The 57,671-nt window shown below is 43.6% G+C and carries 49 protein-coding genes (1 of these 49 running past the window's edge); 19 read left to right on the top strand and 30 right to left on the bottom strand.

Annotation, left to right across the window (positions count from 1 at the left end):
* Both dnaB and AC23N5_RS28000 read right to left on the bottom strand, forming a co-directional pair.
* On the bottom strand, positions 1–709 hold the start of the coding sequence (dnaB, locus tag AC23N5_RS28005) for a replicative DNA helicase (protein ID WP_487758058.1). 1,931 nt of this gene lie to the left of the window's left edge; the window shows 709 of its 2,640 coding nt (coding positions 1–709); its start codon is at positions 707–709; its stop codon lies beyond the left edge, outside the window.
* A 135-nt stretch (positions 710–844) separates the two neighbouring features.
* On the bottom strand, positions 845–1,900 hold the full coding sequence (locus AC23N5_RS28000) for a glycosyltransferase family 9 protein (RefSeq protein ID WP_487758057.1): 1,056 nt from the start codon (positions 1,898–1,900) through the stop codon (positions 845–847).
* 111 nt (positions 1,901–2,011) lie between these two features.
* Here AC23N5_RS28000 and AC23N5_RS27995 point away from each other — a divergent pair, with 111 nt between their 5' ends.
* Positions 2,012–2,395, top strand: coding sequence for a DUF423 domain-containing protein (locus AC23N5_RS27995; protein WP_487758056.1), 384 nt, complete (start codon positions 2,012–2,014; stop codon positions 2,393–2,395).
* A 62-nt stretch (positions 2,396–2,457) separates the two neighbouring features.
* On the opposite strand, the gene AC23N5_RS27990 is transcribed toward AC23N5_RS27995, so the two are convergent.
* Both AC23N5_RS27990 and AC23N5_RS27985 read right to left on the bottom strand, forming a co-directional pair.
* The gene (locus AC23N5_RS27990) at positions 2,458–5,409 is read right to left on the bottom strand and encodes a glycosyltransferase family 117 protein (RefSeq protein WP_487758055.1); all 2,952 of its coding nucleotides are present in this window, start codon (positions 5,407–5,409) and stop codon (positions 2,458–2,460) included.
* Between the two features lie 164 nt (positions 5,410–5,573).
* Complete coding sequence (locus AC23N5_RS27985; protein WP_183976662.1) at positions 5,574–6,191, bottom strand: NUDIX hydrolase; 618 nt, start codon at positions 6,189–6,191, stop codon at positions 5,574–5,576.
* A 393-nt stretch (positions 6,192–6,584) separates the two neighbouring features.
* Here AC23N5_RS27985 and AC23N5_RS27980 point away from each other — a divergent pair, with 393 nt between their 5' ends.
* Entirely contained in the window at positions 6,585–6,860 is a 276-nt protein-coding gene (locus tag AC23N5_RS27980) for a hypothetical protein (protein WP_487758054.1), read from the top strand.
* Here AC23N5_RS27980 and AC23N5_RS27975 read toward each other — a convergent pair.
* The 5 genes from AC23N5_RS27975 to AC23N5_RS27955 all read right to left on the bottom strand — a co-directional run bounded on the left by AC23N5_RS27975 (position 6,857) and on the right by AC23N5_RS27955 (position 12,983).
* A complete protein-coding gene (locus AC23N5_RS27975) occupies positions 6,857–7,939 on the bottom strand; it encodes a hypothetical protein (RefSeq protein WP_487758053.1) in 1,083 nt (360 codons plus the stop codon). The genes AC23N5_RS27980 and AC23N5_RS27975 overlap by 4 nt on opposite strands.
* Positions 7,940–7,963: 24 nt before the next feature.
* Positions 7,964–8,737 (bottom strand): hypothetical protein, encoded by a 774-nt coding sequence (locus AC23N5_RS27970; RefSeq protein ID WP_487758052.1) that lies wholly within the window; start codon positions 8,735–8,737, stop codon positions 7,964–7,966.
* On the bottom strand, positions 8,715–9,269 hold the full coding sequence (locus AC23N5_RS27965; protein ID WP_487758051.1) for an RNA polymerase sigma factor: 555 nt from the start codon (positions 9,267–9,269) through the stop codon (positions 8,715–8,717). Before AC23N5_RS27965 ends, AC23N5_RS27970 begins: the two co-directional genes overlap by 23 nt.
* A 538-nt stretch (positions 9,270–9,807) precedes the next feature.
* Positions 9,808–11,385 (bottom strand): NAD(P)/FAD-dependent oxidoreductase, encoded by a 1,578-nt coding sequence (locus AC23N5_RS27960; RefSeq protein WP_487758050.1) that lies wholly within the window; start codon positions 11,383–11,385, stop codon positions 9,808–9,810.
* A 38-nt stretch (positions 11,386–11,423) separates the two neighbouring features.
* Entirely contained in the window at positions 11,424–12,983 is a 1,560-nt protein-coding gene (locus AC23N5_RS27955; RefSeq protein ID WP_487758049.1) for a 7TM diverse intracellular signaling domain-containing protein, read from the bottom strand.
* A 533-nt stretch (positions 12,984–13,516) separates the two neighbouring features.
* On the opposite strand from AC23N5_RS27955, the gene AC23N5_RS27950 reads away from it, so the two are divergent.
* Both AC23N5_RS27950 and AC23N5_RS27945 read left to right on the top strand, forming a co-directional pair.
* Entirely contained in the window at positions 13,517–15,217 is a 1,701-nt protein-coding gene (locus tag AC23N5_RS27950; protein WP_487758048.1) for a tetratricopeptide repeat protein, read from the top strand.
* Positions 15,218–15,270: 53 nt separating this feature from the next.
* Entirely contained in the window at positions 15,271–15,834 is a 564-nt protein-coding gene (locus AC23N5_RS27945) for a helix-turn-helix domain-containing protein (RefSeq protein WP_487758047.1), read from the top strand.
* A 90-nt stretch (positions 15,835–15,924) separates the two neighbouring features.
* Here the strand turns inward: AC23N5_RS27945 and AC23N5_RS27940 are convergent, their stop codons facing one another.
* The gene (locus tag AC23N5_RS27940; RefSeq protein ID WP_487758046.1) at positions 15,925–17,748 is read right to left on the bottom strand and encodes an ABC transporter ATP-binding protein; all 1,824 of its coding nucleotides are present in this window, start codon (positions 17,746–17,748) and stop codon (positions 15,925–15,927) included.
* A gap of 276 nt (positions 17,749–18,024) precedes the next feature.
* Between AC23N5_RS27940 and AC23N5_RS27935 the strand changes: the two genes are divergently transcribed.
* A complete protein-coding gene (locus AC23N5_RS27935; protein ID WP_487758045.1) occupies positions 18,025–18,477 on the top strand; it encodes a carboxymuconolactone decarboxylase family protein in 453 nt (150 codons plus the stop codon).
* 68 nt (positions 18,478–18,545) lie between these two features.
* Here the strand turns inward: AC23N5_RS27935 and AC23N5_RS27930 are convergent, their stop codons facing one another.
* The 3 genes from AC23N5_RS27930 to AC23N5_RS27920 all read right to left on the bottom strand — a co-directional run bounded on the left by AC23N5_RS27930 (position 18,546) and on the right by AC23N5_RS27920 (position 22,413).
* Positions 18,546–20,471, bottom strand: a complete 1,926-nt coding sequence (locus AC23N5_RS27930) for a TlpA family protein disulfide reductase (RefSeq protein WP_487758044.1) — start codon at positions 20,469–20,471, stop codon at positions 18,546–18,548.
* 54 nt (positions 20,472–20,525) lie between these two features.
* Entirely contained in the window at positions 20,526–21,809 is a 1,284-nt protein-coding gene (locus AC23N5_RS27925) for a TlpA family protein disulfide reductase (protein ID WP_487758043.1), read from the bottom strand.
* 94 nt (positions 21,810–21,903) lie between these two features.
* On the bottom strand, positions 21,904–22,413 hold the full coding sequence (locus tag AC23N5_RS27920; RefSeq protein ID WP_487758042.1) for a peptidylprolyl isomerase: 510 nt from the start codon (positions 22,411–22,413) through the stop codon (positions 21,904–21,906).
* A 128-nt stretch (positions 22,414–22,541) separates the two neighbouring features.
* Between AC23N5_RS27920 and AC23N5_RS27915 the strand changes: the two genes are divergently transcribed.
* The 3 genes from AC23N5_RS27915 to AC23N5_RS27905 all read left to right on the top strand — a co-directional run bounded on the left by AC23N5_RS27915 (position 22,542) and on the right by AC23N5_RS27905 (position 27,498).
* Entirely contained in the window at positions 22,542–25,619 is a 3,078-nt protein-coding gene (locus AC23N5_RS27915) for a PVC-type heme-binding CxxCH protein (RefSeq protein ID WP_487758041.1), read from the top strand.
* A complete protein-coding gene (locus AC23N5_RS27910) occupies positions 25,620–26,459 on the top strand; it encodes an endonuclease/exonuclease/phosphatase family protein (RefSeq protein ID WP_487758040.1) in 840 nt (279 codons plus the stop codon).
* A gap of 220 nt (positions 26,460–26,679) precedes the next feature.
* Positions 26,680–27,498, top strand: a complete 819-nt coding sequence (locus AC23N5_RS27905; RefSeq protein ID WP_487758039.1) for a DUF6973 domain-containing protein — start codon at positions 26,680–26,682, stop codon at positions 27,496–27,498.
* A gap of 4 nt (positions 27,499–27,502) precedes the next feature.
* Here the strand turns inward: AC23N5_RS27905 and AC23N5_RS27900 are convergent, their stop codons facing one another.
* Positions 27,503–28,150: an alpha/beta hydrolase gene (locus AC23N5_RS27900; protein WP_487758038.1), complete on the bottom strand. Its 648-nt coding sequence runs from the start codon at positions 28,148–28,150 to the stop codon at positions 27,503–27,505.
* A gap of 53 nt (positions 28,151–28,203) precedes the next feature.
* Between AC23N5_RS27900 and AC23N5_RS27895 the strand changes: the two genes are divergently transcribed.
* Positions 28,204–28,608 (top strand): hypothetical protein, encoded by a 405-nt coding sequence (locus AC23N5_RS27895; protein ID WP_487758037.1) that lies wholly within the window; start codon positions 28,204–28,206, stop codon positions 28,606–28,608.
* Between the two features lie 141 nt (positions 28,609–28,749).
* Here AC23N5_RS27895 and AC23N5_RS27890 read toward each other — a convergent pair whose 3' ends face one another.
* Both AC23N5_RS27890 and AC23N5_RS27885 read right to left on the bottom strand, forming a co-directional pair.
* On the bottom strand, positions 28,750–28,995 hold the full coding sequence (locus AC23N5_RS27890; protein ID WP_164489995.1) for a hypothetical protein: 246 nt from the start codon (positions 28,993–28,995) through the stop codon (positions 28,750–28,752).
* 265 nt (positions 28,996–29,260) lie between these two features.
* Entirely contained in the window at positions 29,261–31,348 is a 2,088-nt protein-coding gene (locus AC23N5_RS27885; RefSeq protein ID WP_487758036.1) for a TonB-dependent receptor family protein, read from the bottom strand.
* Between the two features lie 66 nt (positions 31,349–31,414).
* On the opposite strand from AC23N5_RS27885, the gene AC23N5_RS27880 reads away from it, so the two are divergent.
* The 5 genes from AC23N5_RS27880 to AC23N5_RS27860 all read left to right on the top strand — a co-directional run bounded on the left by AC23N5_RS27880 (position 31,415) and on the right by AC23N5_RS27860 (position 37,023).
* Positions 31,415–32,332: an AraC family transcriptional regulator gene (locus AC23N5_RS27880; RefSeq protein WP_183976368.1), complete on the top strand. Its 918-nt coding sequence runs from the start codon at positions 31,415–31,417 to the stop codon at positions 32,330–32,332.
* Positions 32,333–32,458: 126 nt separating this feature from the next.
* Positions 32,459–32,905, top strand: coding sequence for an SRPBCC family protein (locus tag AC23N5_RS27875; protein ID WP_183976366.1), 447 nt, complete (start codon positions 32,459–32,461; stop codon positions 32,903–32,905).
* A 232-nt stretch (positions 32,906–33,137) separates the two neighbouring features.
* On the top strand, positions 33,138–33,611 hold the full coding sequence (locus AC23N5_RS27870; RefSeq protein WP_183976364.1) for a (2Fe-2S)-binding protein: 474 nt from the start codon (positions 33,138–33,140) through the stop codon (positions 33,609–33,611).
* 94 nt (positions 33,612–33,705) lie between these two features.
* Positions 33,706–36,072, top strand: coding sequence for a xanthine dehydrogenase family protein molybdopterin-binding subunit (locus AC23N5_RS27865; RefSeq protein ID WP_487758035.1), 2,367 nt, complete (start codon positions 33,706–33,708; stop codon positions 36,070–36,072).
* 93 nt (positions 36,073–36,165) lie between these two features.
* Complete coding sequence (locus AC23N5_RS27860) at positions 36,166–37,023, top strand: FAD binding domain-containing protein (protein ID WP_487758034.1); 858 nt, start codon at positions 36,166–36,168, stop codon at positions 37,021–37,023.
* Between the two features lie 66 nt (positions 37,024–37,089).
* Here AC23N5_RS27860 and AC23N5_RS27855 read toward each other — a convergent pair whose 3' ends face one another.
* From AC23N5_RS27855 to AC23N5_RS27795, 13 genes are all read right to left on the bottom strand, one after another.
* Complete coding sequence (locus AC23N5_RS27855; RefSeq protein WP_487758033.1) at positions 37,090–37,662, bottom strand: dihydrofolate reductase family protein; 573 nt, start codon at positions 37,660–37,662, stop codon at positions 37,090–37,092.
* A 107-nt stretch (positions 37,663–37,769) separates the two neighbouring features.
* Positions 37,770–38,366: a hypothetical protein gene (locus tag AC23N5_RS27850; RefSeq protein ID WP_183976357.1), complete on the bottom strand. Its 597-nt coding sequence runs from the start codon at positions 38,364–38,366 to the stop codon at positions 37,770–37,772.
* 128 nt (positions 38,367–38,494) lie between these two features.
* Positions 38,495–39,580, bottom strand: a complete 1,086-nt coding sequence (locus tag AC23N5_RS27845) for a DUF4249 domain-containing protein (RefSeq protein ID WP_183976355.1) — start codon at positions 39,578–39,580, stop codon at positions 38,495–38,497.
* A 6-nt stretch (positions 39,581–39,586) separates the two neighbouring features.
* Positions 39,587–42,022 carry a TonB-dependent receptor gene (locus tag AC23N5_RS27840; RefSeq protein ID WP_487758032.1) on the bottom strand — a complete coding sequence of 812 codons (2,436 nt, stop codon included), beginning with the start codon at positions 42,020–42,022 and terminating at the stop codon, positions 39,587–39,589.
* Between the two features lie 542 nt (positions 42,023–42,564).
* Entirely contained in the window at positions 42,565–45,129 is a 2,565-nt protein-coding gene (ccsA, locus tag AC23N5_RS27835; RefSeq protein WP_487758031.1) for a cytochrome c biogenesis protein CcsA, read from the bottom strand.
* 13 nt (positions 45,130–45,142) lie between these two features.
* Positions 45,143–45,577: a cytochrome c maturation protein CcmE domain-containing protein gene (locus AC23N5_RS27830; protein WP_028522620.1), complete on the bottom strand. Its 435-nt coding sequence runs from the start codon at positions 45,575–45,577 to the stop codon at positions 45,143–45,145.
* 21 nt (positions 45,578–45,598) lie between these two features.
* Positions 45,599–45,985: a type II toxin-antitoxin system VapC family toxin gene (locus AC23N5_RS27825; protein WP_487758030.1), complete on the bottom strand. Its 387-nt coding sequence runs from the start codon at positions 45,983–45,985 to the stop codon at positions 45,599–45,601.
* Between the two features lie 2 nt (positions 45,986–45,987).
* On the bottom strand, positions 45,988–46,194 hold the full coding sequence (gene vapB / locus AC23N5_RS27820; protein WP_487758029.1) for a type II toxin-antitoxin system VapB family antitoxin: 207 nt from the start codon (positions 46,192–46,194) through the stop codon (positions 45,988–45,990).
* On the bottom strand, positions 46,191–46,427 hold the full coding sequence (locus AC23N5_RS27815) for a CcmD family protein (protein ID WP_183976346.1): 237 nt from the start codon (positions 46,425–46,427) through the stop codon (positions 46,191–46,193). Before AC23N5_RS27815 ends, vapB begins: the two co-directional genes overlap by 4 nt.
* A gap of 53 nt (positions 46,428–46,480) precedes the next feature.
* Positions 46,481–47,137, bottom strand: a complete 657-nt coding sequence (ccsA, locus tag AC23N5_RS27810; protein WP_122931171.1) for a cytochrome c biogenesis protein CcsA — start codon at positions 47,135–47,137, stop codon at positions 46,481–46,483.
* 19 nt (positions 47,138–47,156) lie between these two features.
* The gene (locus AC23N5_RS27805; protein WP_028522624.1) at positions 47,157–47,819 is read right to left on the bottom strand and encodes a heme exporter protein CcmB; all 663 of its coding nucleotides are present in this window, start codon (positions 47,817–47,819) and stop codon (positions 47,157–47,159) included.
* Positions 47,820–47,881: 62 nt separating this feature from the next.
* Complete coding sequence (locus tag AC23N5_RS27800) at positions 47,882–49,039, bottom strand: MFS transporter (RefSeq protein WP_487758028.1); 1,158 nt, start codon at positions 49,037–49,039, stop codon at positions 47,882–47,884.
* A gap of 142 nt (positions 49,040–49,181) precedes the next feature.
* Positions 49,182–49,814 carry a Uma2 family endonuclease gene (locus AC23N5_RS27795; RefSeq protein WP_487758027.1) on the bottom strand — a complete coding sequence of 211 codons (633 nt, stop codon included), beginning with the start codon at positions 49,812–49,814 and terminating at the stop codon, positions 49,182–49,184.
* A gap of 105 nt (positions 49,815–49,919) precedes the next feature.
* Between AC23N5_RS27795 and AC23N5_RS27790 the strand changes: the two genes are divergently transcribed.
* The 4 genes from AC23N5_RS27790 to AC23N5_RS27775 all read left to right on the top strand — a co-directional run bounded on the left by AC23N5_RS27790 (position 49,920) and on the right by AC23N5_RS27775 (position 55,575).
* Complete coding sequence (locus AC23N5_RS27790; RefSeq protein ID WP_229601396.1) at positions 49,920–50,258, top strand: PadR family transcriptional regulator; 339 nt, start codon at positions 49,920–49,922, stop codon at positions 50,256–50,258.
* Entirely contained in the window at positions 50,255–50,989 is a 735-nt protein-coding gene (locus tag AC23N5_RS27785; RefSeq protein WP_487758026.1) for a hypothetical protein, read from the top strand. The genes AC23N5_RS27790 and AC23N5_RS27785 overlap by 4 nt, the downstream gene beginning before the upstream one ends.
* Before the next feature lie 167 nt (positions 50,990–51,156).
* Positions 51,157–51,663 carry a DUF2199 domain-containing protein gene (locus AC23N5_RS27780; protein ID WP_487758025.1) on the top strand — a complete coding sequence of 169 codons (507 nt, stop codon included), beginning with the start codon at positions 51,157–51,159 and terminating at the stop codon, positions 51,661–51,663.
* A gap of 783 nt (positions 51,664–52,446) precedes the next feature.
* Positions 52,447–55,575, top strand: a complete 3,129-nt coding sequence (locus AC23N5_RS27775; RefSeq protein ID WP_487758024.1) for an NB-ARC domain-containing protein — start codon at positions 52,447–52,449, stop codon at positions 55,573–55,575.
* Positions 55,576–55,991: 416 nt separating this feature from the next.
* Here AC23N5_RS27775 and AC23N5_RS27770 read toward each other — a convergent pair whose 3' ends face one another.
* A complete protein-coding gene (locus AC23N5_RS27770) occupies positions 55,992–56,804 on the bottom strand; it encodes an Rpn family recombination-promoting nuclease/putative transposase (protein WP_487758023.1) in 813 nt (270 codons plus the stop codon).
* Positions 56,805–57,269: 465 nt separating this feature from the next.
* Here AC23N5_RS27770 and AC23N5_RS27765 point away from each other — a divergent pair, with 465 nt between their 5' ends.
* Entirely contained in the window at positions 57,270–57,437 is a 168-nt protein-coding gene (locus AC23N5_RS27765; protein ID WP_487758022.1) for a hypothetical protein, read from the top strand.
* Positions 57,438–57,671: the final 234 nt, after the last annotated feature.

Here is a 57,671-nt window from a genome sequence, read left to right as displayed (position 1 = left end):
CAAGAATCACCAATTCGGTAGGTTGCCAACCCGACGTGAGGCGGTCGAGTTGCGTAAAACCTGAGGGGACGCCCGTCAGACCGTCTTTTTGTTCGCGACGGCGCTCCAACTCGCGTAATGCCTCGGTCATGAGCGCGCTCATGTCGGCGTAATTCTTGCGAATATTGGATTCAGAAATTTTAAAAAGCGATTGTTCTACGGTATCAAGCAGCGTAAAAACGTCGGTCGTATCCTCAAACGCATCTTGCAAAATCTTTGATGCCACCGAAATCATTTCTCGCTTCATCGACGCTTGCGCAATGACCCGAGCGTGGTATTCGATGTTCGCTGCGGAGTTTACTTTGGTGGTTAGGGCCGTAATGTACTGTGCTCCACCCACTACTTCTAGCTCGCCCAATTGACGCAGCTGAGTCGTAACCGTCAACAAATCAATAGGTTCAGAGTTTGTAAAGAGCGTAATAATCGCATTATAGATGCGTTGGTGCGCTTCTTTATAAAAACTGTCCGACTTTAAAATATCAATAACCGCGTTGAGCGCGTCTTTTTCAATCATCAAAGCCCCCAGCACTGCCTCTTCCAACTCAAGTGCTTGAGGTGGAAGTTTTCCTGCACCCGCTCCCGACTCCAACCAGCGGTTATTATTTGCCGCTCGCGAGCCATATCCTGACGTGCCTTTTCGAAGAAAATTATGGGACTTATCGTTTTCCATTTGTGTCAAAATAAACTACTTAATTGCTTACGTACAGTTAATTGTTAACCGTTATTTGTACTGATTACTATTCACTAACTGGAATTTTATATCCAGTTTAATTTTGCACAACTACTTAACCCACACGGTTAACAATTAACTGATAACGGTTAACTGTGCATTATAACTTTTTGCCAAAATTGCCTCTATTTGTCCCCGAACCCATTGGTATTCAAGCGCTGAACACGTTTTACCCGTTTGCCAAAGCAAACGAGCATTGCGGCCATTTTGATAGTCGCCTGAGTATGGCATGTACGTATCGAAGTTATTTAATTTACCAAAAAGTAATATACCATACGTACCTACAGCATTTGCCAAATGAGCAGGCCCGCTGTCTATTCCAATAAAATATTCAGCTCTACGAATAATTTCCGCCGTTTGTAACAACGAATACTTTCCGCAAGCATCCATGTACTTGGCGCTTCTCACCGAATTTTTGCTTTTTAGCCCAATTTCTACCACCGTATAGCCCAAGTCTTCAATCAACCAATAAATTAGCTTTTCCCAATTGGGAACTGACCAATCTTTGGCTGGATAATTGGAACTGCAATGAATCACAATTAGTTTCTGGGGCAGGTTTAAATTCGCAATTTTTTGCGCGTCCGCCGCTGGAATGTACAATTGAGGCACGTCATCTTTGACGGGCAACTCTGCACACAACTGAAAGATAGTCAGCAAATTACCTTTTTCAAAGTAATTAAATACGGTTATATCTTTTGCAGCTGCCACTTCGTTTTTGTGAACCCTTCCGCTGATGGCGTCCAAATTACTTTGCCAAAATTCAAGGTTATATACTTTATCAAAAACCCCTGAATTAAAAACCAACAAACGGCGTAACACCGTAGGCTGCGCCCAAGCTTCATTGATGACAGGATGGGTCGCGACCAACTCTTTAAAAGCAGGCTTTACAACCCACACTATATAATCGTTTGGGTGTGCTTCCCGTACCTGACGCGCAAGGGGTTCGGCCGCCACAATGTCGCCAAAATGTTCCGTACGAATGATAGCCACCAGTTTTTTACGTCCCAAAAAAGACAATTTTAACCCCAAAAAACGTACGATTGTAGCAAATGCAAGTACGTATTCTTGGGCTATGTAGGTATATTTTCGGTAGCGATGTTTCCAAAGTGTAACAAAATCTGATAAGCTCATGCCGTTGGAGGTCAAAATCCTATGGTAAGTTTCTATCTACAAAGTTAGCCTAAAAACGGATTTATAAAGAAAGTAATCTATTTTTGGTTCAAAAACGTTTTTTCAATTCATATGAATGATAAATTTTTCATCCAAGCAGGTGCTTTATTAGGAGCAGTTGCCGTGGCGCTAGGGGCTTTCGGAGCCCATGCGCTCAAAGCCATGCTCGAAACCAGCGGCCGAGCCGACACCTTCGAAACGGCCGTTAAATACCAGTTTTACCACGCCATTGGCCTCGTTTTGATTGGTATTTTGCTCCAAAACTGCGCCGTCAATGCAGAGCGCTTTTACCACTGGTCGGGCTATGCCTTTTTAGTGGGTGTTGTTATTTTTTCGGGCTCGTTGTACACCATTTGTTTTACGGGCATTCGTGCTTTTGGCGCCATTGCACCCATTGGAGGTACACTGATGATCATCGGCTGGGTGCTTCTGCTCCTCGCCGCTGGCAAAAAATAAGCGCTCATTTCCATAAAAAAGGCTGCCTTGTTGGGCAGCCTTTTTTTTATTGTAGTCACCGACTAGCCACCGAGTGCTGTCATGTATTGTTGCAACAGCGCCTCGTATTTCTTGGCAGCGGCATCCTGTTTTCCTTCACGACACGCATTGGCAAGCGTTTGAAGGATGTACAATTGGATATTGCTGTCTTGATTTGAATGATGCTGAATGTTGTATTTCAACACCGACTCTGCCCGCGTAGCCATCGTGTTGGCAATGTCAAGGCCTTTTTTGGTTTCGCCCAAGTTCAACAAGAACCCTACGTAGTTGGCCGAAATCTGGTCGTACGGAATGGTCTTGTCTGGCATTTTGGCCAAAATAAAGTTCATCGCCGCTTTGGCTCTGTCCATCTTTCCTTCACGAATCAACTGATCAACTAGACGCATGAACGCAATACGCGCCGAGAATGCTGGCGAGCCCTTGAACGTACCGTCGTAGTACGTATTGGCATTGTCAAGCTCACGCCAGAAGGTCTTCTTCATCAAGTTCTCGCTCATGATGTCGGTGTTTACGTAACCGTCTGATGCGCCAGGTACACGCACTGGCAACAAGCGATACGCATACCCTTCCAACTGCATATACTCTTTCAAGTTGAGGTAGTTTTCGTTGGTCAACGTTCCTGAGAAATAAATCGGGCGCTTCCAATCGTTGGTCGCGATGATGTCGAGCATAATAAGGTCAGACTTGTACAAATCGCGCTTACCGATGTTCCATTGCATGGTATCTTTTACAAACGACGCCAACTCCGATTTAAGGATATTCATCTTTTGCACTTGTTCTGGATTAATACCCAACACCAACACCGACGATGGCAAGATGCTCGTCATTTCGCCGCTCGTCAATGGCACCTGAATCGCCGCGTTGTTTTGTTTTACCAACGACATGTATTCTTTCAAATTGATACCGTTTTTCACAGCTGGCATTTCATAGAAAGGCACAATGTCGTTTTTACCCGCCGCAAAGTTTTCGTAATTCAACGAAATAGGTAGCGGCTGCGACTCGTACGTTTTGCGCTTCATTTGGCCAATGTACCAGTCAGTACCCAACAAGCTCAAGTTACAAACGCGCACGTCGGTACGGAAGCCTTCTACTTCTTGTACGTACCAAAGTGGGAAGGTATCGTTATCACCTCCTGTAAATAAGATGGCGTTTGGCGCGCAAGAATTTAACAAGTTTTTGGCAAAATCAACCGAATGATAACGGTGGCTACGGTCGTGGTTATCCCAACCTTTAGCCCCCATCAACAACGGTGCCGACAATCCTAAAGCAGTAGCAATCCCCGCGCGGGTAGTAGCCGATGGTAAAAACTTGGTCAAGAAATCGTAAATGAATAGCACCCCAAGCCCAATCCAGAACGCAAAGATGTAGAACGACCCCACGTAAATATAATCACGTTCGCGCGGTTCTACTGGTGGAGAGTTGAGGTAAACGACGAGGGCAATCCCCATCATCAAGAATAACAAGCCCGTTACCAAGAAATCGGTACGACGGCGGAAGGCTTGAATGACAATTCCTAAAAGGCCCAAAATAAACGGAATCATGTAGAAATTATCACGAGCGCGATTGGTAGCCATTACATCAGGCAACCCTTCGTTGGTATCCCACGGACGAAGTCCACCCGCGCCTTCTTCGTCGCTTTCACGGCCTACAAAGTTCCACAAGAAATAACGCCAGTACATGTGCCCCAACTGGTGCGAGAAGAAAAACGACAGGTTGTCGCCCATGCTTGGTTTTTGACCTTCGGCCAAATTAAGCTTGTCGCGGTACAACTGCGGGTGATTCCCTTGGTTGCTGTGTACGCGAGGGAACAACATTTGTTGGTTTTTCTCATATACATATTCTGGACGGTAATCGGCAATGACATAACGACCGTTTGATTTACGGTAAATCGGCTCGCCGCGCTCCGAATTGATTGGACGCGCCGTAAACACAGGCCCAAACAACAACGGACGACTACCGTACTGCTCGCGTTTTAGGTACGAAACGTAGCTAATGACGTCGCTTGGATCGTTTTCGTTGATTGGCGGATTGAAGTTTGAACGAACCAACACCAAGAAGTAAGAAGCGTAGCCAATCAAAACAAACGTAAATGACAACAACGCCACGTTCCAAATTTCGTTTTCTTTTTTAGCAGTGTAGCGGATTCCCCAAATCAAGGTACCCACAAATAATAACAAAAACACCACGATACCCACCGAATAAGGTGTACCTAAGGTATTGACAAAGAAAATTTCAAATTTACCCGCAATCGACGGCAACCACACAATCACTCCCGAGTTGATGATCACAAGCACCACCAAACCTCCTACAAACGCAGCGATTCCACCCCACAAGGTAGGTTTGTATTTTTTGAAATAATACACCAACGCCAACGCAGGCAAGGTTACCAAGTTGAGCAAGTGGACGCCGATTGACAACCCTACCAAATAGAAGGTAAAAATCAACCAACGGTTGGCCGCAGCTTCGTCTTCGATGCGTTCCCACTTCAACACCGCCCAAATAACGATGGCCGTAAAGAACGACGAAAGACCATACACCTCCGCTTCGACAGCCGAAAACCAAAAGGAATCAGAATACGTATAGGCCAATGAGCCCACAAGTCCAGAACCTACCACGGCGATGATTTCGCCCATTGAAAGCTCGTCGTCTTGTTTACCCAAAATTTTGCGGGCCAACAATGTGATACTCCAAAATAAAAATAGGATGGTGAAAGCACTTGATACCACCGACACCATGTTGATCCAATACGCTACTTGGGTGACATCGCCCATGGCCAGCATCGAAAACAGACGGCCAATCAGCAAAAATAGTGGTGCTCCTGGAGGGTGTGGTACTTGGAGTTTGTACGAACAGGCGATAAACTCGCCGCAATCCCAAAAGCTTGCTGTACGCTCTACGGTAAGTACATAAGTGACTAGCGCTATGGCAAATACGAGCCAGCCAGAGAGGGTGTTTATTCGGTTAAATTTAGACATGAATAATTAGTAGAAATGTGAAAAGTCTTGAGTTTACAATCAATACATTGGGACACCAATTAGGTTGCTACTTTGGCTTTCTACTACGAAAGCCGTGCCAAAATTAGCAAATTCGGTAGAAAGCCGACGAAACGTCGGTCTTAAAAGTTGTTAAAAGAAGGATATTATCCAAGAAGCGTCGTCAACTCGCTTATCATCATGGCGGTAGCACCCCACACTTTATGCCCCTGAATATCGTAAAAAGGGGTTTCGATGGTAACCCCACGCACTTCGAGTTGCGTGCGGCCTATCACCCCTTCATCGAGCAGTTCGTCGAGGCTCACTTCGAGAACGGCCTCCACTTCGCGCGGATCGGGGTAAAAGTCGGGTTTGTAGGGGAGTTTGCCCACCACGGGCAGCACATAGAAGTTGCTGGGAGGAATAAACAATTCCGTCAGTTTGCCCAACACCTTCACGTCGGCGGCTTTGATGCCAATTTCTTCTTGGGCTTCGCGCAATGCGGTACGTATCAAGTTTTCGTCCGTTTTTTCATAACGTCCTCCAGGAAAAGCCATTTGGCCTGCGTGTACTCCGTCGTATTTAGGGCGAAGAATGAGGGGGGCAAAAATTTTATCGCGGTAAGGATAAAACAAAATCAAGACGGCCGAGCGGCGCGTTTTCTCGTTAGGTTGGGCTTTCAACCGCAGCCTATTGGCAGAGGCCATTTTAAGATGCGCGTCTTGCCCCGGCAGTGGCAACTGCAGTTGTTGTTCGAGGTGATGTATAAAATCGTGAAACGGCATCGTTACTTTGCTAGTACTTTTACGAAAGCGCAATTTAGCGGTATTATGCTTTTATTAATCTTTTTTTTACAAAAAACTAATGATTTTTTTGCACAATTTTCAAAATAATTGCTTAGCGCAGCACCCGTGTAACTGCCCGTCTCACCGTTTTGTTTAGAAGCACCAGACGCTATGTCCCTAATTTCTATTGACTTCTGTGGGTAATGGAGAAAGAGGAATAGCTCGTGAGCCTCGTGGGCGGGGATTCTCAAATCCCCGCGACGCAACAACCGAATATAATCGGGGTTGTGAGCAACCCCTTCGTTGGGATTTGAGAATCCCAACACACGATTAAAAATTCTTTTACAAAACGAGCATCCACACGTGCCATCGGGGAGAATACTTTCTAGCCGTGTGAGGGGATTCTCAAATCCCCGCGAGACAGCAACCGAAGACAATCGGGGTTGTGAGCAACCCCTTCGTTGGGATTGGAGAATCCCAACGCACTATTCAACATTCTTTTACAAAACGAGCGTACGCACGTACCATCGGGAAGAATACTTCCTAGCCGTGGGCGGGGATTCTCAAATCCCCGCGAGGCAACAAGCAAAGACAATCGGGGTTGTGAGCAACCCCTTCGTTGGGATTGGAGAATCCCAACCCACAAAGAGAATCCCAACGCACGATTAAATCCCAATTTGTAATCGTAAACCAGGTTGGACGCTTTTGAAGAAGCCGTTAAAATAAATTTCAGGCTGTATCTTAAACATGCCATAGGTCGTGACCGTCATTGAAAAATTCCAAGTGTTTTTGTCAAAAATAGACCCGTTTCTGGTCACCGAATGCCCCAAATACGCACCAAACAGCACTTTTTCGGTATTTATGCGTTTCGATGAGGGGCGTCTAAAATCGTACAATGTAACGCCCACCTGCACAAAACCATTGCTATGGGTCGTAAAACGCCTGGTCTGGTCGTTGCGCTCGGTAAAAAACATACTGCGCCATCCCAAAGTATAGCCTATCATTTTGTATTTGTTGGGAACAAACGTAAAGTCCACTTGCGAGTTGGGCACCAATTCATTCCTAAATACGCCAATACCAAACGAAGGGTGAACGGCGATAAAATCTTCTTTTTTGTTTTGGACTTTTCTAAACATCCTTCCCGACAAAGGCGTGTCGGTGTATTCAAATGAAAACCGCTCGTCGGTCAGGTCGTGCCCCGTGTATTTTTTCACATCCTCCAGTGCCTTCCGTATGTGCGCATTGGCCGTCGAAGTTTCAACAAGCCCCTCCGCATCTTCTAAGTTGTTCAGCACAAAACAAAAATACACCGATTCATGGATAACCACGCTTTTTTCATTTTGTACAATGAGTAGCGTATCTTGGGAGGTTTTCAACAACAAAGGCTCTGGACTCTGCGGCCTAAGTTGGAAGCGTTGTTGGGCGGAGATATGTTCTTTCAAATCCAGTTGGTACTGCCCGTTGCTAAGGGGTTTGTAGATGACCGTACGCGCATTGGTCGTTTCTTCCAGACCCGTTTTTATTTTCTTAAAATCCCTGATAAACAATGCAAGGGTAGAGTCAATGTTTTGAAATTGTTGTAAGCTCCGCACGTTGGGGGCATACACAATCAGCTTATTCCCTTTTTCCAAGTCAAATTGGTAACGACTGTGCTTTTCGAGTACCCAAGGTTTTGTTCCTGGCAAATTTTGGGCAAAAGCGTGGCTAAGGATGCCCACTGCGAGCATCGTTGTGATGAGGGTTTTCATGGTAATTACAGGATTTTGAGTGTTTTAATCTTTTTTTCTAAGGGACGTCATGATGCTACTTCCCGACTGATTACTGCTGTTGGTTTGCCAGTTAATCACCACAAACCCTTTGGCTTTGGCCTCCTTTTCGCGGGCTTCAGCCATTTCAACTTTGTGATAATCAGCCAATTCGTTGGCATGGACAATTTTAAACGAAGGCTTGATTTTGTTTTTGGTAATAGAAAAGCGGGACGGTTTTGCCGCAGGTGGCTGACTCGCTTCGGGCATCGACGCCGCAGCTACTTCGGGAGTTGTGGGAACGGTCTCCACCTTGGCCACCGTCACAGCTTCAACTTCAACGGCTGAAAGTGCTACTTCGTGGTTTGGCTCGGGTTCAGAAAGAGTCGGAGTGGGCGCAAGGTGGGGTGCAGTCGATGGTGCCACTTCTAATTTTTTGCGAACAATCGACCGTTCGGGCGTCGTTTTTAGGCTAGTATTTGCTTTTATTACCGTAACCAAAGGCTGGTTTGACAGCACCTCAACGCGCTGGTTTGCTACTTGAGTATCCGTACTTTTACCAACAAACCACTGCATTCTCCAGCCTATTCCTCCTACCAACAGCAGTAGCCCTACCGCTGCGGCAATGTGGTAACGAATGTCCCCTTTTTGACGGCCCAACCATGGTTTTTCTTTTGCAACAGGATGGAGTTCAGCCTGTAATTGCTGCCAAACCATCCCCGAGCGAAAGTTTTCGGGTGGACTATCGAGGCTGTCCAGTTCTCCCCTCACCCATTCGTCAAATCGTTCCGTATTGCTCATAGCCTCTTTGTTTTAAAAGTTGTTGTAACATGGCCCTTGCTTTGCTCAACTGCGACTTGGAAGTGCCAACATTAATGTTCAGTTGTTGGGCGATTTCTTCGTGTTTAAATCCTTCAACGACGTACAAATTGAACACCATTCGGTAACCTGCGGGCAATTCGAGCAGTGCGGCATAAATGGCTTCGGCATCAATCGACGTCTCGGGAGATTCTATTTGATAAGCGCTATCCGCTTCGTCGGTATCCGTAAATACGGGAAATGCCTTTTGTTGACGAAGGTGCATGAGGGCTTCGTTGACCATGATACGTTTGAGCCACGCTTCTAGGCTGTAGTCATCGCGGTAGTCAAAATCGGGCAAGCCTCTAAAAAACTTCAAAAAACCATTCATCAATACTTCTTCCGCGTCTTGGCTGTGCCGAACGTAACGCATACAAAGCCGAAACAATCGCGCGGCAAAGCCCTCGTACAGCCTATTCTGCGCGAATCGGTTGTTTTCTTTGCACATTTCAACAACTTTCTGCCAGCGATACACGGGTTTGCTTCGTTTGGTTTCAATGATAGAAATGCAGAAGAACGAAAATGGGTTGCCTGAAGGGTAAAAAAATTAATGCTGCTTATGGTGGGTGGGGATTCTCAAATCCCCGCGAGGCAACAACCGAAGACAATCGGGGTTGTGAGCAACCCCTTCGTTTGGATTTGAGAATCCCAACGCACGATTCAACATTCTTTTACAAAACGAGCGTCCGCACGTGCCATCGGGAAGAATACTTTCTAGCTGTGGGCGGAGATTCTCAAATCCCCGCGAGGCAACAACCGAAGACAATCGGGGTTGTAAGCAACCCCTTCGTTTGGATTTGAGAATCCCAACGCACACCTTGAGAATCCTAACACACGATTCAACATTCTTTTACAAAACGAGTGTCCGCACGTGCCATCGGGAAGAATACTTTCTAGCTGTGGGCGGAGATTCTCAAATCCCCGCGAGGCAACAACCGAAGACAATCGGGGTTGTAAGCAACCCCTGCGTTGGGATTGGAGAATCCCAACGCACACCTGACATGACAAAAAAACTACTTCCCATAAAGCTTCACCAAGCACTCCGCCACAAACGTACCGTCTAAGGCCGCTGACATGATACCGCCCGCGTAGCCCGCGCCTTCGCCACACGGAAAGAGGCGCTTGGTTTGAATATGTTCAGCCGTTTCGCGGTCGCGGGGGATGCGCACGGGCGACGACGTCCGACTTTCGGCTCCAATCAACTGTGCCTCATTTGAAACGTATCCTTTTATTTTTTTTCCAAAATCTTGTAACCCCAACCGCAGCGGCTCGGCAATGTGCGGCGGCAAATACTCGCGTAAATCCAGCGACTGCAACCCAGGCTGGTAAGAAGTTTCCAACAAACTGCTGGACGTACGCTGTTTGATAAAATCCTGCACCCGTTGCGCAGGCGCTACTTGCCCGCCCCCCGTGATGGCACAGGCTTTTTGTTCAATTTTCTTTTGAAGTTCAAGCCCTGCCAACGGCCCAAACTTGGCAAACGGCTTTAAATCGGCTTCTTCGATGCTCACCACCATGCCCGAATTGGCAAAACGGGAATCGCGCCGTGAAGGCGACATGCCATTCACCACCAACTCGCCTGGCGCCGTGGCCGCTGGGACAATGAACCCACCTGGACACATACAAAACGAAAACACCCCCCGCTGCACACCATTGACGCGGGTTTGGGTCACCAAACTGTACGACGCCGCGGGCAAATACGCCCCTCGATCGTCACAATGGTACTGTACCGAATCAATCAGGCTTTGGGCGTGTTCAATCCTCACCCCTACGGCAAAAGGTTTACTTTCAATGTACACACCTCGTTGATGACACAGTTCAAAAATATCGCGAGCTGAGTGTCCCGTCGCCAAAATCACCCCCAATCCCACGTATTCTTTACCGTCGGACGTGATGACACCGCGCATCGCTTCAGACTGGTTATCAAGTATAAAATCGGCCACTCGGGTGTTAAAATGCACTTCTCCGCCTGCTTGCAAAATGCTTTCGCGCATGTCGGCAATCAGCGGTGGAAGTTTGTTGGTGCCAATGTGCGGATGGGCATCGTATAAAATTTGGTCGGTAGCCCCGTGCGCCACCAAGATTTCCAAAATTCGTCGTACATCTCCCCTTTTGTTGGAACGAGTATATAATTTCCCGTCGGAATACGTCCCCGCTCCCCCTTCGCCAAAACAATAATTGGAATCGGGGTCCACGATGTGCTCTTTGTTAATCGCTGCCAAATCGCGCCGACGCGCTCGCACGTCCTTTCCGCGCTCTAGCACGATGGGTCTGTAGCCCAATTCAATCAGGCGCAATGCCGCAAACATCCCCGCAGGCCCACACCCCACAATCACCACAGTAGGCTTTTGGGATATGTCGGGGTAGCTTTTTTGGTAAGAAATCGCTGGCGGAGCGGCTTCATCGGCATACACCTCCACCGACACGTTGACTTTTACCTGCCGCGAGCGGGCGTCAATCGACTGCTTTAGTTTGCGAATTGTGAGGGTTTCGGCTTGTTGTAGCCCCAAATGACGAACCACATGTTGTTGAAAAGCAGCGTCGTCGAGTGCCACGTCGGGTGGCAATGTGAGTTGTAATGATTGATGCATTTGAAAGGGATTTAGCCTTTAATAAGTGCAAAGGTACGTCAAATCCCTAAAATTGCGAGTAGCTCTGCCTTTTTCGTACGCGACACACTTACCTCGCTTTCATCGGTCATGACGAGGGTTCCGCCGTCGCCTTTCACATACCGTACGACCTGACGTAAGTTTATAAGGTGCGATTTGTGTACCCGCATAAATTCATTTTCCACCAAAAATGGTTCAAAATCCGCCAATGGCTTGGAAGCCATCACTTTTTTCTGATTCGTCAAAAAAATAGTGCAATAACTTCCCATCGCTTGCACGTGAATAATATCCGATAACGGCAACAACAGCACCCCGTTCATCGACGGCACCGATAGGCGCTTGAGCGGTTGGGGCGCATCTTGGGAAATACCCTGGGAATCTTTCTCTTGCAATTGACGGTTTCGCTCCTGAACTCGTTGGTATTCAGCCAATAACTTTTCGTTTTCTTCCAAACGTTTCAGCGACAACGAACGCGCATCGTCGGCTTCTTGGCGAAAAATACGAATACGGTCGGCCAGTGCAAAAGAGAAAAGCGCTGCCTCTAACATTGTTCCAATGGGAAAAGCATTATAGACCAAAAAATGAGTACTCGTAATAATTCCCATTTTCCACAACGTAATGACGACCACCGAGCCAAGAAATACCGTCCACCCCAACAAATAAAACCGAGCTTGTCGTAGTCCCTTCCAAAAAACGGTGGTGGCGGTTGTCATCAGCAAAGCACAACTTATCAAAAACGAGAGCATTGTAAGGTTATTAGACAACGGACGAACATTATAAAATTCAAGCAGCGGCAAGCAAGATAGCATCCCCAAATATACTTGTAGGATGCGATGCAGCCGCGGCACAATGGCCTTGGTTTGAAGAAACTGCATCGCAAACAAAATGACCAACCACGTATTAACTACCGACGGGGTGTCTATCCAACGATTAAAGGACGGACACTCGGGCCAAAGTAAGTCAAAACCAATCCCTTCGAGTCGAATCACCACAAACGTACACGTAATCACATAAACGCAATAGGTAAGATAAAGGCGCTCGCGTAATTGTACGAAAATGAATAAATTATACAAAAACACCAGCAACATCCATCCCAAAAAGGCACCTTCAAAAGTATCGTTCCAGTGCTGCCAGCTCGCCAGTGCTTTCTCCGACGCCACGTACATCGATGCCAACAAAGTAGCATCGCCACTTATACCAATATAAACTGTTTGAGGATGTGTACCCAGCGGTACTGTCAGCTGATTATTTTGGAAAAATCGGCTGTTGTATTTTTCCAAAAAACCCGTTTTATAGTAGCGAATTGCGCCTTTTTGGTCGATAACATACACTTCTATTCTGAAAATATTCTCTTCATCACAAAGCAAATAAAGGCTTCCTGTCGAATGGTTTTCGACCGATGCCTTCAACCATACTTTTGAGTTACGGACGCCAAAATTAGGAGCCGTTTTAGTGTTTTTTTGAAACGCTTTTGATGGCAATTTTTGAAGTTGTTCTATACCAAACAGTCGGCTTTTATCTTCATAAAACTGAAGATAGCTTCCCAGCGAAATTGTCTTCGATTCCCTGTAATGAAGCACGGGAGACGTCTGACTCTTTCCCGAAAAAGCACTTAATAAGCATCCTAACAAAAACAAAATATAACACCTCACAAGATCAAGAAAGTATGTCTTTTAATATGACTTATTTATTACAAAAGCTAGAATTTTTCAAAGTATATACACGCAAGTATATTTTTATTTTAAAATCATTGCAATATTACACTTTTCATATCTATGTTATTTTACCAAACTATCTATTCGTATATTTTTTATTCCTCATTTGTTTTGCATAAGTATCATTTTCAATACTTTCACGTTGACTAACGCATTTTATTAGGCATCAGCTATATGCTTTTCTGCGTTGAAGCTCTGCTTGAGTTTCATGCTACAAAAATGTTTTAGGGAAATTTATGGGCACTGCTCAAACTACTTTGCAAACGATTTGTTCAATGGTATATTCAGATTCATTCAAAACATAGATGGTGTCAACTAAGACAAGTAGTGTATTCCAAAACAAAAAAGCCAAAAATGGCCTAATAGAACAACCTTTTAACCATAATGATAGGTTACAAATGGCTATCATCGCCCAAAAGGTATATCAAAAGTGCAAAATATGGCTGTTATTTGCAATACTTTGTTTGGGGGTAAATAACTGTACAAAAGATGATAACGCAGGCTTCGACCAAATGCCCAAAGAATGGCTGGCAGCCAAGGCAGAAATTGAAACCTATAGTGCCATAGACTCAAGCAAGGCGTTTTCATTGGTAAAAAAGTTTCAGGAACAACATCCCAATTCAGCATTGGCACAGGTCATTTGTCTGCTGGGATACGCCGAAACCTATCACTTTTGGTACAACAACACAGTTGCCAATGAATATGCAAAAAAAGCGGCCTCGGCTGCCCGAAAAATAGGCTATTTAGAGGGACAAGTCCAAGCAGACTTACTCATTGTCGAAACAACCAAAGAATGTGATACGTGTTTAGATTATTTACTTACTGTTGAAAAAATCATCCAATCAAATCCCTCAGCATTTACGGTTAAAACCATTTTTCGTTTTTATCATGACATGGGGTATTATCATTATGAAATAAGTGACACTGAAACAGCAAAGTATTATTTTTTACAGGCAAATGAACTAGCAAAAAAGAACCAATTATTTCTCGAAGAAAGTATTGCAAAAAGCGCCTTAGGCTCGGTATTTTCTCGTCAAGAAAATTTTAACAAAGCAATTACATTTCACCAACAAGCCATTGCTACATGCCAACAAAATACCCCTAACGAATGCGGAAATCATTACTACGAATACGCTATTGCACTCCTCGAATTAAAGCGCTATGACGATGCCTTGAAGGCCATTCTCACCGCCGAAAAATTGTACAAGGTGCACCCACATCCGTTCAATGCGGGCGAAATTGATGGTATTCTTGGCACGATTTACCTGAAACAAAAAAACTACGAGAAGGCAGAAAAGAGTTTTTTGACATTTTATAAAAAAGCACGATTTGCTTCGACCAAGATTTGGGCGCATAATCTGTTGACAAGTTACTATTTTACAATTGGTGACTTTAAAAATGCGTACATAAATAGTCAGAAATCTATCAAAATGCGTGACTCCGTTTATTCAAGTGAGCGCACTTACACCTCCGTTGCCAAACGAACAAACTTTGAACTTGCGCAAAAAGACGAAGAGGTTCAGGCAGCCAACATTCGGCTAAAATACGCCATCGTGATTGGTGTTTGTATATTGTTGACTGCCCTAACTTTGGGCTTTTTGATTTATCGGAATCAGCAACTTTCCAAACAACTTACCCAATTAGAACAAGATAAATTACAGCAAAAAATTGATTTTGAACAGCGAAAACTCGCCACAACCACGCTGCATTTGAGCCAACAAAGTGATTTGTTACAAAACATCAAAAAAGAAATTGAGCAACTCAACGAAAACGCCGAACCTAGCTTACGAGCCAAGATAAAACACCTTTTAAAAACCATTGATAGCAATACCAATGATGAAAATGAGTGGGATAAGTTTAAGCTTCATTTTGAAGCAGTGTCACCTCATTTTTTTGAAGTACTTCGTCAACGTTCAAGCTCAATTACCGAACTAGACCTAAAACATTGCGCCTATTTAAAAATTAATCTATCGCCCAAGCAAGTAGCTCAAATTCTGGGAGTAAGCCCCAAAAGCGTTACATTATCTCGGGTACGTATTAAGAAAAAATTACAACTCGAAGAACACGAACAACTCAACACTTATTTGCAAAGTATTTAGTATCTAGTGCCCTATTCTATTGCTAATCCTCTTTTCTTTAAACAATTATACTTATGAACTCAGGAACCATTACAAATATTCCTATGCCGTCTCCCACTTATGACCACGTTAACATCGTTATTTCCGAAAGTGATTCAAGCCAAGTTCTGCGGCTCCTTATTGAGCATCGAATTCCGTTTAGTTGTATTCATTCTTCTACAGGAATTTACCCCACTTTAATCAACACATCCACAACGAACGCCCCTACCAATACTTCCAAGGAGATATATGTATTTAAGGATGAGTTTGTAGAAAAAATTCAGCAATTACACGAACAAATTGTTTCTGATTTTTCTTTTAAAATACCATCCATTGATGAAGTTTCAAGCTCGTTTAAAGTAAGTCCAAGCAAATTTAAAAGTGTGTTCAAAAGCTTGTACCAAACACCTTACCATCAGTACTTTATGGAGCACAAAATGCAACAAGCACGCGAGCTTCTTGAGAGCGGTCGGTATTCGGTAAAGCAAGTTTCTGACCTTTTGGGCTACACCACTCCGATTAAGTTTGTGATTGTGTTCAAAAAATACCAAAAGGTAACGCCAGGCCGAATTAAAGTCAACGCCCGAGTCCGTAGGTAGGTAAGCCCAACCTCCATAAAACCCTTCCGAAAGTTGCTGTAATGAAACCCTCCCGAAAGTTTGAAACTTTCGGGAGGGTCACTCGACATTCTAATTATATCCTCTCGCTTGCAGTTGAAACAACTCGGCATAGCGGCCTTTTTGCGCCATCAACGTTTCGTGGCTCCCCGATTCCAACAACTCTCCGTTTTCAATCACAATGATACGGTCGGCCATGCGGACGGTGGAGAAACGGTGCGAAATCAGCAAAGCCATTTTTCCTCGGGTCAACTCCGCGAAACGCTGAAACACCTCGTATTCGGCGCGGGCGTCCAAGGCAGCGGTGGGTTCGTCCAAAATCAACAATTCAGAATCCCGCATGTAGGCGCGGGCCAAGGCAATTTTTTGCCATTCTCCGCCCGACAACTCCGTCCCTCCGCTAAAATGCCGTCCCAACACCTGCTGCAAGCCGTTTGGAAATTTTTGAATCAAACTAGCGGCCAAACTCCGTTCGGCGGCGGTTTGCACCCGCGGGAGTTCGTGGATATGCTCGATGTCGCCCACGGCAATGTTGGCCTGCGCGGTCATCATCAAACGAATATAATCCTGAAAAATCACCCCAATGTGGCGTTGCAATTCACCCAAATCGTACTCGCGCAAATCCACACCATCCAACAAAATACGGCCTTCGGTGGGGTCGTACAAGCGGGTCAACAATTTTACAAGGGTCGTTTTTCCAGCCCCATTTTCACCCACAATCGCCAGCTTTTCGCCTTTTTTTAGGGTAAAATTGAGGTCCTGAAACACCCACTTTGAGGCATTCGGGTAGCGAAAACTGACATTTTCAAACACAAAACCTTCCTGAATAACACTCGGGAATGGACGCGGATGCAGCGGCGAAGCCACCTCGGGTTGGAGGTGAAAGAAATTGAAAAAATCTTTGAGGTACAATGCCCCCTGCGAAATGCTCGTAAAACGGTTCAAAATCCCTTCAAGCGACGATTTTAGCTGCCGAAACGACCCAGCTAAAAACGTTAAACTCCCCAACGTAATGCTTCCTTTGACGGTTTCCAGCCCAATGTACCCATAAGCACCGTAGTAGCCCGCCGTCCCCACGGCCGTCAACAGGGCGCCCCAAAACGCCCGTCGCAACGCCAATTTTTTGTTTTGCTGGTAATACCCGCTCGACACTTCCCGAAAGCGGTCGGTCAGAAATTTCGACAAGTTGAATAATTTCACTTCTTTGGCGTTCACGTTGCTCGCTCCTACGTAACGCAGGTAGTCGAGCTCGCGGCGCTGGGGCGTCCATTGGTAAGAAAGGGCGTAGCTTTCGGCGTTGAAATAAAATTCTCCCAAAAACGCGGGTAAGATGCTCAACACCAGTATCAAAATCAACCACGGACTAAACACCACCAACCCCGCTCCCAGAAAACCAATGGTAATAATGTCTTGAAACTGCGCCAACGTTTGGGCCAACAAGGCCGTCCGTCCGACGGTTTGCTGACGGGCGCGTTCGAGTTTATCGTAAAAAACGGGGTCTTCAAATTGCGCCAAATCGAGGGTAGCGGCGTGCTCCATGATTTGAATGGAAGAACGATTGGCGTGCAAATCGCCCAAAAGCGCATCGAGCAACGACGTAGCACGGTTAAGGCCATCCGACAACACCGCCAACCCAAGCTCAAGGCCAATCAACCACAACAACCAAGAGGTATCCGTCGAGTGGGAATTGATTAACCTTACTACCTCATCAATGATCAATTTTCCCAAATACAACGTACCAAAAGGGATAGCCGAACGTACCAAACGCAGCAATCCATTGCCCGCGGTCATCCACGGATGGGTATTCCAAATTTCCTTAAAAAACGGGGGTAAATACTTGAGTGCCGCAAAACGGTCTTTGAGGGTGGGTTGGGGAAGTTTGTTTTTGGGGGCCATTTAGTAGCAAAAAGGAGTTGAATGTAAGATGGATTTTGTCCCTATCCTTCTCACCAACAGCAATTTCTTTTATTTAGTGCCGAAGTTGCCCCGTCTCAAACTGAAACCTACTTTCGCCACAAACTCCCCCATGTTGTGTGTAGCGAGCACAACGGGGGCGCGCACTCCCGAATATTTAGGCGAAATACGAAAGAAAAGTATTTCTTAAACCAGTTTAAGTTTTTTCGGTTTCCCATTTTTCAACTTTGCATTGAACAATTTTAAAAGAATACTACAATGCAAAAACGATTTAACATTAAGGAAGTTGCACCCAATGCACTAAAAGCGATGATTGGTTTAGAAATGTATCTTTCAAAGGCTTCCATGTCTAAAACAACCAAAGAACTCATAAAAATACGTGCTTCACAAATCAACGGTTGTGCCTATTGTATCAACGTTCACACGCAAGATGCAATTAAAAATGGGGAAACAAATCAGCGTATTTTTCTATTGAATGCCTGGAGAGAAGCTGAGGGTATTTTTACAGATGAAGAAAAAATAGTATTGACAATAACGGAAGAAATAACGTTGATCCATCAAAAGGGATTATCAGACGAAACCTATTCAAACGCCTTACAGTTTTTTAGCGAAGCCCAAATTGCAGATATTATCACTGCCATCATTACCATCAACCTTTGGAACAGGGTTGTGCTAAGCACACACTTACCGATTGGACAAAGTCTTGCATAAGACAAAAAATCACCCCGTTGTGCGCACTGCTCTACTGAAGACTGCGGACAACGGGGTAATAAAGAATTTTATTTTTGAAAAGACTCTTCTTTCAACAGTTCAATTACCCAACTCAATTTTTTTACAAATTCATCTGACTTATTTATATCAAATCCTACGTCTTTAAATCGAATATTCCCTTCTTTATCAATAACAAATTTAGTAGGCAAATTCGTAACCCCAAAACTATGTGCAACTTCATCTGTATCATCAAATAGAACATTAAAACCTTGGCCTTTCTTTTTCATTATTTCTTCTACTTTCTGCCTATATTTTAAATCTTTTTCTTTCGTATCAATAAAAACAAAAGTCAATGTAGAATCATTGTTGTACTTATTCATTATATCATAATAAGAATCAAAAGAAGCTACACAAGGCCCACACCAAGTAGCCCAAAAATCAATAACAACAATTTTTCCTTTAAGTTGTTCCAAATTGACAATTTCATTTTTTCTATTGCTTAAAGAAAACTTAGGCGACACTTGCTTTATCACTTGTTTTTTTACACTACTTTCCCAATACTTATACTCTTGACTTTTAATTGTTTCAATATCTTTCGGATAAATTTCTTTAAGCATTTTGCTAATTGTTTCATTTGCTTTACCTGTGCTCATCACAATTTTTATTTCTTGTTCAGCTTCTTCTTTCATTCCTGACTCTAGCAAGGCAAAAATATATACTTCATTACAAGTAACTAACTGTCTTTTTCCATAATCAACTGCAGATTTTTTCAGTAAATATAGAGCATCATCACATTTATTCTTTCGCCTTAATATAGAACCATAAGTACACAAATAATTTGCAAGTTTTTCTTCTTTTGACTGAACTATTTCTCGTTTTGTAAGAAATGACTTAAAAGAATTATTATTCAGTTTTAGCAAATCACTCTCAGCAATATTTATTGAGTTAATAATCAGCTTTTCAGCAATATCTAAATGAATACCCTGATTACAAAAATTTGAAGCAACTAGATTTGAAATTGATGCAGTAGTTTCTTCAATATTCACATCTAATAGCAATTGATACCACTCTCTCCATCTATCTCTTTCAAAATAATCTTTATACAATCTCATAAGAAATATTACCTGAGTAGCTTTTACATATTTAATTGCAAGTTCATTTCTTAAATAAGTATAATCCTTTACTAATTTTTCGTATATAGCCTGTTTTTCTTCAAATTTTAATACTTTATTAAACTCTACCTGAACTTCCATTACTTTATTCTGAATCGAATAATTATCATTTGGAAACTTAGTTCGTTGTAAATCAGAAAAATAATTAGCTTTGTTTATATTTTTCAGTTTTCTATAATTTTCTATTAATGTTTGAATTTCATCTTCATTTAAATTTTCAAGATTAGAAAACTTCTCTAGTTCTTCTTCTAATAATTGACAATTTTTTGTATCATTATTTAAAGTATTAAAGTAAAATTTTACATACCAATTACGTTTTAAAGATGGATATTTCTCAAACTCTTGCTCAAACAGTCCTCTGGCTAAGCTCAGAGCACTATTATTTAACCTATTACTATTTACTAATCTACAATAAGCAATACCTACATCTGCGTGTCCTCCTTTTAAGGGTAACCCTTTTTCATCATGTAAAAGGATGTAATGGGCTAAACTACCATTAGTATCCTGGACATTAAAACTCTGATTTGTTGGAATTATCACTATACCTACTACATCATTTTCTGGCTTTAAAGTAAGCATTTGAGTGTTGTTCTCAGAATCAAAATCCATTTCGATAGCATATATATCATTTTCAGGTCTTACAAAATACACAAGCGCTTTAATACTTTTACAAGTATCTAATGGAGTACCTGTAGTGTTATAAAATACATGTATATTTTGTCCAGAAGACGGCTTTTCAGGCAAAAATCTAATACTTAATTTTTGCCCCTTAGCACTTAAATAGAAAGAAAATGAAACAAAAAACAAAATTATATTTTTCATAGTGTTGGTATTTAAACAAAGACTCGTAAAAATTCAGAAACAGTACCTACGATTTCATTTTAGTTCTTTATCTAAAATTTCTTTCAAATCTTTTGCGGAGATATTCGTTTGAACAATTTTACCAGTTGGGTCAATTAAAGCCGTTGTTGGGAAAGCATCGATATGATATTGTTTCACCAAGTCATTTTGAGGAGTATTGAGTATTTGTGGCCATTTAACTTTATGCTTTTCTAAAAAACTCCTCAATTTTTCAGGCGAATTCTCTCCCGCCGCTATACCAACAAATTCAACTTTAGTTTTATCTAATGTTTGATACAAATCGACTAGTTTAGGAATATCTTGAACGCATCCACGGCACCAAGTTCCCCAAAAATCAACATATAAATACTTGCCTTTGTAATTATCGGTACGTATTTCCTTTCGTGTAACAAACTCTTGGCCCTTAAACGGTTCTAATAAGTACCCACTCTGAAACGAATAGACATTTTCGTTATGACCAGATTCTAATTGAAGGGTTTGAGCATAAAAATTAACTCCTTTGTTCTTATATTTATTACCCAAAAGCCCGCCTAATGTCAAATATTTATCAATTTCTATAAGTTGATTATTTTCAAACGTTTTGTTTACAGTCTCTTCTACAATCCCACACTTTTGAAAAACAAAATTATTCCGAGGAAAAGCGATGGTATAATCTCCTAATTTACATTTTCCATATTGAGGAATATTATACCCTAAATTACCATCCTTAAAAACCTTCATAACTAATGGAAAATCTGCATCCAGAACTTTCCCATTTGTAAAACGGTCATAATGTACTCTTTGCAAATTTTTAGTAGAAAATTCATTCTTACCAAAGACAAGTTGTTCAGGCTCAAATGCTTTTTCATCGCTAAAATCTAAATTGTTATTTGTATCAACAATCACCCATTGTTTCCCATTTTTATCCCGCCCACTTACTGCATATACAAAACATCTAATAAAAGTTGAGGTTAGCTGTGTCGTATCGGGAACCCACTTCCATGACTGTTGTAAATATTCATACATTCCCTTATCAATGTTACCTTTTTTAAAATGCTGATAGACAAACTGATAAGGATCTAACCAAATATTACCTTGAATTACATGATGCCAATTTTTAGGTATGCCTTTAGGGTTTTCATACGTTTTTGCCCATACAGATTGTTTATCTTCTGCTCCCAGCAAACCAAACGAGGGAATAAATGGCCCATATCCTTCCACAATTGTAAAAGGAATAGATATTTTGCGACTCTTCTCTTCTGAACTTAATTGGCATCCACCAAAAAAGATAACAATAAAAAACAAGCAATAAGTACGCATATAAGTTCTACATTGTAACAACCCCAATCTGTAAAACAACGAATTCTAATAGTCCTCGCCCCAAACTACAATTTGGGGCGAGTCTCCGACGCAATTAGCTAATTCCAGGCAATTCGCCACAGTCACTTATCACAATCTTCTTAGAGGTCCGTCCGTTGGGGCTGCCGTAGCTTTCGGCTTGTAGCACCACGTCCATTCCTTCTACCACTTCCCCAAACACCACGTGGTTGCCGTCGAGCCATTCGGTCGTAACCGTTGTGATAAAAAATTGAGAGCCGTTGGTATTGCGCCCTGCATTGGCCATGCTCAGTATTCCTGGCCCTATGTGCTTCAACTTAAAATTTTCATCGGCAAACTTTTCTCCGTAAATAGACTTTCCACCCGTTCCGTTGCCTTTGGTAATATCGCCTCCTTGGAGCATAAAACGAGGAATAATGCGGTGAAAAACGCTTCCTTTAAAGCCAAAACCCTTTTCGCCCGTCGCCAATGCTCGGAAATTCTCGGCGGTTTTGGGGACAATATCCGCGCGTAATTCAAAAATAACTCTTCCTAAAGGGGCACCATCGGCCGTAATGTCAAAGAAAACTCTTGGATTGGTAGGCATTTGTTTATCTTGTTTGAATGAAATTTAAAGGTAGGAATTTATTAGTTAAGCCCCTCTGGTAGATTAAAAAAAGTGAGTTCTTTCCTTTTACTGAAGTTGTTGTACCATCACATAAATGAACGACCTCCATGAAAAAATACCTTTGGGGACTAGGCGCGCTGGCCATGACCAGTGGATTAGTCGCTAGTTATCAAAACGATAACCCAAGTCGTGCCTCACAAAGTAGCCTCGATAGCGTGTATGCCAAGCTTACGCAAGAGCAAAAACACGACCTCAAATATGCCGTAGGAGCGCTGGAAGTAGCCGATGGCTTGGAAGCCAATCTGTTTGCTTCTGAACCCATGATTACCAACCCCACCAACATCGACATCGACCATCGGGGGCGGGTATGGGTGCTCGAAGCCTACAACTACCGCCCTGCCATCACGGGAAACCCTACCCACTCCGAAGGGGATCGCATCCTGATTTTGGAAGATACCAACGGCGACGGCAAAGCCGACCTAAGCAAAGTATTTTACCAAGGTCCCGAAGTGGCTGCCCCGCTAGGCGTTTTGGTCATGGGCAACCGAGTTTTAGTATCGCAAAGTCCTTACGTTTGGTTGTTTACCGACGAAAACGGTGACGACAAAGCCGACAAAAAAGAGATTATTTTTCAGGGAATTAAGGGCGAACAGCACGACCACGGAATGCACGCCTTTACCTTTGGCCCCGACGGAAAACTGTATTTTAACTTTGGAAACGAAGGAAATCAGCTACTCGACGGCAAAGGTCAGCCCGTACTCGACCAAGACGGGCAGCCCATCGACCGCAAAAAATACAAGCAGGGAATGGTGTTCCGTTGCGACCCTGATTTTAAAAACGTAGAAGTACTCGGGCACAATTTCCGCAACAACTACGAAGTGGCCGTGGACAGCTACGGTACCATGTGGCAGTCGGACAACGACGACGATGGCAACAAAGGAGTCCGCATCAATTACGTGATGGAATACGGCAACTACGGCTACACCGACGAAATGACGGGAGCAGGCTGGAGTGCCAATCGGACCAATATCGAAGCCGAAATCCCTTTCCGTCACTGGCACTTAAACGACCCTGGCGTAGTTCCGAACTTACTCCAAACGGGCGCAGGCTCGCCTACGGGTATGGTGATTTACGAAGGTGATATGCTGCCAACTGTCTTCCAAAACCAAATGATTCACTGCGATGCGGGGCCAAACGTGGTGCGTTCGTATCCCGTTGAAAAAAATGGCGCGGGCTACAAAGCCAACATGGTAAACGTACTGTACGGCAAACGCAACCAATGGTTCCGCCCGTCGGATGTGTGCGTAGCGCCTGATGGTTCGCTTTTTGCCGCCGACTGGTACGACCCAGGCGTAGGTGGCCACCAAGCGGGTGATTTGAACCGTGGACGCATCTACCGCATCACGCCACCCAATACCTCTTACAAAACTCCTGCCCACGATTTCACCACGTTGGAAGGCGCGTTGAAAGCCATTCAAAGCCCCAACGTTTCGGTGCGTTATTTGGCGTGGAACAAAATTCGTAGCCTCGGCCAAAGTGCGGAAAGTGAGCTATCGAAAATGTACCAAACGTCTCCAAACCCCCGCATGAAAGCGCGGGCGTTGTGGTTGTTGAGCAAACTTCCCAACGGGCATAACTACGTCAGTGCGGCATTGAAAGATGCCAACGCTGATTTACGAATCACGGCCATTCGGGCCGCGCGCCAAATTACGGCCAAAGGGGTATTGCCGTTGACTGTAGAACAATTGAATCTCTTAGCTTCTGACTCAGAACCGCAGGTTCGTCGGGAAGTAGCATTAGCGATTCGTCATAATACCGACGACCTCGCAGCGGATATTTGGGCACAATTAGCCAACCGCTACGACGGACAAGACCGCTGGTACCTCGAAGCCCTCGGTGTATCGGCCGATGGTCAGTGGGATAAGTTTTTTGGCACATGGCTCAAACTTGCAGGGCCTAACCCAACTGCCTCCGCCAAAGGGAAAGACCTCGTTTGGCGGGCACGGACGGCGGCTTCGGTACCGTTGTTGGCCTCGTTGGCGGGCGACAAAAACGTGGCGTTGAAAGACCGCCTTCGCTATTTTAGGGCGTTTGATTTTAACCCAGGCGCTACCGAAAAATCGACGGCGTTGCTGGAGTTAATGAAAACCAATACCGACACCGAAATTACCAAACTTTGCCTTCGTCACCTCGACCCAGGTTTTGTTAAAACCTCGCCATTGGCGCAGCAAAACCTTCAAAAACTGCTCGACGCCAGCTACGGCACGGGCGAATACATGGATTTGGTACAACGATTTGAACCTGCCAGTGAAGCAAAACGCTTGTTGCAACTTGCCCTCGACAAACCCATGCAACGCGAAGGCCGCGACGCAGCACGTCAGTTGTTGAAACAAGAGCAAACGCCGCTTCTTTGGAGTACTATTAATGGAAAAGACGTCGCCAAAGCTCAAAATACGTTGATTGCACTTCGTGGCATTGGCAGCAAACAATCGCTAGACATCCTAAAAACTGTAGCGCTAGACCCCAAACGTCCCAAAGCCATTCGGACAGAAGCTACGCGGGCGTTGGGTGGAAGTATGGACGGCGAAGACCTCGTGCTCGACTTGCTCCAACAAGGTAAAATCGCCAACGATTACAAAGCGGTGGCCGTACAGGGTGTAAGCGGTGCTTGGCGCAAAAATGTCAAGATTCAGGCCGCCAAGTACCTTGACGCAGCTCCAACCAAAACGGGCAAAAAACTCCCGCCCGTCAGCGAGCTAATGACCCTTACAGGCAACGTCGCCAACGGTAAAGCGGTGTTTGCTAACTACTGCGCTATTTGCCACCAAGTCAACGGTGAAGGATCAGATTTTGGGCCTAAATTATCCGAAATTGGCAGTAAACTTGGCAAAGACGGTCAATACATGGCTATTTTCTACCCAAGTGCGGGGGTAAGTTTTGGCTACGAAGGTTATGAAATAAAGTTCAAAGACGGCAGCACGACGGTCGGAATTGTGGCCAGTAAAACCGAAACTGATTTGCTCCTCAAATTCCCAGGAGGTACGACCCAAAGTTATAAAATGAGTCAGGTTGTTTCGATGAAAAAACTTGACGAATCACTGATGACTGCTGGCCTTCATGAATCCATGAGTCAGCAAGAGTTGGTTGATTTAATTGAGTATTTATCCAGTCTTAAACGTAAATAAATGAAAACACTATTTCTAGTTCCAATTCTCGCGCTTTGTGCATTTTTTGCCAGTCATGCCCAGCCGTCAAAGGCCATCAACGTAGCTACTTACAATTTACGCTACGATACGCCCAACGACGGCCCGAATGCTTGGCCTAATCGCAAAGAAAACGTCAAAGCACTTATTCGTTTTCACGAATGGGATATTTTTGGTACCCAAGAAGCCTTGCGTCATCAGCTCAACGGCGTTGCTGAATTAACGGAATTTGCGTTTGTGGGCAAAGGCCGTGACGACGGCAAAGAAGCAGGCGAGCACTCAGCGATTTTTTACCGAAAAGACCGTTTTAAATTGCTTCAATCGGGCGATTTTTGGCTTCGCGAAACCCCCGAAACCCCAGGCAAAGGCTGGGACGCAACCTGCTGTAATCGGATTTGTAGTTGGGCCAAATTCAAAGACCTCAACACCAAAAAAGAGTTCTACTTTTTCAACGTCCACTTCGACCACCAAGGCGTAGAAGCCCGCCGTCAGTCGGGGCATTTGATGGTTAAAAAAATGAAGGAAATTGCGGGAAATGCGTTGGTCATTTGTACTGGAGACTTTAACTCAACCCCCGAAACGGAACAAATTCAACTCATGAAAGGCGCGCTTAACGATACCCACGATGTATCAGCAACCCCCGCCTATGGCCCCGAAGGAACTTTCAACGCGTTTAAATTTGATGCTCCTATGAAGCAACGCATCGACTATATCTTTGTCAGTTCGCCCATCAAAGTGTTGAAATACGGCGTTTTGACCGATGCCAAAGACCAACGCTATCCATCTGATCATCAGCCTGTAGTTGCCAAAATTATATTTTAAGTAAAGTTTAAGGTCAATTTAATCTTGTTTTAAGAATATTTTTGCAGCTTTGAACATCAAACAAGGGCGTTTGGTACAAGCAAAAGCCTTCTGTTTTTTGTGGTGTTATCAAGGACATTGATACCCGATCCGCCAATTTAGAGTGGGTCGGGTATTTTGTTGTAAAATATCCCCATTTTCACGTACCTTTACTAGCCTAACCCTTCCCTGACCAACCAACATGCTACGTCGTTTTATTGCGTCGCTACTGCTTACTTTTGTCGTACTTTCGGTTCATTCCAAAGGGCATTCCCCTAGTTTATTTTTGGGATTTAATCCGCGCGTTCAAGCCTTGGCCTTTCAATACCCCGTTCAGGCTCAATTAATTTTTGACGCGGGAAACGAAGCTAATGTCTATACCGACCAGCGCTTTGGGGCGGGTGCACAAGCCCAAAACGACAATAGTTCCAATGCCTTTCGCCACTCGGTTTGGAATGCTCTTTCCATCAAAAAACTCAAAGACATCGGAGCCTCCGAAGCTACGGCTACCGAAATTGTCAGGCTGTTTACCTCAGCCTACGAATACAACGACGCAGGTACGGCACTGGTGAAAAATGCAGCCTCTGCCATGGATTTGCACAATAATTTGGTGGGGCGTTCTTTCAAAAATTACACAACCGTCAATCAGCTCTTGGACAGCCTGTATTTAAAATCCATTGAGCCTAAAGTGGTTACGGTTGGTCTTGAGCAAAATTTAGCCAGCCACAACGCCGACGCCAACACTGCTTGGACATTGCTCGAAAACACCGCAAGTTCGACGCTGGAGGTGAATAAACTATTGTACCGCATCGACCCTTGCACTACCGTTTTGTTGTTAAATCACCCCATTACGGAAGCTGTAAAGTTTGAAGTGAGCAATAACATTCAAGCCAAAAACGTAGTCGTGGCCACGGTAAAAGTGACCTACGACGCCCAAAAATACGTACAGCTAAATCCAGGTTTTAAGGCCGAAGCAGGCAGTGTTTTTACGGCCTATATTGATGGCTGTGGCAATAAATAGGCATTTATCCTTTCACTAGTTGGTGTAAGATCGCACTGTCAACGGTGTGGCGGCCATCGAAAGTCACTACTTCAAGGTGCGGAATGGCCATTCGTATATCTTCTTCGTACTTTTTCGTATCAATTTGTACCAAATACTCATCTTGCAACCCATACACAAGCGTCGTAGGAACAGTAGCTAATTTGTTGGGTTCAATCACGTCGGCTACGCCATTTCCGAAAAAACCCGCCCAGATAAGCAAACGGTCGCAGCGAACGTGGTCGTTGTTGAGCCACCGAAGCAAGGTCGCATTCCCCTGCGAAAACGCTAGAAAATTAATGGTCAACTTAGATACATCTCTGCCTTCCAACAACGTGTCGTAGAGGTGGTTGAGGTAATAAATGTAGTCTGAGATTTCGTGGGCACGTTCTTCTTTCGTCATCCACGACGCTCCTACCCTACCCGAAACGCCTTCGAGGTAAAACCGAGATAAAGCCTCGGGGGCAACGACAAACGTTTGACCGTCGTTCAACACGTCAAATTTTCGGATAAAAAACTGCGCCAATTGCCCATATCCGTGCAGCACAAACCAAACGTTTTGGGTGGACTCGTTGAGTTCGCCCAGCGTAAAATATCGCGCCGTTCGCTTTACCTCTAAGTGATGTTCTTGCATAAAATGAAGTATATTTGTTGGCAATATTCGTACTTAAAACCCGAACCGACAACATGAAATCAAACCTTTTTTTCTACCTTATTTTGGCTGTATTAATCGTGGTAGATGCGTGGCTGCTCGCTCATCCCAATCTTCTAGGCAAAATAGGGGTAATGATGTTTAAATATGACATGATTAGAACTTTTCCGCGCGCCCTTGCCACGGTAGGTCTTACGGCATTGGTATGCCAAGGAATTGTACTAGGTCTTCACGCAAAAGCCCCCAAAAAGACGGCTTTCACTGTGTTAGGTGCTTTTCTTGTGCTATCTATTGGCATATTAATCAATACCTATTTCAAATTTTCGTCAGGCACTTACGCCATGACAGGGGCAGGTTTTAAAACGGGTGCACACCTCACACCGCTGATTTTGATGCTTATTTTTGGGAATGGGCTGTACGAAACCTCGTCAAGAAAATAAAAAAACACGCCCCAACTAAAAGTCGAGGCGTGTCCAACCCATACAGCCATTTTAAAAATATTTTGTCTTAACGTAAGATCGCTTGGATAAATTGTGTAACAACTTCTGTTGTTCTAACAACTATATAACATTCAATCCCTTTTAATTAGTTCCCTTACGTCGGTCTCTTCTATCTTCTTTGCGATCGCGAACATCTTCGCGGCGGTCGCGTTTGTCTTCTTTTCGATCTCTGACGTCCTCGCGGCGGTCACGGCGATCTTCCAAACGGTCACGGCGCCCTCCGTGGTGTCTCGCATCGCGACGATCTTCTTTGCGGTCACGAATATCTTCTTTGCGGTCTCGTCGGTCTTCGCGATGATCGCGTTTATCTTCTCTTCTATCTCTCACATCCTCGCGGCGATCCTGGCGGTGATGTTTTCTGTGCTCAAATTTACGGGGTTTTTCCGTTGCCAGAGCCGAGATTGAGATAAATCCAAGTATTAACGCGGCAAAAATGAGTTTTGTTTTCATGGTAGCTGATTGTCTAGGTAGTTTTTGTTTTCATTGATTAGACGCAGCATTCTGAAAAAGGTTTAATGATTTATCAACATTTTTTTCTACGCTACCCAAACCTTCCAAGTTTGATAACCGCGACCTTGAAACTTGGAAGGTATTACCGATTCACTCCCACTTTCAACCCACCAAACCAAAAACGGCCTTGCGCTGGCTCAAAATAACGGTTGGCACTCGCATTTATTTGAACGTTCTGAAAATAGGTTTCGTCCAACAAATTATTTACCCCCACAAACGGCTCAATATGAAACTTCCGCCACGTCTTTTGTCCACCCAAACGCAGATTCAAAAGGCTATATCCATTGGCGGTCACAGCGTTGGCATCATCGGCATACAATTGGCTCGCATGGCGTACCTGAGCAATCGCAAATAACCCCGAAGGCATAAAATAACGAAGTTCGACCTGCACCGCGTGTTTAGGAATGCCTGGCAACACATTTCCATCAAATTTCCCCGCTGAGGTTTGATACTCACGGTAAGTAAAATCCGAATACGTATAGTTTGAGAACAAGGTTAAGCCTTTGGCCAACATGGCATTCAAACTTGCCTCAATCCCTTGTCGTTTTGAACGACCCGCGTTTCGGTAAAACACCCTCCCCGCTTGCCCCGTAATTTGGTACGGCACCAATTCATCTTTCACTTCAATGGTAAACAACGCCAAATCGGCCCGCACCCGTTGTCCAAAATAGGTCTTTGCCCCTATCTCGTAATTCAAGGCTTGCTGTGGATTTAGCTCGGGGTTAAACCCACCCGTTCCTGAAGGGTTATTCGACAACTCACTCATGGTTGGCGTTTCAAAGCTGCTCCCTAAGTTAGAATACAAATTAACCGCAGGAGAAACTTCCCACGAAAGTCCCAACGTAGGATTGATACGACTGTAATTACGGCCACCCGATTGGTCGCCGTCCGACATAAAATAATCGGTTGCTTTTAAGCGAATCACATCCGAACGCAGCCCTACCAACATCGTTATTTTTTTGTACGATAGCTCCTGCGTAATATACGAGGCAATGTTCTTAAACGATTCCAATTGGTCGAAAGTTAATTTTCCTCTCACCCCCGTCATGTTATCAAATCGGCGGCGCGTGTCTCCCTGCGACTCCAAGTCAAGCCCCATCCGAAAACGGTAACTAAGGAAATCAAATTTCTGAGAAAACTGGTATTGAAAACTCCCGCCTGCAAACGTTCGATTGATGGTTCCTGCCCCTGCGGCCTGAAACGCCAAATAGTTGGCAAAATCACGTTTTGTCCCAAAAGCACGCACAAAAATGAGGTGATTACCCATCGTTTTTTCAAACGTAATTCCAACCCGGCCTTGGGTCACCGACTCTCCTGCCAAAAATCGCAGGTTGTTTGGATGGGCTTGGCGACGATTTTCGGCTACTTGCGCCAATGTAAGTCCTCCTGGGTCGTCGGCTACGGGGCTTGTGCCGTAGTTGGCCAACACCGAAAGGCGCGTCAATGAATCAAAATCATAGCGTAGCTTCAAATTCAGAATCGTACTTTCCATGCGACTATTGGCGCGATAACCCTCTGATTGATTACGAGTTGCGACAAACACCATTTGGAGTTTTTTGTGTTGAACGCCCGTTTTAAAACGCCAGCTTCGCATACCGTACGAACCCACCGTTCCCTGCACTTCGGCCAACGGCATTTGACCCGCATTTTCGGTTTGTAAGCTTATTACCCCTCCCGCAGCGTTGCCAAACAGTCCCGACGACGGCCCGCGCATCACCTCCATCCGCTGCATCGCCCCCATGTCAAGGTTATCCACGTCGGCTTGGCCATCGGGAGTAGATTCAGGAATGCCATCCACGTAGAGGCGAATCCCGCGAATCCCAAACGCCGCACGTGCCCCAAATCCCCGAATCGAAATGCGTAAATCTTGGGTATAATTATCTGGATTTTGAGCAAAAAGCCCTGCCACACCTCCCAGCGATTCGAACATCGAAAGTTGCGGCTGCCCTATTTGGATGCGCCCGCCGTTGAGCACTGTCAATGCCGCTGGCAAACGTTTTTCATTGATTTCAAGTCGTGTAGCCGTCACGGTCACGGGAGCGAGTTGGCGCAGCAATACCGTGTCCTTTTTTTGGGCATTGGCCGAATCAATTCGAAGGAGAAGCAACGATGAAAAGCTTAATGCAATTTTAATCCCCAAACCTCGTTGTTTTTTTATAGAAATAATCATAAAATTGTTGGTATTTATCCAATAATGAGTGTGCAAGGTCGCTATTCAATCTAACATTTCATCTTTATGAATTCGTTCGACATTACAACCCATCTTCAAAGCAGAAAGTTAGAACTCGTTGTCGAAAACCGTACTGCTTATACCCTCGATAATGCCGAACTCAATATTTACGAGACCCACCAAGCCGCCCAAAACGTAGAGCTTACTTTTTCTAATCCCGTGCTGGCCAGCATGATTCGGGGAAAAAAAGTAATGCACCTGACCAACTCACCTTCCTTTGATTTTTTTCCAGGTGAATCGGTGATTGTTCCTGCCCATCAAACCATGCGCATCGACTTTCCCGAAGCCAATAGCAAAAATCCTACCCAATGTTTGGCGTTGGCGATTTCGCCGACCAAAATTCGCACCATCGTCGAAACCCTCAACGAACATTCGCCGCTGGTGGATAATAACGAAGGATGGCAATTTGCCAACGATAATTTTTATTTCACCAACGAAGCCGCCATTCACCAGCTCATCGGGCGACTTATTTATTTGTTTACCGAAAACAACGCTGCCAAAGACTACTTCGCCAATTTGGTACTGCAAGAACTCATTGTTCGACTCATGCAAACCAAAGCCCGCATGGTGCTAAGTACCAACCTTCAACAGCTTGCCAATACCAATCGGCTTGCTTACGCGATTAAGTATGTACAAGAGAATATTCACCGAAATCTAACCATCAAAGACCTCGCCGACAAAGCCTGCATGAGTGAGCCTAACTTTTTTCGGTGCTTCAAACAACAGTACGGCATTACCCCCGTAGAGTACATTAACCAACAACGGATTCAACTGGCCATGAAGCTTTTGTACAACACATCGTACAGTGTTTCAGACATTTGCTTTGCTTGCGGCTACAACAACCTCAATTATTTCCAGAAAGTCTTCAAAAAAGCTGCTGGCGATACCCCCGCCAATTACCGCAAAAAAATCGTTAAGTTCTAACTTACACCTTTTGATAGAATTGTTCTGTTTTTTAATACAATAGTGCCATTCTTGGACTGAAAGATTATCGTAGCTTTGAATATTATTATTTTGATAATTTCTATTACTTAATCACGTCTTTGCTACATGGAACTTACAGGAACTCATACCCTCAACGCACCCGCAGAAACCATTTGGGCGATGTTGATGAATCCCGAAACGCTGGCCAAAGTAACACCAGGTATCTCGCGCCTTGAGCTCGAAAGTGAAGGCGTTTATAAAGCCATTGCTGAGGTAAAAATTGGCCCCGTTGCGGGCAAATTTGAAGGAAAAGCGGAAGTTGCCAATGCCGTAGCTCCCGAGAGTTTTACGTTGCGTGTGGTACAAAACAGTAAAATAGGCAACGTCAATGCCGACATCAACATGACGCTGAAGCCGCTCTCCGATTCCCAAACCGAATTATCATTTGACGGCAAGGCTGATATGTCGGGGCTATTGGCTCGTACTGGAAACCGCGTGATGAGCGGCGTTGCCAGCACCTTGACCAAACAATTTTTCAAAAATTTCGAGGACGAGCTCTCCACAGCAGGTTAAAAGTGCTGAGGGTTTCTCAAAACGTGATGAGGGTTTCTCAAAACCCGACCGAAGAACCCTTCCAACGTGCAGAGGGTTTCTCAAAACCCGACCGAAGAGAGCCCTTCCAACGTGCTGAGGGTTTCTCAAAACCCGACCGAAGAGCCCTTCTAAGTTTTGAAAACTTGGAAGGGCTGAAACACAAAACATCTTTCCTTTAAACCGTGCGAAAGCACATAACCTTTTAAGAAGTATGCCAAAAATAACAGTAACTGTCAACGGTACTCAACGCACTCACGACGTAGAAGGCCGATTGCTTTTGGTACATTACCTACGCGATGTTCTTGGCCTCACTGGCACGCACGTAGGCTGTGATACCAGTAGCTGCGGTGCTTGTACGATTCACCTCGACGGCCATGCCGTTAAATCATGCTCCATGCTTGCTGCCCAAGCCGACGGTGCCACCATCACTACGATTGAAGGGTTGGCCTCGGGCGACGAATTGCACCCACTCCAAGTAGGCTTTAAAGAAGAGCACGGCCTTCAGTGCGGTTTCTGCACCCCAGGCATGATCATGTGCGCCGCCGATTTGCTCAACCGAAACCCAAATCCTACCGAACAAGAAATTCGCGAAGGGTTGGAAGGAAACATTTGCCGCTGCACGGGTTATCACAACATCGTTCGGGCGGTGCAACACGCCGCGGGGCAACTGACAGAAGAAGTTTAATTTGAAAATAGAGGACGCCGTTAACTAAGTCTTAGCACCGTCTTTATTCTACCATTTTCAAAACTTCAAATTTCAACATTTTCAACTTAAAATCATGAGCAATAAATTCATTGGAAAATCAGTAAAACGCATTGAAGATAAGCGTTTTATTACTGGCAAAGGTCGCTATACCGACGACATCAACCTCCCAGGTATGACCCACGCCTATATACTTAGAAGTCCGTACGCCCACGCACGCATCAAGAGCATTGACACGTCGGCTGCCGCTGCCATGGAAGGAGTCGTAACCATTATGACAGGCGATGAAGTAGGCCATTATGGCGTTCCTTGTGGCTGGCAGGTCAACTTCAAAAATGGCGACATTATGAAAGAACCTCCTCACCCGCTGTTGGTCAAAGACAAAGTACGCCACGTAGGGGATGCGGTAGTGATGGTCGTCGCTGAAAGTCGCGAAATAGCACAAGACGCTGCCGAGGCTATTATTATTGATTATGAAGTACTTCCTGCCATTACCGACGCCTCCAAGGCCGTAGAAGCAGGTGCACCTTTGGTTCACGACGATGTTCCCAACAATATCTGTTTTGACTGGGAAATTGGAAATCCGAAAGCTGAGGTGGACGAAGCCATGGCATCAGCAGTTCATATTACTACCTTAGAGTTTGTCAATCAGCGGGTTTCTCCCAATGCCATGGAGCCGCGCAGCTACATTGGCCATTATGATGGCGTGTATGACAAATATACCCTTTATACCTCCACCCAAAACCCGCACCTCATCCGTTTGTTGATGTGTGCGTTTGTATTGGGTTTACCCGAGCACAAGGTGCGCGTTGTAGGCCCCGACGTAGGTGGTGGTTTTGGTTCAAAAATTTATCACTACACCGAAGAAGCATTGGTCACGCTTGCGGCCAAGAAAACAGGCCGCCCTGTGAAGTGGACAGAAACCCGTTCAGAGGCGTTTTTGACCGATGCCCACGGCCGCGACCACGTCACCAAAGCTGAAATGGGTTTTGATGGTGACGGAAAAATCGTTGGCCTTCGTATTAAGACATTTGCCAATTTGGGCGCTTACCTTTCTACGTTCTCAACAGCTGTTCCGACTTATCTGCACGGTACGCTTTTACAAGGACTTTACACCACGCCTAAGATTCACTTGGACATGACGTGTGTGTTTACCAATACAACTGCCGTTGATGCTTATCGTGGTGCAGGCCGCCCCGAAGCTACTTATTTATTGGAACGTCTTCTCGACCTTTCGGCCTTAGAAATGGGCGTTGACCCAGCAGAATTGCGTCTCAAGAACTTTATTCCTGCCTTCGACGGAGTGACGCAGCCTGGATACCAAACCAACGTTGCTTTGCAGTACGATAGTGGAAACTACCACGGCGTGCTGCATCGTGGCCTCGAAATGCTTGGCTACGAAGATTTCCGCAAAGCCCAAAAAGAAGCCGCCGCTTCGGGCAAACTCCTTGGCGTTGGTTTCTCTACGTACATTGAAGCTTGCGGTATTGCTCCGTCGGCCGTTGTGGGTTCGTTGGGAGCGCGGGCAGGTTTGTACGAAGTAGGACAAGTGCGCGTTCAGCCTACGGGAAAAGTGAGCGTATTTACAGGAGCCCACTCCCACGGACAAGGGCACGAAACGACGTTTGCCCAAGTAGTTGCCGACCGCCTCGGTATTCCGATGGAAGACGTTGACATCATTCACGGCGACTCTGACACAGTTGCGTTCGGGATGGGCACGTACGGCTCCCGTTCGTTGGCCGTAGGGGGTAGTGCCATTATGAAAAGTTTGGATAAAATCATCGAAAAAGGTGCCAAAATCGCCGCTCACAAACTCGAATGTTCGCCCGATGACATTGAATTTACTGACGGAAAATTCACCGTTAAAGGGACAGATAAATCACTGGGCTTTGGCGACATTGCCCTGACGGCTTACGTACCACACGTGTATCCTGCCAACCTTGAGCCAGGGCTTGACTTTAGCAGTTTCTACGACCCTACCAACTTTACGTATCCGTTTGGTTGTCATATTGCGGTGGTAGAAGTTGACAAAGAAACGGGCGCAACCAAAGTAAAACGTTTCATCGCCGTTGACGACGTTGGAAATGTCATTAACCCAATGATTGTGGACGGACAAATCCACGGTGGTTTGGCACAGGGCATCGGACAAGCACTGCTCGAAGGGGTTGAATTTGACGGAAATGGTCAAATCATTAATGGCTCGTACATGGATTATGCCATGCCTCGCGCCGATGATTTACCCATGTTTGAACTCGACCGCCAAGTAACGCCTTGTCCGCACAACCCACTTGGGGTAAAAGGAGCGGGAGAAGCGGGCTGTATTGGTTCAACACCTGCCGTGGTCAATGCCGTGATTGATGCGCTTTGGTCAGCAGGACATCAAGTCAAAGACATCCGTATGCCGCTTACTTCTGAGCGCGTGTGGTCGGCAATGCAATCGTAAGTTTCGAGTGTAGAATGCAGAGTGTCGTATATTCAAAATTCGAGACTCTGCACTCAAAAATCGACATTCATTCACTATTTCACTAATCAAAACATGATACCACAAGCAGTTGATTATAAACGCGCAGGGTCGGTGAGCGAGGCGATTAGCCTTTTGGCAGAAAACCCAGACGCAAAAATTTTGGCAGGCGGCCACAGCCTTATTCCCGCCATGAAGCTTCGCCTCAACAGCCCTTCGTTGTTGATTGACATTGCTCGTATTCCTGAGTTACGTTATATCGAAGTCCGTGATGGTGGCGTCGCTATTGGTGCTGCCAGTACACACCACGACATTATTTCTAATGCCGATATTCAGAGTCGCTACGGGGCAATGATTGAAGCAGGAGAACTCATTGGCGATACTCAAGTACGCAACGTAGGTACTTTGGGCGGAAGCATTGCCCACGCTGACCCGTCGGCCGACTGGCCTGCGGCCTTAATTGCCCTCAATGCCAGCATCAAAGTAGAGGGACCCAACGGTGCCCGTGAGATTCCAGCGACGGAGTTTTTCTTAGGATTTTTCTACACGGCACTTGAAGAAGGCGAAATTGTCACTGAAGTCGTACTTCCAGCCCCTGCGGCAGGTTCGCGGAGTGTTTATCGTAAGTTTATGCAGCCTGCCTCTCGTTTTGCCATTGTAGGCTGTGCGGCTTCGATCACCATTGATGGCGGCACGATCACCGACGCAACTGTTGCCTTTACGGGCGTAAGCGCCGACGGTGCCTTTTTGGACGAAGCCGTAGGAGCTGCGCTTGTGGGTAAGTCGGCTTCTCTCGAAACCATTGAAGCTGCTGCCAATGCTGCGGCCGAAAGTGCTGAGTTGAACGAAGACCATTATGCTTCGAAAACCTACCGTAAACATCTGGCCAAGGTATATGCCAAACGCGCATTGGCAGGTGCTTGTGGCTTATAAGTAGTGCGGGCGGGCGGGTTTTGAGAAACCCGCCCCACCCAAAACCGTGAGTAACCCACCCAAACCTTACTGCGTTTTTTTACGGTAATTCATCACTACAATTCCGCACTCAAAGGGCTTTGCGGTCACGAGTTCAAAGGGCAATTTGCTCGTTAAATCCCCAAAAATGGGCATTCCGTTGCCAATAGCCACTGGGTTGACAAACAAATGAAGCTCGTCAATTAAGTTTTCTTTCAGCAGCGAAGACACAAATTTTCCTCCACCGTAGGCGATTATGTCTTTCCCTTCTTGTTGTTTCAGCTGATTCAATTCTTCCGCCAACTCCCCGTTTGTCACCACCGTATTTTCCCAAGGAGATGCAGTTAGCGTTTTTGAGAAAACGACTTTTGGCGTCGTGGTGAAAATTTTACCCACTTCCACTTCTGGGCTGTCAACGTTTTCAGCCACACTCTTCCAATGTGGAATAAACCCTTCAGCAAGATTTCTTCCCAGCACAATTGTATCAAATGAATTGGTCAATTCGGTGACATAATTGATGAGGTCTTCTGTCCACGCAAAAGTCATCCAATCCATTTCTCCGTTTGGCCCTGCCACAAACCCATCCAGGGTCATTTGCATTTGTAATTTTAGCTTTTTCACGCTGTGTATTTTTTGTCGTTTAATTGATAGGACAAAGGTAAGAGGCCTTCAGCTATCGTGAGGGGTGGAATTACGCCATTCTAAGGGGCGATTGCGACAAACATAGGTTACTCTGGAATCAACACTAGTCGTTTCTCAATGTCCTGTAATTTGTATTTTACCTTCCGAACGCCACCCGTTGCTTTGGCATTGATGTCACCTGCAAGATAAATAGGAAACTGCCGAACCAAGTGGTCGTCCTCCATTTTAAACATGTCGTGCCCCATGTACCCCTTCGATAATTCGGGCGTCAGGGGAGCCATGTGGATTTTGTCAAATGAGTCGGGGAAAAATTGGTAGCCATACACTTTTCCAAACGCTCCGCTGCCGTACGTACACGAATAGATGTAAATCTCGGGCGCGTTGTTTTGGTCCAAATCGGCGGTTTCGGCGTTGATGACCCAACCGTCAGTTTTCTGGCGTATCGTGATTAATAATTGGTTATTACGGCTTACTTTCATCACCATTTCTCGCACAGCCCCTGCCTCAGTTGTACTGATTTCAAATTGGTGTTTCTTAAAAATAAGCGTTTTTTCAAACCGTTCGGCCGTGATTTCTTCCGTGGTAGGCGGGCGCAGTGAAGCCACCATTGTTAGCATAACAAGGCCACTCAACAGCAGTATTTTCCCAAATTGAATCAAATTTTCAGAAGTACCTAGCTTCAAACTAGGCCATTATGTGTTTTCATTTAACGATATTAAGCGTCTTTCTGTTAAAACACAAGCAAAAAGACGGCCAAAATTGCCTTCATTCAGATTTAATAATGCTTGTACCCACGAATTAACCCTCAACATCACCACCCCAACGGGGCTTTTTGGGTTCGGTACGGGCTTTCTTGGCATCGGTAACACGAAGTCAAATCAATCCAATTAAAATAATCCGAGTTATACGGAAGTGAGGCGGTTGTATTACGAGGTATGTACATGGATTTATAAACCACCGAAGACGCTCCGAAATAGCCCAACACTTGCTCTTCGGGGTGGCTGGTACAATTTACGTTTCCAACGACCGTCGCCGCAGGAAGGTCAAAAATACCTCCTGAGTTATTGATTTGGCTATCAACCCCTTTCCAAAACTGGTACGCTTCCTGAGTCAGCGAATATTGCTCAAAAAGAATAAAATAATTTGAAACCCCATCAAATGGAATTTTGCCGATTGGAACTCTCGTAATCGTCTGTCCATTGGTAAGGCGATCGTTGGCCAAAATGATACAGCCATTACACGCCTCTATTTTCCAACACGGTTCACAGCACTTGTTTCGGGTGGCAATGACGCCCCCAGGAGTCGTTGTGACGGTCTGTAAACAGTAATTAATTTCCTCATAATGCGCCCATTTCCAGCGATAAAAATCGTTGGGAGTACTTGGGTCTTTTACATCGACATACATGGCAAACTGCCCCCTCAACTTCGCCGAATTCGTTTCTTGGTATTCGGTATAAAACGTTCCAAACTCGGCTACAGGTTTGAGCAACTCAGGGTTGGAAGCATACGTTTTCCCATCGGGCGTTTTGATGGTAATGTGGTATTTTCTTCCAACGATTCCTCGTATCCCCGTTACTGAGGTTTCGTACAACCCCTGCCCACGGTCGGTCAGCTTTTCGGTCATTCCTTGGTCGTCGCTCATCACGACGGTCGCTCCGCCAATGGTATTCACGGAAGTTTGATTGGTATAAGGGTAGCTGTATTGTAGGCGAATTTTATACGGGCCAGGCTGGTTAGTAATCGTGCCATCGACCACCAGTTTTTGAGCGTTTTCTGTGATTTTTGGGTCATAACTTGTGACGCATTGACTTAATATCAAAGCAACTCCTACCGCTCCTATCCATCTTTTTCCCAGCAAATGATGTATGACAATGGCAAAATAACGTCTCACTGACATGGCTTTTTAATAGGTAAAATTGTACGTAATTGAAGGAATGAGGGTTCCAAAGATGGAGAGCTTATAGGCATTTACTTTGTTGTAAAACTGCAAAACGTTGTCATTTTTGGTGCGGAAGAAAATAGAATACGCATTTTGACGGGCGTATAAATTATACACCGAAAAAGCCCAACCGCTTTGCCATTTGCGCTTGGTGGTAGGGAGCGCATCAACGTTAAAGCCAATATCTAAGCGGTGATAATCAGGAATTTTTGCCTGATTTCGCAAGGTGTAGTTTGGCACATACACATTGTCCACAAAATACTTATCAATCGGATACGTAATAGGCCGCCCCGTACTATACACCCAGTTAAACGACCAACTTGTACGGCGGCTAATCCGATAATTAAGCACGACATTCACGGTGTGTGGTTTGTTAAAATTGGCAGGATAATATACCCCGTTTCGGTACTTATCTTCCGCATAAGGGCTATTGATTAGGTACTCGGTTTGGGCAAAAGTATAACTTACCCAACCTGTCAAAAAACCCGTATTCTTACGCACCAACACTTCAGCGCCGTACGAACGACCCGTTCCTTGCAAAATCGCCGTTTCGGGGGCTTCGAGCAGGGTCAAGTTAGTCCCATTTCGGTAATCGGCTACGTTAGTCAAACGCTTATAATACAACTCCAACGATGTTTCGTAGGTATCTTTTTGCCAGTTTTTAAATATTCCCAACGAGAGCTGGTCGCCGATTTGGGGCTTCAAAAAGGCATCGCTCAACTTCCAACGGTCGGTGGGCAAAGCCGCCGTCGTATTTGAAATGAGCTGTAAATACTGATACATTCGGTTAAAACTAAATTTCAACGAAGTCGTCGGCGACAAATTGAGTCGAGCGACCAAGCGCGGCTCTAAGCCTCCGTAGGTTTTTATGACTTTACCCGAAGCATAATCTACCCCGCCCGTCGTGGTCGTAGGGTCGCGAGGTACGTTGAGTTCATACGCATTGACTCGGTACGGGCCCAGCGCGGCAAACCACGAATACCGCAAGCCATACATCACGCTCAGTTGTTTGCTGACTTCGATTTCGTGGTTCCAATAGGCCGCAGCTTCTAAGCCTTGTTCTTTTTGGAGTGTCAGCGGATTGATGTTTGACGATGCCAAAGTAGGTTGCAAATCGCCTGGTTGAATGTCATACCGAATTCCGCTTAACCCAACGTCTATTTTATGTTTCCCCGCTACGTAGCCCACATCCAACTTTAGGTTTTTGTACGTCACTCCCGATTTTAATTCGAAGGCATTGGCCGAATCTGGATTGGTAATGGTGGGTGCGTAACGACTATAGACGGCAGTCAGGTTGGCAAACAGTTTTTCGGAAAAGGCATGGTTCCAACGCGCCGTCAGGTTACGCGTTTGCCAATCAAACACCGACGAAGTAGCGTTTACTTCGGTTCGTGCCAAGGAATCGCCCGCGATTTTAAAGACGTCTTTCCCTTGGTAAAAGGTGATATAGACTTGATTTTTGGTCGAAGGTTTGATGGCTAATTTACTTGTAATGTCATAAAAATTGGCTTTTGTCCCCTTTAACGAAGCCGTTTTAGCAAATCGAAATAAATAATCTGAGAACGAAGCTCGGGTTCCTACGAGTAAGGCCATTTTATTTTTAACCAGAGGCCCATCGACCATCAATCGGCTGGCGACCAGTCCTACCCCACCCTGAACTTTCCATTTTTCAGCATCGGGTTCTTTTACTTTTACCTCAATCACCGACGACGTCCTTCCTCCATACTGCGCGGGAATTCCTCCGCGATAAAACGTTACGTCTTTGAGGGCATCGGGGTTAAAAACCGAAAACAAACCCATCAAATGCGACGAATTATAAACGGGCGCATCGTCGATGAGAATAAGATTTTGGTCAATGCTGCCTCCTCGGACATTGATGCCCGTAGCCCCTTCGCCCACGCTCGATACGCCAGGAAGTAACTGCAAACTCCGCATTACGTCCACTTCGCCCAACACCGCAGGTATTTTCTTGATGCTTTTGATGGTCAGTTTTGCGACCCCAATTTCGACTTTCGAGACATTTTGTTCAGCCTTTGTTTCGCTCACTTGTACTTCTTGTAATAAGAGCGCATTTTCTCGCAACAAAAACTCCAGTTCGTTGTCTTCGGGAACGATGATAGGAGTTTCTTCCGTAAAGTAACCCAGCATCCGTGCCACCATCGTGTATTTGCCTCGTAGAAGTTCAAAACGAAAAGTGCCATCCGCTTTGGAGGTAGTAACGAGCCGTTCGGGGCCTCGTGCCACAATGGTCACCCCTGCAAATGGTGTTTTTTCGGGGTAATGCAGCACCCGCCCAGTAACAATGTACCGAGCTCCTAACACGTTGGAGTTTTGGGCAAACACATAACTACCCAAAGATAAAAGCACCAAAACAAGGTAAGAAGTAGCGCGAAAAGCCATAACGGGTTGATGAAGTCGGGTTTGTAACAATAATCATCATTTTAGCCCAAAATTCAAAGCTTTTTCACATCATTTCTACAAGAATTGAAGACTATACGTATCACTTTTATATTTATGATTCTACGTAAAAAAATCTCGGGGCAAGGGAACATAACAATAGCAAGCCAAAACTGTATTTAGCAAAGAACTTTTCAATAAACAACATTTAATCAAGTTGTTACAGGGTATTTTTATGCTTTTTACTGTATATTTATTAGCTAGCTTCCTCAATCATTACTTTGTTATGAAAAATCTTTCAACCACCGTGTCTGCCTCACGAAAGTGTACTTACTGCGGCTCAAGTGCCATTGAGCGGGTTCCCCGTCCTTTTTTATTCAAATATCCGTTGTTTTTTTTACCTATTCGACGGTACCATTGTGATGATTGTTCTCGCAGTTTTTACAAGTTTGTTTTGTGAGGTAGAAACAAAAAAGCAAGGACTTACGACCTTGCTTTTTTGTTTGGTTATTTATCGCCCGACTTTTTCGTCATTCATTCACGATTTAGTCCAGCACTTTTTCCAATTCAACACCTTTATCACGAATCAAACGAAACTCCCTGAAACGGCGCAAGGTTGACATGGTAAAACCAACAACCAATATCAGCGTCCCAATCCAAAGGACGTTGATGAGCGGTTTTTCTACGGCTTTCATGACAATATAATCGCGCTGCTTTGAATTGGCATCAAAACTGAACGTTCCCGTTTTAGGATCAATCTCCATAAATTGAATCCGAAGACCCAGTTCTTCGCTCACTTCGGGTTTGCGCATCACCATGCGGTCTTGATTAATGGCAAAAGTCGGAGCAACATAGTACTCACGTTCTTTGTCCAAAATCTTGATTTGTGCTTTTACGGCAATGTCATTCGGATTTAACGCAACCCCTTCAACGGCATTCGTACGGGTAACGCTTTCGAGCACCGCCACGTAGTCGTTTACAAAAAATGTATCTTGCAACGCCACTCTGAAATTTTCAGTAGGCGACCATTCTTCGGCGTCACCTGGATTGCTACCTATCATTGCGTATGAATACAAATCCTTGTTGAGTTCCCGCTTAATATCTGGCGACGTTACCATACCCATTCGCTCATTGAACTGTACCCGTGGGAAGAGTGTAGTAATTCGCCCCGTTGGTTCACGGTACTCCACTTCATAGAATACGTTTTCTGGATACACCGCTACGGTATCACCTTTCTTGTGGTATGTTTTTTCACCAATGGTAATATCCCGCAAACACACCGCGTGAAAATCGCCCTCGATGATGTCTAACCAACTGCTTGGCACGTACTGCGGCACATCCCGAATTTCGGTGCGCGGCCCGCGATAGGTCAGCAAGTAGTCACCCATGCGCGTTGATTGACCCAACCATAGCAACACGTTTTCTTTGTTTTCACGGTTATCGTCTTTGGTAAAAAAGTCTTCTTTTGAAATCAAAAGTCCTGAGCCATTGAGCGACACTACCTTTTGATAACCCGATGACCACAAAATACCAATCAACATCAAAGCAACGCCGATGTGGGTAATTGCCCCGCCAGAAAGTCGATAGCTGCCTTTGAGAACGCCCAAAATAATGGTCATATTTGCCACCAATGCAAATACCGAAGCCGTCAACAAAGCGATGTAAGGGAGTTTGTTGATGCCCCCAAAAGTAATGAGAATCGCAGTGATGAATAGGGTAATCCAGACTGGGGTAAGTAAGTCCTGCATTTTACCCTTCTGCACCCGTTTCCACCAGAAATACTGGCCAATCCCTGTTAAGATGGCAATGACCGCAAAAAACCAAAGTTGGAATTTTGTGTAATAGGTAATGGCATCGGTAGGTGGAGCCAATTTAGACACCCCGCCAAAGCTTTCCACAATTTTATTCCAAACAGGAATAGAAGTTGGAATAATGACCTGAAAACTTGCCAAACAAATCACGGTAGCGCCAATAAATAGCCAAAACTCCCGCGAGTAGGTTGATACTTCGTCAGCATCGGTAGGGAGTAATTTCCAAGCGCGGGCCGAAATAATAACCGAAACTGCAATAAAGGCCAATAAATAAAGCAATAGCTGACCCGAAAGCCCTAAATCAGTAAATGAGTGTACGGATGAATTTCCTAAAATTCCGCTTCGGGTAAGGAAGGTTGAATATAAAATTAGGATAAACTGGGCAATGACCAAAATCACCGAGGCTTTGAGTGCTGACGCATTTTTTTTGGCAATAATCATGGTGTGCAAAGCAGCAATTCCTACCAGCCAAGGCACATATACAGCATTTTCGACGGGGTCCCAACTCCAGTAACTGTTGAAACTCAGGGTTTCGTAAGCCCAATAGCCGCCCATCAAAATACCCACGCCCAAAATTACGCCCGTCAAAAGCATCCAAGGCAAGGCTGGGCGAAGCCATTCGATTACTTGTTTTCTCCAAAGCCCCGCCATCAAATACGCAAACGGAACTAACGTGAGCGCGAATCCCAAAAACAGCGTCGGCGGGTGAATCACCATCCAGTAGTTTTGAAGCAAAGGATTGAGGCCATTTCCGTCTTTAGGAACAAAATTGGGATTCATTGCCCAAACTTGTAAATCAGGCATGGCTTCCCGCATGGTCAAGAAAGGCGTACTGCCAATTTTAAAATCAATACCTGGGATAATAACCCCTAAAATCATTGAGGTCAAAAATGCCTGTACCAAGGTATAAACAGTCATCATGGGGGCTTCCCACAATTTATTGGTCCGAATCAGCACAACCCCTAAAATGGCTTGCCAAAACATCCAAAGCATAAAGCTCCCTTCTTGGCCTTCCCAAAAACACGAAATCATGTAATACCACGGTAGTGCTTTTGAGGAGTGGCTCCACGCATAATGGTACTCAAAATGGTGTCCGTAAATGATCGTGTATAACGTTGCACATACACCCAAAATGGCCGCAACGTGTACGTAAAAAGCTCCTCTTGCGAAGCGCTTCCAAGAACTGAGTTCTAACGAATCGGTTCGTAACAGCGTGACACGCAAATAAGCGTAAGTAGCCACTAATGCCGTTACGAACGATAAAATGACGAGAAGGTGTCCTAAGTTTCCGAGGGTCATGGTTGGATATAATCTACAGTTTAGCAGCCGTCGCTTCTTTAAAATCAGGCTTTTCGTTGGTATATTTTGAAGGGCACTTCATCAAGATTTTATTACAAGCGAAGTGGTCGCCTTCCATGCGCCCAATGACCACTACTTGTTCTGACTTATCAAAATCTTGCGGTTTAGGGCTGCCATATACTACTTTTTTAACGACTCTATTGGTATCAGCCAACATAAACTCAAAGTGGTTGGGATCCATAACGGGGTCGTATTTCATTCCGACAATCTGTCCGTTTGCGTCTTTGGTGAGTTTACCCACTACGTGAATTTCCGATTTTTCGCCTTCTTTGGCCAATTCTTCGGCTTCCGTAAAATTGGAATACGTACTGGCGTTTCCGTAGGTCGAAACAATGATTCCAATCGCAATCGCGATGACTATAAGTCCAAAAATGTGTATCTTTTTCATTTGTTTACTGATTTTTGATGCTTACCAAATTCGTGTTACTCCGTACTCTTCAAATAATTTCTCTTTTGTTATAATGCTTAGGTTTTCAGTCAACGCCTGCGCAATCAATGTCCTATCAAATGGGTCGCGGTGATGAAACGGGAGTTGAGCGAGAGACAAAGTATGTTGGAAATGCAAGCTTAAAACAGAAAAGCCATTCTCTTCAACTTTTTTTAGAGTTTGTGAAAATGGTAGCGTTAACTCTAACTTCCCCAAACTTACTTTTATCGCAATTTCCCAAAAGGAAACTACACTAACAAAAACTTGTCCCTCTGACTGCGTTTCAATCAATTTTTTTACAATTTGTGGCAATTTATCATCTCCATTTATAAACCAAATAAGAGCGTGAGTATCAAGTAAATACTTCATAGCTACATATATTCTTTAAAGTCTTCCAGGGGTTCATCGAAATCATCAGACATAATGAACATTCCCTTCCCACTCCCAAAAACTGGCTTCCGTTCTGGCGTTGATTCGTTTTTGGTTTTAGATACCAAAAAGTCAACAAAGTCTTCTACCTCTGTTTGTTTTTCCAGTGGTAGTTTTTCGATTTTGGCTATCAAGTCTAAAAGGCTCATTTTTTTGCTTGTTTTTCTAGCTTTGAAACTTTCCTATCTATATTCACCAAAAAGGCAATAATCCCCACAAAAATGACCGATATAACCGCAAATACCACCCAAATTTTACCATCGGCACGCATTTGGTCGGCCATTGAAATTTCCTGTTCAACGGCTTGTTGAGCAAATAGGTTTAAAGAAACCAACACAAAAAGAAGGGTTGTAATAAAGGTATTTTTGCTATTTTTTTTCATTTCAACTCGTTATTTTAAATTGTACATTTTTGGGCTTTTGTTCGCCATCTACTTTAATCTGCTTGCTCCTCCAACATTCGTACTCGCACTCGTACCGTAGCCATCCACGTTCCGAGTAATCCCCAACCAATCACAGCGGGGTAAAAAATCCGTCGCATTTGGTTGTCCATGTCCAATTCACTGAATGCGGGGTTCCCACCGTTGCCTGGGTGCAATGAATCGGTCAAACGAGGGAGAATAAAAATAAGGGGAATAAACACGGCGTACGCCAAAATATTATACACAGCCGAGATACGCGCCCGACGCTGTTCATCATCAAACGACCCGCGCAAAATTAAGTAAGCAAAGTACATCAACATACTGATGGCGACGCTATTGAGTTTGGGATCGCTTGGCCAAGGGTCGCCCCACGTAACGGAAGCCCACAGCGAGCCCGTGGCACAACCCAAAATTCCCAACAAAATAGCGACATTGGTAAACTCTACCGACTTGAGGTCGTATTGTAAATCATTGGTACGTAAATACTTAATGGCATATACCAACGAGGTAGTGAGCATGGCAATCATGGCAAACCACATCGGTACATGGAAATACACGTTACGGATACTTTCGTTCAAAATGGCACGACGAGGAACCGTCCCCATCAATCCAAAGTAAAGTGTATAAGTCAGCAGTAGCACCGCTATTATTTTCCACCAGTTATTCTTCATAAGGTATTACTTTAATTCTCTAACTACGCCACAAATAAGGAAACAAAATTAAGGACAAACTAACCACGATGGCATCCAACGCCAACAAAATCATGACTTCTTCCGAACTAGACCCACGGTCTAAGCCATCGAGGGCATTTTTTGCTAACTTCATCACCATCAACAACATAGGAATAATCACGGGAAAACTCAGAATCGCCATCAAGGCGCCGTTGTTTTCGGCTTTGGAGGCAATCCCCGCGACCATCGTCAACGACGACGCAAACCCGATGCTTGACAAAAAAATCGTCACCAAGTACATCCACAAATCTCCGACAGGATTACCCATCACAAAAGCGTAAAACCCAAAACCCGTCAACGACAAAACCAGCATCAAGCCCGAATTGTAAATGATTTTGGAAAGAATAATCCCTTGTGGGCTTGCGATGGTATAATAGTACAAAAGGCGCCCAGCGCGTTCTTGGGTAAAACTTTTGGAAATGGCATTAACCGCCGTAAACAAGATAATAATCCAAAATAGCGTGTTCCACGTAATGGGCGTCAGCTGGTTGGCTTTGAGTTTAAAGCTCAAATAACAGACAAACACCGTACTTACAATGTACAACAGCATCCCATTGAGGGCGTAGCGTTGGCGCCATTCGAGGGTTATTTCTTTTCCGATGAGGGTACGAAGTTCTTGCATCGGGGCAAAATTACGACACAAACCAACGCGTTGTACTGAGGAAGGTCATTAGTTTTTAATTTTTATCCAACTACGGTGCGATGCGTGCGTTTCCACCACACTAAGTAACCCAACGAAGCTAACGCCAAAACCGACGAAACATAAAAGGCCACGGGGATATTGGCGAGTTTTCCACCGTACCACCAGCCCGACCACCACGCCCCTACGCCAATGCCTGCTTCAAGCGCGATGTACATAGTTGCCAATGCTCTTCCGCGATAGTCGGGATGGCTGAGGTCAATTGTCCATGCGGTCAAGGTAGGTGTGTTGAGTCCCCAGGAGAAACCAAACAAAATCGCCGCCGTCCAAAAACTCCACACCGATTGACTAACGCCCAAAATACCCATCCCAAGCGCCAAAAGTATGGACGAAACAATCATCACAGGAACGCGCCCATAGACATCCGACGATTTACTAGCAAACACCCGTATCACCAACGAAGCAATGGTATAGACCGTAAAAAACAGCCCTTTGTTATGAATCCCGAGGGTTTTGCTCACGTCTGGAATGAGCGTCAGAATAACTCCTGACGAAAATGAAACGGCAAACATCACCACAAACACGTTGAGCACGCGCGGCTCAAACAAATCGGAACGACTGATTTTGAGCATACTAAATCGGAAACGTTCTGTTTGAACCAACGTTTCTTTCATGTTGAGCAAAATCAAAATCGACAACAGCGCGAACGCCGACGACACAAAAAACATGGGGTTGATGCCCATCGACATCGTGAGGTAGCTTCCAATGGCGGGTCCTAACGACATGCCCGTGGCAGTAAAAATACCCAACATCCCCGCCGCCTCTCCGCGACGATTTTCAGGAATGATATCGGCAACGTAGGCGGCCGTCGCGGTTGGTTTTGTTCCCGTTGAGAATCCGTGTAAAAAGCGAAGCAACAAAAAGCCCCACACCACGTGGACAAAAGGGTAAAACAAGCTCGCCACACAACACACCAACGACCCAAAAGCCATGACGGGCACTCGGCCAATGGTATCGGTCAGTTTGCCGCTAAATGGCCGCGACAACCCCGCCGTAAACGTAAAAAGTGCAATGATAAGTCCGATGTAAGGTTGTCCGCCCATCGCCGTCAGGTAATCGGGCAGTTCGGGAATCATCATTTGAAAACTCGCAGAAAATAGGAAGTTACTGAGGCATAAAAGCCAAAATTGTAAATTGTACATAACAAAACTAACTGTGGAATAAAAAAACAAAAGGACTGAAAGTGCCCACGTGGTTTACTTTCAGTCCTTTTGACACAGCTATGAGGTTTCTAAACATGATAACTTGTAAAACCTCATAGCTGTTGCTCAATTTTATTTACGTTTATCTAATTCTAAAAACCGTTTCGGGCAAATCTTCCGTATTTGCGTACAAATCAGCCAGCAGTAAATCGGCCTGAATTGCTTCTAAATGTACCGTGGCGTCCAACGACTTACTTTCAAACATCAACGACCAAATTCCCTGCTCGCTTTTTCGCCAAAGTTCCACCCAAACACGACGAGAATCGACCAATAGATATTCTCTCAACGTCGGAATCTCTCGATAAAGTTCAAATTTTTCGCCTCTGTCATAATTGGCTGTACTTTGCGAAAGCACCTCTATCAGCACAACGGGGTTGGTAAGGCTACTGGTTTGACTGTCCGAAAACTCAGGTTTTCCGCACACAATCACTAAATCGGGATACGCATAAAGCCCCGTAGCTGGGATAAATAAGCGCTGGTCGCTTGAGTAGGAACGGCATCCTTTCTTTTTCAAAAATGAACCAATTTCAATGGAAAGGTTTTCCCGTATGGCATTATGCGCTGGCTTGGCTCCTGCCATAGCCTCAGGCGTGTCCCCTTCAAAATCCCCCATCGGATAAATCTGCCCATCAAAGTATTCACTTTTATAGGCCGCTTTTTCTTCCAACGCTAGGTATTCTTCGGGTGTGTAGTATTTTTTAGGAAGTGCTGTCATACCACCAACTTTATCAAAATCTAAAACTTTGACAAAGTTAACAAAAGAAGACAATTTTATACCTAAGAAAATTTGGTATGTAGAAATATAATGTATATTTGCGGTATGCAACAACAAACGTACCTCAAAGGCTGTCTGAGCGCCATTGTTCTTCAACTTTTGCAAGAAAATAGGCGCATGTATGGATATGAAATTACCCAGCGGGTTCGCGAAATCACCCTGGGAGAACTCCAACTCACGGAGGGAGCGCTGTACCCTACGCTTCATAAATTAGAAGCTGAAGGAGTACTCTCTACCGAAAACGCCCTCGTGGATGGGCGCAACCGAAAGTATTATAAACTGACCGAAAATGGCCACCAACAAGCCCAAACGGCGGTCTCCGAATTGACCGATTTTGTGTCTAACCTTCAAAAAATTTTGAACCTTAAACCTTCGCTCGGATGAAACTAACACCCAACCAACTCGACCTCATTAGCAAAGAAATCATTCAAGGAGGCATCAAATACCAAGACCTGTACGAAGAACTCCTCGACCACTACATCACGGCCATTGAAGATAGAATGGCCAGCGGGATGGCATTTGGCGATGCTTTTGGAGAAGTTCACACGAGTTTTGTTGATTACAAACGCCCCGCGCGGGTTTGGGATCATTACAGTGTTTGGAAAGATTACACCTCCGTAGAGTATGGCTTGGGTAAGCTTCAAGCCGAATACGAAGAAAGTTTGACTGGCGAAATCAAAAAACGGCACTGGCAAATTATGGGCAATTATTTTCGTTGGCCAACTGTTGTTACGTCGCTTTTAGTGGGGGCGCTTACTTTTCAGTTTGCGTATTTGGTGCCCTTAAAAATTGGGGTTGGCTTCTTCGGCTTCTTGTCTTTTGCTCCATTACTCTTTTTATTGCCCGCGACTTACCGACACACGATGGGTTATTTCAAGAAAGAGCGCAAGTTTATCAATTCACTCAAATGGACGGCCATCGGTGCGCAAGCCACCTTTGCACTTTCACTTTTCAATTGTTTCGTGTTTATACCAAGGGTAGTTGGCATTGAACTAAAAGCGTTTTCTCCTCAAATTCAAGTTGCAACGGTAACCACTATCATCTGCTTTTACCTTGCCTATTCCCTCAGCTTTTACCAGCTCTACAAAGAACGCTTTAAGGTCAAAACAACATAATCTCGATGGCGCGAGCGTCCCCGCTCGTGCCTCTTATTAACAGGCTTCAAGCCTTTCTTGTGCCAAACTAAACTCGAAGCCTTTTGATAGTCGTCACGGTTCGGGCCGCCCCGTCGCAGGATGCGAGCGCCTGCGTTCTGAAATTTATTCACACTATTTTTATTCTTATGTCATCTTTTACTTTCAAATGCTCAAAATGTGATCAAATTCATGAGGGTATTCCAAGTTTCAATTTAGAAGCTCCTGTATATTATTATTCTATCCCAAGTGAAGAAAGAGAGTTCCGTACTAAACTAACCTCTGACACTTGTGTTATTGATGATGAATACTTCTTCGCAAAAGGTTTTCTAATAATTCCAGTTCTAGGCTTAGATGAATCTTTATCTTTTACCCCTTGGGTATCACTAAGTGAGTCTAATTTCGCTAAATTTCAGGAATCCCTTGATATTGAAGATGCTTCAAAATATGGCTCAATGTTTGGTTGGTTTTCGTCACAAATTAAAGGTTTTGGTGATTGTGTAAACCTCAAAACAAACCTAATTTTACAAGATAACAATCATAGCCCTGATATTGACATTGAGCCAACTAGCCATCCTCTCTCCTTAGCCTATCACAATGGAATATCAAAAGAAAAATTAATCGAATTGGTTGAAATCTATTTACATAAATGGTAAATTATGTATAATTTATAGTTTTTCCCGACTTCCCGATGGCGCGAGCGTCCCCGCTCGTGCCTTTTATTAACAGGCTTCAAGCCTTTCTTGTGCCAAACTAAACTCGAAGCCTTTTGATAGTCGTCACGGCTCGAACCGCCCTGTTGCAGGATGCGAGCGGCAGCGTGGGAAAATCCATACCCTCAGGTACAGCTACGCTATGCACCTCTTGCAAGCAGGTGTGAACACCCAATAAACGTTTGGTTTACAGGAACTTATAAACCAAACGTTTATCTACAAGTAAGCGAACAAGAAGCCGCCAACAAGGCCAGAGACTCATTATAATTAAAATATTAGTTCATACTTGGGCTTATTGAAATGATACATTGTGAGATTAGGAAACGGCGGCTATAAAACTTTTTATGGAGCTTGAAACCAAGACTTTTTTTGCTGATATAGGCTTTTTTAGGCCTGAAAGTGATCTTGTCTTTTGAGTAGTACAAGTTCAAATCTCCATCAAAAAAATAATTAGGGAAATTTTTGATGGAATATTTGATATTTTCAATATCGTTTGTAGATTTGTTCATTAAACAAATTTAAACCATAATAACCATATAACCAAACAGTTAGAAGGGCGTTGCCCTACCACTTGTTTCGTACTTATATAGTTGGAAAAAGATATTCTCTTCAAAACTGAAAAAAACTACTTTAAGCTTAGTTTAATTTTCTCTAATAGAACAAAAATCTCATATCAAAGCAAAATTTTTCGTGACTTTTGATTAATTTTAGAAAAAAAGAAAAACTATGTCCCTAATCAATTCTCGAATTTCTAAATTATTGGCTACTGCTGTTGCTCATTGTAGTACAAATGATGACGTTTCAAAAGAAATTTTTACCGTAGTTGCAAAGCATATCGATTTTTTCAAAGGCTTAGGCACTACCTTAGACAAAAATATTCCTGGGTTTTCTTTGATTGTTGCTGTAGGGAAAGGGCTAACACAAGCCCTAAGCCCTGAAATAATGGGCGGTTTACTTGAAAAAATTGAGTATAGCAAAATACATGAATACTTGATTACTCCCAGTCCTAATGATTTAAACCATGATTTAAGCAAACTACTCAAAAAGGCTGCTCTTACATCGCTGGGATATATCAAAAATCTGTGGTTTGAAAAACTCAAACAGGTAGGAGACGATGAGCAAATCGAGCTATTAGAAGGCATATTTAAACAAATGAAGGCTGATTTGACTTCTTGGCTTGCTTATGAAACCATTGAAGATGACATACTCAAAGACCCTTCTGATTGTCTTTCTGCCATTACTGACTACGTTTTTACTACTTCTTCTGTAAACCGAGAAAGTGATTTTGCTGAATTTTTTGTTGATATTTTACCTTTTTGTTTCAAGTTAGCCTACAAAGAAGCCCTCAAAGACGATGACAATAAAAAGGCATTTATCGCTTTTCAGATTTGGATTTTAGAAGGTATTAATCAAAAAACTGGTGAGATAAAAGAAGATACTACTAAAATCCTTAATAAACTTGAAAAATTAAAACCTGAGACGCCTCGCCCTCCACATCATCTCACTACCCCTCCCTTTATGTCAGAAGTATTTTTGGGCAGAGAGAAAGATTTGAAAGCTATTAAACATAAACTCTTTACAGGTAAAAGTTTCTTACTGTTGGTGAATGGTGAAGGTGGGGTTGGTAAAACTTCGCTTGCTTCCAGATATTACCATGCTTATCATGCTGATTATGCACACGTGGCATGGGTATTGAGTGAAAAAAACATTGCTAACGCTCTATTATTATTGGCGACGCCTTTGGGACTGGTTTTTGAAGAAACAGCTACCAGCGATGAACGTTTAAAATTGTTATTGATGGCTATGGCACAATTAGATAAACCATGTTTATTGATTATTGACAATGCCAACGAAATCCAAGACCTTGAAAATCACTATCAAAACTTACGTACTTGTAGTAATTTTCATTTGTTACTTACTACACGCATTACAGAATTTAAACAAGCTGAACGATACAAAATTGAAGGTTTACCACCTGATGAAGCATTATCTTTATTCAAAAAATACTACAAAAAGCACAAAGAAAGTGAAAATGTATTGTTTGAGCAATTGTATATAGCTGTAGGGAACAATACGCTGGTAATAGAGTTATTTGCCAAAAATCTAAATGTTCTTAATAAACTAAAAACAAGATATACATTAAGTGATTTATTGATTGACTTACAAAGCAAAGGGTTGTTGGCACTTAGCCAAAACCAAGAGATAGATGTAGATTATCAAAAATTTAAAAAATCCAAACCTCAAGACATAATAACCGCCATGTACGACTTGAGCGAATTGCAGCCTGACGAAATTATTATGCTCTCAGTTTTTGCAGTTTTACCAGCCGAAAGTATAGCCTATAATACTCTTGAAGAACTTTTATCAAATATTGGAAGTAAAGACGAAGCTCTACAAAACCTGGCCCAAAAAGGATGGTTAGAATATAATGAATCAAACAATAGCTTTAAGTGCAGTCCTGTAATACAAGATATTACCAAAACTAAAAATAAAAATTTAAGTCAAGACTGTAAATTTCTATTGGACATCTATAATAATAAATTAAATTATGAAAAAGGTGTTGGGAGTTTAATTAATGCTACTTACGAACAAGCCTCCTTGTACGTACGATATAGCGAAAGTTTATTAAATAATTTATTTAAAGTTGAATATAATTTAGCCATGCTTTGCCAAAAATTAGGTGTTTTTTACCAGACTTTTGGCAATTTAGAAAAGGCCTATAAATATTTTGAAAAATTTATTGAAACTTCGGAAAAATTATACCAGATAGACCCAAGTAATAAAGATATTATAAATAGGTTGGCTCTGTCGTACGAACATTTTGGAGATATTAATATAAGTTATGGAAAACTTGATGTTTCTCTATATTTTTTTTTCAAGTATAAAGAACTGGAAGAAGAACTCATTAAAAAATTTCCAAATGATGTTTATATTTTAGACAATTTGTCTGGCTCTTATATAAAAATTGGAGAATTATATCAACGTATAGGAAATATAACTGAAGCTATGGCTTATTTTGAAAAAAGTAATAGGGTTCGTGAAATATTGGAAAAAAATTATCCTGATTATTCTGATAATAATTTAAAAAATAGCTTAGCAATCTCTTATTTAAAATTAGGTGAACTTCATCAAAGTATAGGTAACCTTAATGAAGCATTAGTACTTTTTGAAAAAAACAGACTAATTAAAGAAGAACTTCATAAGAATTTTCCAAATCAAATTGCCTTTAAAAGTGGTTTAGCAACTGCTTACTCAAAATTAGGAGAAATATATTTAAAATTGAAAAAATTTGATTTTGCTTTAGCTTTTTTAGAAAAAACGACTAAAATTTATGAAAGTCTATATCATGAATTTCCTAGTCACGTTGATTTTAAAAATCGTTTAGCAATTTCTTGTTCACAATTAGGAAGATTATATTTGAACATTGAAAAACCTGAAAAAGCTCTAAATCTTTTTATATTCGAAACTCAACTATTTGAAGAACTTTTCAAAGAATATTCACAAAAGGTTGATTTTAAAAATGGTTTGGCAATTTCATATCAGCTATTAGCAGTAGCTCTCATGAATTTTAAAAATTATGATTTAGCGATAACATTTACAACAAAATTTAATCAATTAATGATAGAGTTAAATAAAGACTATCCCACTCAGATAGAATATAAAAACAATTTAGCTTATTCATATCAAATTTTAGGAGGATGTTATTTGGGTAATGATGACCTTCCAAATGCCATTTTATTTTTTAATATTGCTCTACAACTTTGGGGAGAGTTAGTAAAACAATTTCCACAATATAGTGAGTTTCAAGCTAATTTAAATCTTGTTAAAAATGCTCTGGCAAATTTAATAATTTAAGATACGTATGCTGCTGAAATAGTTTGACAGTTTTAACACAAAGGCTCGTGCGACTGGACAAAAGTGAAGTTTTAAAGTGTAAATTCTCAGCAATATTTCAAACGCATAGTAATTTTCGACATATCCAATGCGTGGTATTTACTCAAATTTCACTCCGACAAGTAAATTCTTTTGCTTTTCAATTTCTTTTTTCAGAACTTGGCATGCAAATTTAGTCAGCGACATTTAGGCAGAGCAGTTTCTATGATTTTTATATCTTAGCACGCATCTATCTTGGTGACACTTTGAAGGCGTTGGCACTCAAAGTTAGTTGCGTCCAACACGGGCAAGTGCGTAAACGCCTTAAAATCAATTAGTTAAATCAAAAATCAAACCCCAGCATCGCACTTGCGTGCCGTTGGAACAAAAAAGCAAAACTACAATTCATTAACCTCATCATCCGTAAGTCCAGTTGCTTCCTTAATTTGAGATTTAGATAAACCCATTTCCCGCATTTTTTTTGCTACTTTTTTTACGCCGTCTAACTCAGCAGTTTTCACAACTTCTTTTACTTCAATGTAAGTCAATAAACTTTCTTGATATTGCTCATATTGTTCTGCTGTCATATTGGCAACCTCTGCCACCTCAAATGCTTTCTCAAATATCGGTTCTTGTAATATTGTTGGTATTTCATCAAAACTCTCTAATTTCTTCAAAAAGTATATCCATTTTTCAAATTGCGTTTCAAGCTCATCCCCACCTTTTGTAAACAACGGCATCTGAATAAATTTAAAGGTTAGCTTATCATAAAACACATCCCCATCTTGGTCTTTTAATTTTACACTTCGCAAAAACTTCTGTTTTTCTTCTTGTTCATCATATTGAAAATCCAAAATCGCAATCATATAAATCGGTGTCAACCGAAAATCCCATTCGCCTCGCTTGGCCTGCTCTCGAATAGGAAAAGTGGAATAAAATAACGAACGGTCTTTGAAAAAATTCACTTTTGCTTTCTGCATTTCCACGATGATTCGTTCGCCACTTTGGGTTTGGCAATGAATGTCAAAAATAGCCTTTAGTTCATGTGACAACTCGGCGATTCCTTCTACATTACGAAAGTTCAATTCTGTTATTTGATGCTTGGCTGGTAGTAATTGATTCAGGAAATCAACCAACAAGTCTTTGTTAGCTTCTTCGCCAAACAATTTCTTGAATCCAAAATCAGTATATGGGTTGATATATTTCGACATAAGTGTGAAATTTTAATGCAGTTTACGGATTTTTATTCGCTCAAGCACAGTGTGTTCTTCCCCCGCAGTCGTTCGGTTCAAGTCGAATGACGACAATTGAAAGCCCCCCAAAGCGTTCATAGCTGCTCCCTAACTACAATTTGGGAACGTTATAGTCTAGCGTCCCCGACACCTTAACAACTCAACTTTCCGCTCCTTCCCTTTATGAGCCGTCTTCAAGCCTTTCTTGCCCCCAAACTAGGCTCGAAGCCTTGGAATAGTAAGCACGAGCAGAATGCTCGCGCTATCGGGTCTTTGTTTTCCTTTTTTCTACTAAGATTTCGCCTCTCTGAGGCTTTTTTGTTTTTAGGCGTTTAACCCAATAAAAAAAGCCTTTGCCAGCGTTGTTAAACTTTGACAAAGGCTCGTAGCTGTTTCAATGCTGTCAGAATTATCTATCTCTCGGCATTTTGCTAACTTTGTAAAATGAAAAAACAGTCAAGCCAGTACGACAAGATTTTTAAAGAAAACATCGAAGCCGTTATACCAAGTATCATGCAGAACCTACTTGCTATAACGGCTGTTTCTCTGGAAGAACTGCCTGATGACCGCAGCGGCGGACCGCATTCAAATCACCAAAGAAAGGAGGCCTGATGTATTAAAAAAAGTAATTGATAATCATGGGAATACGTTTGTTCTTCAAATCGAATTTCAAGTAGCTGATGAGCCTGAAATGGTCTATCGTATGCTCGAATACAAAGCGATGCTCTTGAGAAAATATAAAATTGATGTTGAGCAGTTTGTAATATACTGAGGTGGTCCATTTTAGACGGACAGTTTACTTTGCAGGATTAATAATTCATTTTGGTTGTAAATTTGTTCAAATTT

The organism is Runella sp. R5_40, from assembly GCF_057652295.1.
The sequence above is the reverse complement of the archived record's forward strand: the minus strand, read 5'-3'. Positions and strand labels throughout refer to the sequence as shown.

Coding starts and splice junctions, on each gene's coding strand:
- ccsA (WP_122931171.1), bottom strand. CDS start 47,137: ATGAAGAATAACTGGTGGAAAATAATAGCGGTGCTACTGCTGACTTAT.
- AC23N5_RS27920 (WP_487758042.1), bottom strand. CDS start 22,413: ATGCCTACCAATCCAAGAGTTTTCTTTGACATTACGGCCGATGGTGCC.
- AC23N5_RS27990 (WP_487758055.1), bottom strand. CDS start 5,409: ATGTCTAAATTTAACCGAATAAACACCCTCTCTGGCTGGCTCGTATTT.
- AC23N5_RS27970 (WP_487758052.1), bottom strand. CDS start 8,737: ATGAGCAATACGGAACGATTTGACGAATGGGTGAGGGGAGAACTGGAC.
- AC23N5_RS27805 (WP_028522624.1), bottom strand. CDS start 47,819: ATGCAAGAACTTCGTACCCTCATCGGAAAAGAAATAACCCTCGAATGG.
- AC23N5_RS27765 (WP_487758022.1), top strand. CDS start 57,270: ATGAAAAAACAGTCAAGCCAGTACGACAAGATTTTTAAAGAAAACATC.
- AC23N5_RS27950 (WP_487758048.1), top strand. CDS start 13,517: ATGGCTATCATCGCCCAAAAGGTATATCAAAAGTGCAAAATATGGCTG.
- AC23N5_RS27885 (WP_487758036.1), bottom strand. CDS start 31,348: ATGATTATTTCTATAAAAAAACAACGAGGTTTGGGGATTAAAATTGCA.
- AC23N5_RS27905 (WP_487758039.1), top strand. CDS start 26,680: ATGCTACGTCGTTTTATTGCGTCGCTACTGCTTACTTTTGTCGTACTT.
- AC23N5_RS27985 (WP_183976662.1), bottom strand. CDS start 6,191: ATGCCGTTTCACGATTTTATACATCACCTCGAACAACAACTGCAGTTG.
- AC23N5_RS27935 (WP_487758045.1), top strand. CDS start 18,025: ATGCAAAAACGATTTAACATTAAGGAAGTTGCACCCAATGCACTAAAA.
- AC23N5_RS27960 (WP_487758050.1), bottom strand. CDS start 11,385: ATGCATCAATCATTACAACTCACATTGCCACCCGACGTGGCACTCGAC.
- AC23N5_RS27800 (WP_487758028.1), bottom strand. CDS start 49,039: ATGTACAATTTACAATTTTGGCTTTTATGCCTCAGTAACTTCCTATTT.
- AC23N5_RS27840 (WP_487758032.1), bottom strand. CDS start 42,022: ATGGCTTTTCGCGCTACTTCTTACCTTGTTTTGGTGCTTTTATCTTTG.
- AC23N5_RS27995 (WP_487758056.1), top strand. CDS start 2,012: ATGAATGATAAATTTTTCATCCAAGCAGGTGCTTTATTAGGAGCAGTT.
- AC23N5_RS27785 (WP_487758026.1), top strand. CDS start 50,255: ATGAAACTAACACCCAACCAACTCGACCTCATTAGCAAAGAAATCATT.
- AC23N5_RS27860 (WP_487758034.1), top strand. CDS start 36,166: ATGATACCACAAGCAGTTGATTATAAACGCGCAGGGTCGGTGAGCGAG.
- AC23N5_RS27830 (WP_028522620.1), bottom strand. CDS start 45,577: ATGAAAAAGATACACATTTTTGGACTTATAGTCATCGCGATTGCGATT.
- AC23N5_RS27875 (WP_183976366.1), top strand. CDS start 32,459: ATGGAACTTACAGGAACTCATACCCTCAACGCACCCGCAGAAACCATT.
- AC23N5_RS27895 (WP_487758037.1), top strand. CDS start 28,204: ATGAAATCAAACCTTTTTTTCTACCTTATTTTGGCTGTATTAATCGTG.
- AC23N5_RS27925 (WP_487758043.1), bottom strand. CDS start 21,809: ATGCGTACTTATTGCTTGTTTTTTATTGTTATCTTTTTTGGTGGATGC.
- AC23N5_RS27775 (WP_487758024.1), top strand. CDS start 52,447: ATGTCCCTAATCAATTCTCGAATTTCTAAATTATTGGCTACTGCTGTT.
- AC23N5_RS27780 (WP_487758025.1), top strand. CDS start 51,157: ATGTCATCTTTTACTTTCAAATGCTCAAAATGTGATCAAATTCATGAG.
- ccsA (WP_487758031.1), bottom strand. CDS start 45,129: ATGACCCTCGGAAACTTAGGACACCTTCTCGTCATTTTATCGTTCGTA.
- AC23N5_RS27845 (WP_183976355.1), bottom strand. CDS start 39,580: ATGTCAGTGAGACGTTATTTTGCCATTGTCATACATCATTTGCTGGGA.
- AC23N5_RS27915 (WP_487758041.1), top strand. CDS start 22,542: ATGAAAAAATACCTTTGGGGACTAGGCGCGCTGGCCATGACCAGTGGA.
- AC23N5_RS27975 (WP_487758053.1), bottom strand. CDS start 7,939: ATGAAAACCCTCATCACAACGATGCTCGCAGTGGGCATCCTTAGCCAC.
- AC23N5_RS27940 (WP_487758046.1), bottom strand. CDS start 17,748: ATGGCCCCCAAAAACAAACTTCCCCAACCCACCCTCAAAGACCGTTTT.
- vapB (WP_487758029.1), bottom strand. CDS start 46,194: ATGAGCCTTTTAGACTTGATAGCCAAAATCGAAAAACTACCACTGGAA.
- AC23N5_RS27870 (WP_183976364.1), top strand. CDS start 33,138: ATGCCAAAAATAACAGTAACTGTCAACGGTACTCAACGCACTCACGAC.
- AC23N5_RS27865 (WP_487758035.1), top strand. CDS start 33,706: ATGAGCAATAAATTCATTGGAAAATCAGTAAAACGCATTGAAGATAAG.
- AC23N5_RS27880 (WP_183976368.1), top strand. CDS start 31,415: ATGAATTCGTTCGACATTACAACCCATCTTCAAAGCAGAAAGTTAGAA.
- AC23N5_RS27815 (WP_183976346.1), bottom strand. CDS start 46,427: ATGAAAAAAAATAGCAAAAATACCTTTATTACAACCCTTCTTTTTGTG.
- AC23N5_RS27825 (WP_487758030.1), bottom strand. CDS start 45,985: ATGAAGTATTTACTTGATACTCACGCTCTTATTTGGTTTATAAATGGA.
- AC23N5_RS27945 (WP_487758047.1), top strand. CDS start 15,271: ATGAACTCAGGAACCATTACAAATATTCCTATGCCGTCTCCCACTTAT.
- AC23N5_RS27790 (WP_229601396.1), top strand. CDS start 49,920: ATGCAACAACAAACGTACCTCAAAGGCTGTCTGAGCGCCATTGTTCTT.
- AC23N5_RS28000 (WP_487758057.1), bottom strand. CDS start 1,900: ATGAGCTTATCAGATTTTGTTACACTTTGGAAACATCGCTACCGAAAA.
- AC23N5_RS27795 (WP_487758027.1), bottom strand. CDS start 49,814: ATGACAGCACTTCCTAAAAAATACTACACACCCGAAGAATACCTAGCG.
- AC23N5_RS27910 (WP_487758040.1), top strand. CDS start 25,620: ATGAAAACACTATTTCTAGTTCCAATTCTCGCGCTTTGTGCATTTTTT.
- AC23N5_RS27900 (WP_487758038.1), bottom strand. CDS start 28,150: ATGCAAGAACATCACTTAGAGGTAAAGCGAACGGCGCGATATTTTACG.
- AC23N5_RS27770 (WP_487758023.1), bottom strand. CDS start 56,804: ATGTCGAAATATATCAACCCATATACTGATTTTGGATTCAAGAAATTG.
- AC23N5_RS27930 (WP_487758044.1), bottom strand. CDS start 20,471: ATGAAAAATATAATTTTGTTTTTTGTTTCATTTTCTTTCTATTTAAGT.